The sequence below is a fragment of the Bradyrhizobium sp. 191 genome (genome assembly GCF_023100985.1).
Lineage (GTDB): Bacteria > Pseudomonadota > Alphaproteobacteria > Rhizobiales > Xanthobacteraceae > Bradyrhizobium > Bradyrhizobium diversitatis.
Genome location: NZ_CP064692.1, coordinates 4,210,475 through 4,266,351, shown reverse-complemented (window position 1 = coordinate 4,266,351; position 55,877 = coordinate 4,210,475). Strand labels below are relative to the sequence as shown.

The following is a 55,877-nucleotide window of genomic DNA, read 5'->3' as shown; positions in this document are numbered from 1 at the left end:
GCTCGCCGACGCGCAGCGGCCAGCCGTTCCAATGCGAGCCGTGCGAACGCATGTAGCGCCCGGTGTAGAACGACATCCGCGACGGCCCGCAGATCGGCGACTGCACATAGGCGTTGGTGAACAGCACGCCGCGCTTCGCCATGGCGTCGATGTTCGGTGTCTTCAGCGTGGGATGGCCGGTGCAGCCGAGATAATCATAGCGAAGCTGGTCGCACATGATCCAGAGAACGTTCTTCGCGCGCGCCATGCGTTCATCCCTGCATTTTCTTGATTATTTGATGCTGCTCTATCGAGAGCGCGATGACAAGCCGGGTGATGCGCGCATTCATAGCCGCATCCTCCGCTGTCGTCCCTGCGAACGCAGGGACCCATAACCCCAGGCAGTGGTTTGGCGAAGACTGGTCGTTCGGGGACTACGACCATCCGCAATCGATGGATCACGCGGTATGGGTCCCTGCGTTCGCAGGGACGACAGTGAGAGCTTAAGCCGACCACGGCTCCGCTTCCGCCGCGCTCTTCGCCTTGGCGGAGACCGGGCTCTCGCCGATCACGTCCGCGAGCGCACGCAAGGCTTCTTTCACGCCTTGGCCCGTGGCGCCGGACAGCAGCAGCGGCGTCTTCTTCGCGGCGCGCTTGAGGCGGTCCTTCTGCTTCTTGAGCTCGTCCGGCTCGACCGCGTCGATCTTGTTCAGCGCGACGATCTCGATCTTGTCGGTGAGCTGTCCGCCATAGGCGTCGAGCTCCTTGCGCACGGTCTTGTAGGCCTTGCCGGCGTGCTCGCAGGTCGCGTCGACGAGATGCAGCAGCACCCGGCAGCGTTCGACATGGCCGAGGAAGCGGTCGCCGAGGCCCGCGCCTTCATGCGCGCCCTCGATCAGACCGGGAATATCGGCCAGCACGAACTCGCGGCCGTCGGCGTTCACGACTCCGAGCTGCGGATGCAGCGTGGTGAAGGGATAGTCGGCGATCTTGGGCTTCGCCGCGCTGACCTTGGAGAGGAAGGTCGACTTGCCGGCATTGGGCAGGCCGACGAGTCCGGCATCGGCGATCAGCTTCAGCCGCAGCCAGATCCAGCGCTCCTCGCCGGGCTGGCCGGGATTGGCGTTGCGCGGCGCGCGGTTGGTCGACGACTTGAAATGCGCGTTGCCGAAGCCGCCATTGCCGCCCTCGGCCAGCACGAACTTCTCGCCCACCTTGGTGAAGTCGTGGATCAGCGTCTCGCGATCCTCGTCGAAGATCTGGGTACCGACCGGCACCTTGAGCACGATGTTCTTGCCGTTGGCGCCGTGGCGGTCCGAGCCCGAGCCGTTCTCGCCCTTCTGGGCCTTGAAGTGCTGCTGGTAGCGGTAGTCGATCAGCGTGTTGAGGCCATCGGCGACCTCGATGATGACGTTACCGCCGCGGCCGCCATTGCCGCCGGAGGGACCGCCGAATTCGATGAACTTCTCGCGGCGGAACGCCACGCAGCCGTTCCCGCCGTCGCCGGAGCGGATATAGACCTTTGCTTCGTCGAGGAATTTCATGGGCCATAGGTAGGCCAGCAGGTCCCCCGCGGCAACCCGCATTGCCCCGCGGTTTGGCCGAATTTCTCGCGAAATCGCGCCTTGCTTAACCTGCCGGGCGGCGCCGGATCAGGAATTTCTGCAGGCCGTCCAGCACCAGCTCCTTGCGCTGGTTGAACACGGTACTGCGAAGCGTCACCACGCCGGTCGAGCGACCCGGCACCAGCTCGGTGACTTCGAGCGCGGGGTAGATCGTGTCGTCGGCGAACACCGGCTTGAGGAACCGGCTCGATTGCTCGAGGAAGCCGACCAGGGAGTCCTCGACCATGAACGGAAACAGGCCGGCGCCGGGCGCGGTGTGGATCAAGGTCTGGAAGCCGTGGGCGAGCAGATGCGGCATGCCGCGGCTGCGGCAATATTCCACGTCGTAGTGCACCGGATGGGTGTCGCCGCTCGCGGTCTGGAATGCGGCGAACACCGCCGAGGTCTGGGTTCGGCTCGGCAGCACGAAACGCTCGCCGACGACGAAATCCTCAAACCAGCGTTGCGCGGGGATCATGCGATGCTGGGTGGGATCGAAGTCGGTCATGTCAGAGCTCTTTCGTCGCTGGGGCGTTCATCGCTACCGCGATGCGAAGAGTGCGACAATCCGTTCAATTCGGCTTGCGCGGGCTTGCCGCGGCGGCTCCCGTCATTAAAACGACCGCAAGCGACCCTATTCGCCGCTTTTCGACGCTCCCTCCGCCCGTCATTGCGAGCGGAGCGAAGCAATCCAGACTGCCTCCATCGAAGCAGTCTGGATTGCTTCGTCGCAGGAGCTCCTCGCAATGACGAGCCTCTGAATCCGCACCCTTGCCAATGTCCCTGTTCAAGACCCTCTCAGCCTATGACGACCGCTCGGCGCGGCTGGCCGGCATCGCGCTGATGGTGCTGTCGATCTTCATGTTCTCGTTCGGCGACGCCATGGGCAAGTTTCTGGTCGGCACCTATTCGGTTGGCCAGCTCTTGTTTCTGCGTGCCTGCGCGGCGCTGCTCCTGCTGTCGCCGATGATCTGGACGCAGCGTCACCAGTTCCTGCATCTGGAGCGGCCGGGCTTGCAGCTGATTCGCGTCGTGCTGTCGACGTTGGAAGTCGCGGCGTTCTTTCTCGCGACGGTCTATCTGCCGCTTGCCGACGTCATCACCTATTATCTGGCCGGTCCGATCTTCGTCACTGCGATGTCGGCGATCTTCTTAGGCGAGAAGGTCGGCTGGCGGCGCTGGACCGCCATCCTGATCGGCTTTTGCGGCGTCTTGATCGCGCTGCGCCCGTCCGCGCAGACCGTCAGCCTGCCGGCGCTGATCGCGCTCGGCGGCAGCCTGTCGTTTGCGACCCTGATGCTGATCACGCGCAGCCTGCGCAAGACGCCCGACATCGTGATGGCGTCTTCGCAATTCGTCGGCACGTTCTCGCTCGGCGCGGTGCTGTCGGCGTTTCACTGGGTGCCGCCGACGCCAGGCAGCCTCGTGATCTTCGCCGCCGCCGGTCTGATTTCGGTGACCGCGCTGTTCTGCGTCAACCGTTCGCTCAAGCTGGCGCCGGCCAGCGTCGTCGTGCCCTACCAATATTCGATGATCGTGTGGGCCGTGATCTTCGGCTTCGTCGTGTTCGGCGACGTGCCGTCGATCGCAACCCTCGTCGGCGCCGCCATCATCATCGGTGCCGGGTTCTACATCTATTTGCGCGAGCGGGATCTGGGGCACGCGACGCCCGAGGTGAATCCGCCGGCGTAGCCACGACGTCGTCCCGGGGCGCGCGAAGCGCGAGCCCGGGACCCATACCCACAGGGAGTGGTGTGACGAAGACTCGGAGTGGGAGTTCTGCCCCTCACTCCTCCCTGGGATTATGGGTCCCGGGCTCGCGACTTCGTCGCGCCCCGGGACGACAGCGGAGAATGTGGTGAGCTCTTGCGCTATTTCATGCGTCGCGCACTGCTCCAGCTCTTCAGCGACGCCCAGACGCCGCGCGAGAGGCGGAAGCAGTCGACGGGCGTCGAGGAACCCAGCGCCAGGAAGCGGTGCAGCTGCACGCCGCTCCACTGGAAGCCGCACTTCTCCAGCACGTTGCGCGAGGCCGGATTGGTGACGCGCGCGCCGGCATGGAGATGCTCGTCCTCGAACTCCTCGAAGAAGAAATCGATCGCGCCGCGTGCGGCTTCGGTCGCATAACCCAGGCCCCAGTGCTCGACGCCGAGCCAGTAGCCGAGTTCGGCGTTGCCGGGCGTGGAGCAGTCGATGCCGACCATGCCGACCGGCCCGGTGTCGTGCTCGATCAGGAACACGGTCTCGCTGCCGAGCGCGGCGGTGGCGCGGATGAATGCGACGGCGTCGTCCTGCGAATAGGGATGCGGCAGGCGCCGCGTGTTCTCGGCGACACGGCGGTCATTGGCGAGCCGGGCGATGGTCCTGACGTCGGCGAGGGTCGGCCGCCGCAAGGTCAGCCGCTCGGTGGCGACGACGCTGGGTCTCGCCTCCTGCAAGGTCACGCTCGAGAAATCCTGCAACATGTCCGGCTCCGTGAAAGTCACTAATTCGAAGTGAGCAAGTCAAAGAAAAGGGGAGGCCGGTTTCCCGCCTCCCCTGGAGCCTTCGATCTCTCGATCTCTAGGACTCCGCCGGTTCAGTCGGGACCGGCGGACTCCAAATTTGATCCACCGTCTATTCAGCCGCCTCGGCGATCGGGAGTACCGATACGAAGGTGCGGCCGTTGGCTTTAGCCTGGAACGCAACGCGGCCCTCGATCTTGGCGAACAGAGTGTGGTCTGTGCCCATGCCGACATTAAGGCCCGGGTGCCAGGTCGTGCCGCGCTGACGCGCAATGATGTTGCCGGGAGTGACGATCTCCCCGCCGAACGCCTTGATACCGAGGCGCTTGCCTTTGGAATCGCGTCCGTTACGCGATGAACCGCCTGCTTTTTTGTGAGCCATGGCTCGTCTCCGAAATCCTGCGTATGTCTAGGTCAATTCCTTGACGGAATCATTTCAAAAGGTCTCACGCCTCAATTCGTGAACTGGCGTGATCGAATCTCGTTACTCGGCGGCTTCGGCTGCCGGCTCCTTGGCCACCTTCTCCCGCTTCGGGCGCGGGCCCTTGGTGGGCTTGGCGCCGTCCGTCAGGATCTCGCTGACGCGCAGCACGGTGATCTCGTCGCGGTAGCCGCGCTTGCGGCGCGAGTTCTTGCGGCGGCGCTTCTTGAACGCGATGACCTTGGGGCCGCGCTTGTGGTCGAGCACCTCGACCGCCACGGAGGCACCTGCCACCGTCGGGACGCCCAGCACCGGCGTGTCGCCGCCGACCACCAGAACTTCATTCAACTGCACGATCGAGCCGACTTCGCCTTCGATCTTGCCTACTTCCAGGACATCATCCGGCACGACACGGTATTGCTTGCCGCCGGTTTTGATGACTGCGAACATCGTTTTTTTCCTTCGTGTTCAATCCCGGCCTCGCGACTGATATCGTCGGGGCCGGCTTTTTGTCAGTCGCTAAGGGTTCATGCGCGTTTGTGCGGGCGGGGCTTACCCCTTTGAAAACCCACGCAAAAACAAGCGGCGCGAGAAACGCCCCGCGCCGGCTGTGGGACTTATAGCCGCTGGACGCCGCGAGTCAAGGAAAACCGCGGGAAAAGGCCCGAGATCTGAAGGATTTGGAGCGTTTGCGAGAGCCGAGCGGAATCTCGGCCCGGGCTGCAACCATCGGGTTCCCTCGCCGTTGTCCTCGCAAATCTCTCGCGGGCAAGGGCTATCATGGCAACGGACGAACTGGTCAAGACAACGGGCATCGCCCAGCACGGCGCCGAGCGGCTGCCGTCGGTGGATGTCGACAGCTTCAACATCGAGATCAAGGACGAGGACGGTTTTCTCGGCGACCGCGCCAGCAAGGGCGCGTTCCGGGACGTCCTCGAGCGCTGGCGCAAGCCGCTGCGCAAGACGGGGGAGGACCCGTTCGGCAAGGTGCCGACGGAGGAGATCAACAAGAAGACGCTGGACGCCATTCTGGTCGGCGACGACACCGAGGCCTCGGCCGTGGTGCACAGCGCGATCGAGGATTTCTCCCAGGAACTGGCCTATGTCACGCGACGCTTCCTCAAGACCAAGGCCTGGGCCAAGACCGAGCGCATCGTCGTCGGCGGCGGTTTTCGCGATTCCCGGCTCGGCGAGCTCGTGATCGCCCGTGCCGAGATCATCCTGAAGTCGGAGGACTTCAAGATCGACCTGCAGCCGATTCGCCATCATCCCGACGAAGCCGGCCTGCTCGGCGCGCTGCATCTGGCGCCGTCCTGGATCTTCGAAGCCCATGACAGCATCCTCGCCGTCGATATCGGCGGCACCAACATCCGCTGCGGCCTGGTGGAAACCAGCTGGAAAAAGGCCAAGGATCTGTCGAAGGCCAAGGTGGTGCATTCCGAACTGTGGCGCCACGCCGATGACGAGCCGACGCGCGAAGGCGCGGTGAAGCGGCTCACCAAGATGCTGAAGGGGCTGATCACGGAAGCCGAGACCGAAGGCTACAAGCTCGCGCCTTTCATCGGCATCGCCTGCCCCGGGGTGATCAACGCGGACGGCTCGATCGAGAAGGGCGCGCAGAACCTGCCGGGCAATTGGGAGAGCAGCAAGTTCAACCTGCCGGCGAGCCTCGTCGAGGCGATCCCCGTCATCGGCGAGCACGACACCGCGATCCTGATGCACAATGACGGCGTCGTTCAGGGCCTGTCGGAAGTGCCGTTCATGCAGGATGTCGGGCGCTGGGGCGTGCTCACCATCGGCACCGGGCTCGGCAATGCGCGCTTCACCAACCGCCGCAAGGAGAACGGCAACGGCAAGGACCGGGATTCCACGGAGAACGGGAAGAAAAAGGGCAAGTCAGACAACAAGGCGGACAAGGAGTAACCTTGACCGGTTAGGTTAAGGGGCGGATTGCGTTGCGCCATGCGGACCGCACGCTACGGTCGAAATCGCCGCTTTCACTCGGCCGGCGAAGCCGCCCTTCCTGGCCAGTATTTCAATGAGCGGCACGGGACCGCCAGTGTTTACCGCGTCTGGCGGTCCCACCCCCTTCTGCTTTCCCTTCGAGCCGTGATTCGCGTCTGCGTCCGCGGCCCCCCCGCGCCGGGCGAAGCGCGAAAACTCCGGCCCGAAACGCTCAAACCCACGCCAAAATCCGCAATCGGCGCCGCCGGCACCGCGACCGTCGCAGGGTTCGGCGGAAAACCGTCCCGATTTTCGTCTCCCGCGCCTTGTCTGGCCAGCCATCCTCGCCTATTAACGCCCCCAACCACAGGGGCCGCAGCCCCTCAATGGCGCCTTCAGGAGAGGTGGCAGAGTGGTTGAATGCACCGCACTCGAAATGCGGCATAGGTGCAAGCCTATCGGGGGTTCGAATCCCTCCCTCTCCGCCACCCAGCAGCCCTCGACAAATGGTCCGTGCTTTCGACCTGCAAAGATCTGTCGCACACGCGACCCGGCTGAGCTCGGTCGGACACCGCTCCAACGAACGTCAGGCCGCCTCCGGCACAGGCGGTCCGCACCATGGCTGCGTTCCTATCGATGCGCCGTCTGGGCTTATCTGAACCTTCGCAAAATAAAGCCTTCAGCCAACACCCCGCGACCACCCGCCGGCCCGGCAGCACGCGGCGGCGCTTTCCGGTTGTCGCATGTTGTTGAGCTGCTTCTCGTCTCCGACCTGCTCGCTGCCGTCATTTCCCCTCACTCTTCAGACGAGGCAAGTCTGCGCCCCTCTGTTGAGCAGCCTTCCAGACGTAACGGGTAAACGCAGCCGTTTCTGCCCATTGCAGATGCACCGGATCTGTAAATGCCGAGTCCGGCACTTGCCATTCGGTCATGCCATCGACCAAGATTGCTTTAGTAGGGGCAAGCGCGGATGCGACCGCAGATCTGAATTGTTCTCGTATCGAGCGGGATCGGTCGTGACGTGCGGCCCACCCCGGCATGACGGGAAAAGTCACCGCAACGAACTGAATGCCCTTCGATTCGAGCCAGGTGGCGAGGCCGGTTAGTTCCGCATAACAACTGGACTCCGGCTTGACCGGGTATCCCGCGTCCGGCACGTCCCTGACCAGGGGGCCGGATCCAAACTCGTCAAACTGCAATTCGGAGCGGCGCTCTTCGGCGTAAAGCACGTGAAAGAAGACGTCTTTGAGACGAAAGTTACGAAAGCGAAGCCACGCCCTGTCTAGTCTGTTGCTTAGTTTTCGATCGATGAATTGATCGACCAGATCAGGATCGAAAAATGCAGTCGGATTCCTCGAACAGCCTTGGAAGTCTCGTGGTGCAAGGATCATCATCACAGTTTTTGCGTTCGATGCGCGCGAGAGAAGAAACTCGGTCATATAACGAGTCTGATTGACGGTTAGGGCGCAGGGCGCTGCGTTTATGATCCCCCCCTCGGGGCGAACCACATGGAAATCGAGATTACGCCAAGTCACCGACGACCCCACCCCGATGAGCGCCGCATTCTTCCAATCCGGGTTGTCTCTCAGCCAGACAAAACGGCCGTCGATGCACCACGTCCCGGATACCGGAGGCGGCGGCAGGCGATCAACGGCCCGCAAAACTCCGAGTGCTGCAAAGAATCCAACCACCGACAGGAGGACCGTAGTGGAAAATGCGGCAAGACAGACCCGCGCGCGACGTTCGGCGCTACCTTCATCGCCCGTCCGGATCATCTGCATTTTGGATTCCTCCGGCTAGAACTGGAAATAGAGGAAAGATTGCACGATGGACATCTGGGTCAGCGTGAAGACGAAAAGGCAGCCCAACGCCACGCCGTGCACTGGGTAGGCAGTCGCAAAGTGACTGGCCCAGGAGGAGTGCTCTTCAGACCGATGCTGCGGATCGTAACCCAGCCACTGCTGTGAGTTGGGGGCAAACAGCGCAATCGCCGACAAAGTGACGATAGACGCCAGCGTCAGCAGGGTGGTCAGTTGCCGGTCGGCATTGATCCCGAGATCGAATCCATTCAGTCCGATCATCGTCCCCATCATCTTGGTTGCGCTTCCCATGGAGTCCGCGCGGAACAGCACCCACCCAAACACGACGAATATCAAGGTAAGAGTGCGGCCAACCATGGCCCCGGATCGACTGGTGCCGCTGCGTTGGGCAGTACCGAAGAGACGTATCCAGAAATGGCATATGGCCAGCCCGAAGCCATGAAACGCTCCCCAGCAGACGAATGTCCATCCCGCGCCGTGCCACAGCCCGCCGAGCAGCATGGTGACGATCAGGTTTGCGAACCGCCGTATTTCCCCTCGGTGGCTGCCACCGAGAGCAAAGTAAAGATAATCGCGGAGAAATGCCGACAGGCTCATGTGCCAGCGTCGCCAGAAATCGATGAGGTTTTCTGCCTTGTACGGCGAGTTGAAATTCAGCGGAAGGCGAACCCCGAACAGGAGGCCCAATCCGATCGCCATGTCGGAATAGCCGGAGAAGTCGAAATAGAGCTGCAACGTATACGCCAGGGCTCCAACCCAGGCTTCGGCAAAGGTCGGCGAAGCTCCCCTGGCCACACCGTCGAAAATCAGATTGGCCTGAGGCGCCATGCCATCAGCGAACAGCACCTTCTTTGCAAGGCCGAGGACGAACAGGCCGCTTCCGAGCGCAAGAGTCGGGGCCCTCGCGCTCAATTGCTCGTTGCTCATGAATTGACGCATTAAAATCCGGTGATTGACGATCGGCCCGGCGATCAGGTGCGGGAAGAACACCACCATCAGTACGTAATCCTTGAAGCGGTACCCGTACGTTTCGCCCCGTGACGAATCGACGAGATAGGCGATCTCCTGAAATGTGAAAAACGAAATCGCCAGCGGCAACACCAGATCGAGGACAGGAATGTCGGTTCCAAAAATCGTATTGACGTTGGCGGCAAGAAAGCCTGCATACTTGAAATAGCCGATCATGCAGAGGTTAAATGCGATGCCCACGGCAAGCAGAAGCCGGGTTGGCCTTCCGCTTCGCGCGCGATCCGCGAGGCTCGTGCCGCAGATGAAATTGAGGGCGATGCTCGTGAAGAGCACCAGAAGATTCCATGGGTCCCAAGCCGCATAAAACGCCAGGGATGCGCCGATCAACCAAAGCAAGGTGACGGCCTTGGTCGCAAAGAAACGCAGGGCGAAATAGCCGAACAGTACGGCAGGCAGGAATACGAGTATGAACTGATAAGAATTAAACAGCACGTAGATTACTCCGCTCGCTGACGTTAATCGCGTCGTTTTGGACGTAGTCAGAGCCAGTAACTCAGCCACTTGCCGCTGATTTCACCATCGTAACTTTAGTCGCCGAATCCTCAGCGAAGCTGCTTTCGAACAGTTCGATTCGCGAATGTAGGGGAAGAGAGGATTCTCACGGTCGCCCGGGGCAGAAGATGACGTGCCGGGGCTTTGACGTTATCTGGCGGATGGGCGGCCAGAAGAGCCACCTGGCTTCTCACCAGGTCCATGTGATGAAGCCATCGTTGCAATTGGGCGGCAGCCGTTCTTGAGATTCGTCAAGTCATCCAGTGGCATTCCGTCGCGGGCACAATCGCGAGCATTGGCGACAACCGTTTCGCCTGCCTCATAGCGGCGAACCGGAATATTTCAAACCAGTGAGCGGCTGCGGCCAGTCCAATCGGACTATTGCCAATGACTGCATTCGATGTTCATTGAAATATTTCTGAGCGGAGTGCGAGACCGATTGTGCCCGCCTCAGGCATCGATCTGCCGCATCTCGACCGATCGAACTAGTTCGTCGGCGCTAAAAGTCTAGACCGCAGTTCAAGATGGCCGCTTTTTCCTGCAGAACGGTGACGGGTTGAACCTGTTATGGGTGGGATCCGACCCAGCAACGTCCCGCCCTCCGACGACACCCCGAGTATTCCCAAACGATGTTCGACAAATCCTACCGGCAGCGCCTCGAAGCCGATCTCGGGCGATGGGAGGCCGACGGCGTGATCGCGCCGGCTGCGGCCGCCTCGATCCGCAATGCGCTGCCGCCGCTTCCGGCGGGCATCAACATCGCAATGGTCGTCGCCATCGTCGGCGGCCTGCTGATCGCGGCGGCATTCCTCGCCTTCGTGGCGGCACACTGGACGGAGATTGCGCGACCGATGCGGTTCGCGATCCTGCTCGCCGGCATGGTCGTCACCGGCGGCCTCGGCGCCTGGTTCGCTGCGAGCGGCCGCAGCGTTCTCGCCGATCTCTGCGCCAGCGTCGGCGCGATCATCTTCGGTGCGGGCATCGCGCTGGTCGGCCAGATGTATCATCTCGGCGAGGATTTTGCCGGCGGCATGCTGCTGTGGTCGATCGGCGCGTTTGCCGCGGCGCTGCTGACCGGATCGCGCGGCGCGCTCGCGGTCGGCCTCGTCGCGGCCTCGATCTGGACCTGCCTGCGGACCACCGATACGCCCGACGCCCTGCATCTTCCGTTCCTGGCGGTCTGGCTCGTCGCCGCCACGACGGCCTTCGCCTGGAATTGCCGCGTCGCGGCCCATCTCGTCGCGCTCGCGCTGCTGCCGTGGTGGATCGCGACCGCGCTTCGCGTCGAGCTCGACGGCGCCCAGCCGTCCTTCCTGCTCGCCAACGGCGCGGCGCTGGTGTTCGGCGCGGGCCTTGCGATCGCGGCAATGCCGTCGCCGCGGGCGCTCCGCCTCGGCAGCGTGCTGTCGGTCTATGGCGCGTTGTCGCTGGCTGGCACTGCCTTCCTCGAGGTGACGACCGTCGACGACATCATCCACATCAGGACCGCGAAGGCATCGGTCCAGCCGCTATGGGCGATCCTGTGCGGCGCTGCCGGCGTGATCCTTGCGCTGGCGTCCGCCGCGTTCACCAGGCGCCCCGGCGAAGTTCTGGCGGCCGGCGCGATCGCCCTCGTGCTGCTCGCCGCGCCGCTGTGGCCGGCGCCTGCGGCCGGCGAGCCCTGGCTCGCCTATGCCGCGCTGCTCTCTGCCATGCTGTGCCTCGTCGTATCAGGCATGCTCGACGATGTGCGTCCGCGCGTCGTCGCCGGCTGGCTCGGCATCGCCGGATTGGTCTCAGGGATCACCTGGGCCGTGAAGGGCTCGCTGCTGCACCGCTCGGCCTTCCTGGCAGTGGCGGGCGTCGCGGCCGTCGCCTTTGCCACGGTGCTCAACCGCATGCTGCCGAGGGCCGCGCGATGAAAGGGCTGATCGCATCGCTGGCTGCGTTCTGCCGGCGCATCCCGAAAGCCGTGCTATTCGGCATCGCCGTCCTGCTGCAATCTGCGCTGCTGGTGCTGATGGTGGCCGACCGCATGCAGATCCTGCGCGACGGCGTCGAGGTCACCCTGCAGACGCAGCCGGTCGATCCCCGCGATCTCCTGCGCGGCGACTATGTCGTGCTCCGCTACGACATCTCGCAACTGCCGGCCGGCGCGCTCAAAGGCAAGGTAGCGGATGCGCGCCACCCTGACGTCTTCGTCAAGCTCGCGCCCGATGCCGGCGGGCTCTATCGAGCCGTCTCGGTGCATGCCGAGCCTGTCCCCGTCACCGCGCCCGAAGTGCTGATCCGCGGCCGCGTCGGAAATTATGGCGGATCCTGCGGCGACGACCGGCGAAGGTTCTGCGACAAGCTGCCGATCAAATACGGCCTAGAAAGCTATTTCGTGCCCGAGGGCGAAGGCAGGAAGCTCGAGGACGCCCGCAACCAGCAGAAGCTCCGCATCGTCGCCGCCGTGCTGCCCTCCGGCCGCGCCGCCATCAAGCGCCTGCTGCTCGACGGCGAGCCGGTGTACGAGGAGCCGCTGTATTAGGGGGGATGGCGGTGGGCACCGCACTCGCGGCGCGACATTGGTGCGAGCCTGCAGGGATTCGGACCCATCCCTCCCCTCTTGCGCCATTGCAAATCTAGTCAACGAGCGTTGTCACCATATTTTTTAACAGGACCGCCCGGCAATAAGGGACGCCTGAGTCAAATCGACTCACTTACGGCAATGGCAACGGAAGCCTTTGCGCTGGGGAACGTGCTGTATTCGCACGGGCCTGCGGGAGCAATGAAGGCAGGACGGCAGTGAACGATTTTCAGAATCGATGAGGGCGCACGGGGGAGAAACTCGCAGCCGACGCTACGAGGTGACCTCTTAAATTTTCGACCCTCGCGTAGATTTCGGCCGGAGTGCAGCAGGCGGCCGATCTATCGGCAATGGGGATGCCCGCAATGCATTACCGCAAAGTTTCCGGAAGGTTCGAATCATGCACCTTTGGCGAATTGCGTGAAGCCGCAACCATTAGTAGTCTGGGGCGGCCCACGGCTTCCTGACCAAAAAATATTTGAAGAAGGTCTATGTCTACATCCAGCAAACCCTCATCCGTCCCCTTTTTTGGAGCGCGAAAACTTGCCGGACGGCTATTGGTTGAGGTGGATGAGTTGCAAGCGCGATTGAGCGCTGAGGAAGCAAAGACGCAAAAGCTTGCCGAAATTGGACGCAACTTAGTTACGGACGCGAAGGTAATCCAGGCGGAACGTGATCAAGCGTTAGCGCAACTTAATGCATTAGGCGGGCTGCCAATCCTGGAGCTAGAGAAACGAAAGCAAGAGGCGCAAACTGAAATCGCGAAGTTAGATGCACTGATCGCGTCATCCAAAGAGCAGGTTGAAGCAGCCAGCCGCTTGGTCGACGCCAAGAACGCAGAAGCCCGCCAGATCGTAGTAGAGACAAGAGAAGCAGTCATACTGCAAGAAGTAGGAATCTATGACTACCGACATCCTCTCTCCGATGCGGTCGCGTATGAGCAAGCGCTTGACCGGTTGCAGGCATCGATCAAGTCCGCAACGAAGCGCGATGGCGGCGCGATTCTAGCTGCCACTGACTGGACGGTGAATGGCTCCGTTCAAGAAGGCCGAAAGATGGTGCAAGATTTCTCCAAGCTGATGCTGCGGGCATTCAATGCCGAGGCGGACACTTTAGTGCGAGGCCTCAAACCCTATAAACTCGATAGCGCACTGGAACGCCTTCGCAAAGTCGAGGAAATCATCAAGCGTCTTGGCGCGACAATGCAGATTCAAATATCGCCTGCATACTACCAGCTTCGCATCGATGAGCTGACATTGACTGCTGATTTCCTTCAGAAGCAAGCGGAGGAAAAGGAGGCTGAACGCCAGGAGCGAGAGCGCCTGCGAGAGGAACGGAAAGCGCAGCAGGAAATGGAGCGCGAGCGGGCTAAACTGGAAAAGGAAAAGCAACACTACTCAAATGCATTGGCGGCTTTGGAAGCGAACGGCGACCTGGATGGAGCCCAGAGACTACGTCAGCAGCTTGCAGATGTTGATCAGGCGATTGAGAGTGTTGACGCGCGAGCTGCCAACATACGCGCTGGATATGTATATGTCATTTCCAACATTGGCTCATTTGGTGAGAGCATGGTGAAGGTTGGAATGACCCGGCGTCTCGATCCGATGGACCGCATAAGGGAGCTTAGTGACGCCTCTGTGCCATTTAACTTCGATGTCCACGCATTATTCTTTTCGAATGATGCCGTGGGTATCGAATCTGCGATGCACGAAAGGCTGGCGGCGCTACGCGTCAACACCGTTAACCGGAGGCGCGAATTCTTCAGGGCTACGCCGCTGGAGGCAAAGGCTCACCTCAACGATCTGACGGGTGAATTGCTCGAATTCACGGAGATCGCGGAGGCTCTCGAATATCGCCAAACATTGCATGGCGCACATCCGATGAAGCCCGTAGCGGCCTGAAGCGCGAGCCGTGCAGAACCCTATGGAAAGCCCATCGCGCGAAGGACTACCGCTGTGGACTGACTGGCTCAACCGCAGCGAATCAGAAGGCGCCGATAAATTGATTCGAGCCCGTCTGCTTTGATGAGGTGGCGGCCAGCCAATCCCCTGTCTTTGCTTCGCTCAGTTTGGGCGCCCTTGGATAGCCAATAATGCTCGAGATTTGGACTCAAATTTATCCGTGGGTTGTATCCGCGATCGGCGGCTTCATCGGGGCGGCGGTCCTTCTTCCTACAAAATTGGGAGAGGCGCTGATTCAGTTTAAAGCCAACAAGCTTCTCGAAGGATTTAAGGCGCAGCAGAGCCAGGAGCTTGAACGGCTCAAATCATCTCAGGGTCGCGAGTTGGAGCTTCTTAAAGAGCAGCTCAATCACCTTGGGGATCGTGGACGGCGCTCAAATGAAATGGAATTTGCAGCTACCGAAGCAGTCTGGAAAGCGTTCGTCAAAGCGTGGTTATCCACGAATACCTGTACGGGCGGAATGATGAGCATCCCGAGATTTAGCTCCATGTCCCCTGACGAACTGACCAGCTTTATATCAGCTTCGGATTTGGATGGGCGTGAAAAGCAGAGTTTGCTGAACTCTGCCGACCGGGAAAAGGAATACGGCAATATTATCAGTTGGCGGACTGTTTCGTTGGCGCAAGCCGATATCTATCAGGCCCGATTAGTTCTTCGCGAGCAGCGCATCTTCATGGCGGCCGCCCTCACCACCGAGTTCGCTGGCGTAATTGAAAGGATGTCGGGGGCCCAGATACAAAGGAAACTGAGTCTTCAAAATCCCCACATCCCATCTTATGAGTTCGGCAAGGATATGAGGGACTGGATGCGGGACTGTGTCTCCGAATTTGATCGGCTGGCTACTCTGGCAAATCAACGGCTGTTTCGTGAGGAACGCGCCAGAGCGCAAGCTTAATTGCTGACGCTAGCACGATAGACTTGAAGGCAAGGAATATTGGCCGGTTTCGCGGGCAACGCTCAGCGCAAACCGCAGGGCAGAGACGATCGCCGCATTATAGTCTATTGCAGAAACGCCGAGCTACGTTTTGGGCCCGGTGTCCGTAGCTGGCGCGGTGGGCGAGCTTTCGTCCGTATCGAAAAATTCAAGCTGCCTCGGCGCTATCTGCGGAGACGCCTTCTGATCAAGCGGGACGAGGCCAAACATCTTAGCAATCGCACCGACATTGCAAGTCAAGTGATGATCTGTTGACGCCCAGCGCCAAGTTGCAGCATTGCCCTTCGCGGGCGCTCGTTTTTGGATGCTAACAATAAATTCATCACCGTCGCTGAAATCACCCCCCATAAAGAACGCCTGCGAGGCGAGAAGATCAGCGACAGGATAAATTGCTTCGTATCCATGAGGCTTTTTGACCGTTGTGCCCTTCGCAATGGCATAACCTGTTGGTGTGGAATAGCGGAGATGGGCGGAGGGCGTTCTGCGCTGAGGTTTCACGATGGGGGACGTATCGACGGCGTAGTCGCCAAACATCGGAGTTCGCAGCAATCCTTTTGGATTTGAAATAAGCTTTTGATAGACGGGCAGATCAGTCCGCGGGAATTGCTTGACTTCGCCCGGCTTCATTTTCTGTTCCATAGGGAACGAACTTAGCGCGACCGCGATTCCGGCCCAGTCATGCAGGAACGGGAAATCTGCAAGTCTATCAGCGAGCATTTCCACGAAGCTATCTTCCGCTTCAACGGAAGGCAATTCCAGATTCTTAAAATCAAGAACCACAAAGCACTTGGACGGCCGGCAGTTCAATTCCCGAATGAGCGTTTCAAGATCAAGGTGGAACGTCGGGCTGTCTAGATGTTTTGTTTCGAGGCGGATGCACACTGGAAAATCGGCGTGCCACTCAACAAACCGCCTTACAGCCTCGCGGTATTCGTCAGAATGAGTTGGTGACACAGCAGGGCAGGCCGAAGCGCCGGCCAGACGAGCCCTTTCAAGAAGCTCGGTTAGCGGATGGCGGGCAAACCCCTTCTTGTGAAGATCATCATCAATGTGGCTAGCGTCAATGAAGGCGACGCGGTTGCCCCATGCATCATAGAGCTTCTTGCCGAATAGCTTGATGTGTTCGGTCGGCGTCAGCGGTCGGCGCTTCTCGTGATCATAGTCGCCGGCTGGCGGCATCTCAAACAAGACGTGCAGGCGACTCGCACTCGCTCGGAAGGTTGATAGAGCGGCTCGCTCACCCTGCTTCCATTTGAGTATAGCAAGATAGTCCGTGTGCTTGAACGAGCTAACCCTCAGCATCTAAGTTCTCCAAGTATCCTGCTGAAGACATCATCTTCCTCAGCTCTCCTTGACCAACCAGCTCACTAAAGATCGTGTAGTCCTTGCGCTCTCGCCGAATTCGCCCCGCGACAACTGCGCTGGATATCCCATGATTCTTCGCGAATTCTATCACCTGATTCTTATCCCGGGTGAATCTAACAAACGATTTTGCCCATACTTCGTTTGTTATGAACGCGCTTTCGGCGAAGCTGTCGGCTTCCTTCTCCAGTTTGTCTACGGATGGTGCGCCCTCCTCGTCAAAGAAGCCCTCTCGGAGGCCTTGATCTCGATGGAGAAAGACATGCCCAAGCTCATGGAGCAACGTGAACCAGAAATTATCGAGACGGTCGTGCCTCAGCGTAAGCCCGATAATGGGCGTATCGCCATTCACCATCATCGCAGCCCCATCCAGATGAGTAGATGGGAGATGCCGCTCGATGATTAGGATGATTCCGTGCTGCCGAAGCAATTCAACGGTCTCAGCCGGGCCATTCTTTTTCGTGCTTAGACCTATCAACGATCTAACCAGCGACTGTGTTTCGAGTGACCGAATCGGATTCGATGTCTCTAAGGATTTCGCTCTTTGCAAGAGTCGCGCTCTCCAGGCGAGCAGAGAGTAGGGATCTTGCTTCGACCCCGAGCGCACATGCTGCCGATGCAGAGCGTGAGAGCCGACGGCTTGGGAAACAAAAGCAGCGGCGAGGTCCATGTCGCTAAGCGGCCCTGTCAAGTGTTCGGGTAGTCGCATTTGCGACAGCCACCCTCGCTTCTTCATTTCTTTTACAGGCAGCTTCGAAATGTCGAACCCGTCCCTTAGATTGGGGGCAATCCTTTCTAAAAGGGTGTCAGTCCTCGATTCGAAAAATGCGACCAGATCGAACTGGAGAGCTTCCGCGACCTCCGCGACACGCGTTAGGTTGGCCGTAAGATAGCGATCTTGTTCGTATCGCTGAATCTGTTGCTCCTTCATGCCAAGCCGGTCAGCCAACTCGCGCTGCGAAAGATTGCGTGCGATCCTTGCCTCAATCAGCGTTTGGCCGATCTCCCCTATGGACGTCGGAAATAGCCGTTTGACACGGCCGGAGCGCAACTTCTCATAATCGGCCACTTGAGCCTGAAGGTCTTTAAGCTGCTGCTCAAGGGAGTTTCGTTGGGCAATAACGATTACCGGATCGAGGCCCTGCTTTATCAGGTCGATCTCTTTGAAGCCTTGTAGCGCTGCCTTGAACCGCTCAGCTTCGTTCTTTGTAATTTTATACTGCCGCTCATTCGTAATCATTGCGGCGCTCCGTCGATTGCTTTTAGCTTGATGCCGACAATGCCTTTGGCCGCTCCCGTGAACTTGTCGCGTTGGAAGAAATCGAGAAACGTCTCAGTGCCAGAATTGACGAAGCCCGCGACAAACATCTCACCTCTGTATTTTAGTTTTTGGCTCGCGCGTCCGTTCGCGAATTCGAGCAGCACGGGATCTAGGAGGGCGGCTATGACACCAGTGGCGTCCCAGCATCCGTCGAAGTCGTTCGGCTCCGGTTTTTCAGTCACAAAGCTTCCGTCTAGATAGATGTGGGCGCAGTTCGCTTGTCGCAAAGCTTCCGCCACCGCCAGAACCCCTTCAAAGAGCCAAGCGCGGCGAGCTGTCTGACCGAAACGAGCCTTGATCTCCTCCAAGGTTGCCCAATGGATTCCGGGAGGCAGCACGGCGAAGGGTGCGCCGGGCAGTCGAAGGAACGGAGGAATCATAACACAACAATATCGTTGTGTTCAATCGTCTTCAAGCGGACTCGCCGGCTTGGCCCGTCGGAGGGCCGGCTCAGCAACAGAGCTGTGTAACAAGCGAATCGTATGGTTAAAATTCGTTATTAAAATCAGTATGTTCTGGGTGAGGGCCTATGCAATCCTTTCCTGGGCACCCGCAAAAGAGAGCTCAAGCGCCCGAGCTCCAGCTTCGCCGGTACGCCCAACCTGACATTGCTTCGATCATCAGAGTTATGGTGGCGGCCCATTAAGATCGGAGTGTTCAGCGGCAGAAACTCGAACCTGCGGCGATCACGCGACTGGGGTCTCCAAAGGCCCGGCCGGACCCAGCCACGTAGACCTTGCGATTATGCCACTATGCTCCTGTTTTGCCCGACGAAGCAAATGACAGGAGACGTCATTCGGAATGGGCGACACCGCCCGCCCAATCTCGTCGGCTCGCACGGACGCGCTGGCCAAGCGAGTCAAACCACGATTCCTCGGCCTTTTCGCTCCCGAAACAATGCTCGACCCGAACTCAACCCAGCCCCCCACCTAACCCATTGATCTTGCAACCCCCGTCTACTGTGCATGGGGTTGTTTTCGAACTTTTGTTATTCCATGCCATCACGCGAAGCGTTCAACCGCCCCGGCACCCGATCCGCCGCCCCTACCCAAGCGAGACCAACATGCACTCTTCCGCCAGCGGCTGGGGCAACGGGCTTCTCGGCGTCATCATCTTCAGCGGCTCGCTGCCGGCGACGCGGGTGGCGGTCGGCGGCTTCTCGGCGCTGTTCCTGACCTCGGCGCGCGCGGTCATCGCGGCGCTGATCGGGGCTTTGGTGCTCGCCGTGCTCCGGCAGGCGCGGCCGCAGCGCCGTGATCTCGCCTCGCTCACCATCGTCGCCGTCGGCGTCGTGGTCGGCTTTCCGCTGCTGACGGCGCTCGCGCTCCAGCACGTCACCTCGGCGCGGTCGATCGTCTTTATCGGCCTGCTGCCGCTATCGACCGCGATCTTCGGCGTGCTGCGCGGCGGCGAGCGGCCGCAACCGTTGTTCTGGCTGTTCGCCGTGCTCGGCAGCGCCACCGTGGCCGGCTTCGCGCTCTCGGGCGATGGCTCCGCTTCGCTCGAAGGCGATCTCCTGATGGCCGCGTCGATCGTGCTGTGCGGCCTCGGCTATGCCGAGGGCGCCGCGCTGTCGCGCCGGCTCGGCGGCTGGCAGGTGATCTCCTGGGCGCTGTTGCTCGCGCTGCCCCTGATGCTGGCGCTCGCGATCCTGACATGGCCGCCGACCTGGAGCGGCATCGGCGTGCCGGCGTGGATCGGGCTCGCCTACGTCTCCGTCTTCAGCATGTTCGTCGGCTTCATCTTCTGGTACCGCGGGCTCGCAATCGGCGGCATTGCCCGCGTCGGCCAGCTGCAGCAGCTGCAGCCGTTCTTCGGTCTGGCGCTCGCAGGTCTTCTGCTCGGTGAGCCCGTGGCCTGGAGCATGATCGTCGCGACCGCGCTCGTGGTCGTCTGCGTCTTCTTCGCGCGGCGGTTCGCGTGAGGCTGTGCCTCACGCCTCGCCCATCACCGTCCGCGTCAGCGCGCTCCTTGCAAATTTCTTCAGCGGCATCGGCTTGCCGAACAGAAAGCCCTGCACGAGATCGAAGCCGAGTTCGTTCGCCGCCACCAGGTCGGCGCGGCTCTCGACCCCCTGAGCCACGGTGCGCGCGCCAAAGCCCTGCGCCAGCTCGACGATGTGGCGGCACACCGTGCGCTTCAGCCGGTCCCCGCCGCTGCCGGTGACGAATTGCCGATCGGCCTTCAGCTTGACGAAGGGAATTCGGTCGAGCCCCATCAGCGACGGCCAGTTGGTGCCGAGATTGTCGATCGACAGCGCGATATTGTGCAGGCCCACCTCGCGCGCGACCTCGGTCAGGAGATCGAGCTCGCGGATCGCCTCCTCGCTGTCGATCTCGACCGTCAGTCCGCCGAAGGCCGGATGCGTCGGCACGCGACGGCACAGATCGCGCACCGCGTGCGGCTCCCTCAGATAGGAGGCGGGAAGATTGATCGACAGATCGACCGGGCTTTGCTGTTCCAGAAGATAGTGCCAGTCCTGCACGGCGCGATCGATCACGAACTCCGACAGACCGCGGAAATGCGGATCGTGCGGCTCCGGGATGAAATAGGCCGGCGGCACCACGCCCCAGGTCGGATGCCGCATCCGCACCAGCGCCTCGGCGCCGCTGCGCACGAGCGTGCGCGCGTCGATCTTGGGCTGGTACCAGAGCTCGAGCCAGCCGGCATGCAAGGCCTCGCCGACATGCACCGCCGGGCTCGGCGCCGGCTCCTCCGGCAGCAGCATCGCAACACGCTCGCGCAGCGTCTCCGCGGCAAAGGGCGTGGTCAGCGGCGGCAGCATCGCAAGGCCATATTCCTCACCGACCTGCTGCACGGCCTTGACGATGATCGACTCGCGGGCACCGACGGCGAGGACCCTGCCGGCAAATGCCTCGCGCACCAGGATTTCGAGGAATCGTCCCGGCTCGATGCCATCGGCGGCGACGCCGAGCAGGATCAGGTCCGGCAACTCGGTGGCGAGCACGGTTTGCAGCTCGTCGGCACTGGCGCATTCGCAGGTGACGAACCCGAGATCCTCGAGCACCTCGCTGAGAAAGGCGCGCAGGTGACGCTTGCTGTCGGCCACACAGGCGCGCGGCGTCACCTTTCGTCGTCCGAAGGTCACAGGCCTCCGGCCGACGAGTTCAATCATCCCATCGTTCATCCTACACCACTCCCGTTCCGTGACGGTTTTTTAAACGGCGAGCGTGGGTTCAAATAAGGAGAGCTTCACATCGTTCTTGAATAATTTGGGTAACGTTAAGCTCTGCAATTCGAGCTAATTTTTCGACAGAAGCTTCGAAAAGAATTTGCATACCCGAGCACCGCACGCGCAACGACGGTCAACGCACGTGAAATGGCTGTTGCGCGCAATGGGCGTGCAATTTGCCACTCGACTGCGTCGCGCAATGCGGCTGCGCTATCGGTCCGGCGCAGCGATGAGGCTTGCGAAGGATTAATTGCCGGCGACTTTCTCGTGTCACGCCAGCCCGCGTGCTCGTTCGAGGGACACGGCTGGTGCTGCTTGTCGTTGTGGTCGGCGTGCAATGGCCTTGCGGCGATGACGCCAGCGCCATTGTCGTCGATGCGAGCGTCAGCGCGCGCACCGGAGCGACGGCTGCGCCGGAACAGCTCGTGTTCCCGCCATGCGCGCATACTGGGCTTTCGCGCGCGGTGGTCCTGCGACAACGGAGCCGGCCCGGCGGCCGAGAATGTGAAGTGCATCACACGCGCACTGCCGCACCTGCGCTATTGGTGCGCGCAGCCGGTGGTGGGCTGTCGAGGATTACAGCAATGTCGATGCGGCGAATGATGTATTGGTGGTTCAGATTCGTGCTGTCGGGGCGGTATTTCGACCGTTTCCTGAGCCTGCCGCGCGCCCGGCGCGCCTAGTTTTGCCCGATCAATTTGCGGAACGCCGCCGCACCGTCCTGCATCGCGTCGCGTCCCTTCCAGGCCAGATAGGTCAGCTTGCCGCCGAGCGTGTCGTGGCTGCGCAGCCGCCGCGATCCGAGAATGTGGCCCACATTGGCGGGGAAGCGGCTCACCTCGGCGGAGACCAGCTTCGCGATCGCGTCCATCAATTGCTGGAGGCGGACGCCCCAGTCGCAATGCTCGATGCCGTCGATGCGGACCTTGAGCGCATACTCGGTGTCGTAGATTTCGGCGAGCAGGTCGCGGGCGACCAGCACCCTGTTGTTGCGAAGCGCGATACGAAGCGCGAGGCGCTTGTCGTCGAGCCGATCGAGGACCATGTGAACGACGCAGGCATAGGGCGTGGCGGCAATGTCCGCGGCGGCCTTGCTCGCAGCAGCCTTGGTGGCAAGCCGCACCAATTGCCAGGGCGTCTTCAGACGCCGCGCCACCAGCGCCAGCGCGAAGGGCAGCGCGTCGGGATGGGCCTTCTTGAAGGCGTCGAGCTGCGCGGTGGTCTGGGCGACCTGGCCGTCGTCGAATTTCGCGATCCTCTCGGGCAGCTTCTCGTTGAACTTCGGTAGCGCATCGCCGGCGCGCAAGACATGCAGCATCTTCACAACGTCGTCGAAGGCGGTGCGCGAAGCCGTGTATTGCGCGAGCTTGGCTCGCGCCAGCTCGGAGCTCTCGGACGAGGTGAGGGTGCTCTCGAGGACCTTGACGACCTTGGTCTGGAAGGTCGACGCGATCTTCTGCACCTCCTTGGGGTTGTTGGCCGCGACCTGGTCGTTGACTGCCTTGATGTAGTCGCGCGCCATGGTCGGCAGCAGGTCGCGGCAGATCCACTCCCAGATCGGGGTGAGGGTGTTGCGCGAGATCCGCCCCAGATTGGCATGCTCGGGCGCGCCGTCGATCAGCAGCAGCTGCAGCGGCGCGAAGAAATAGCGCGATGGGTTGGTGGCCCGTGCCTGGGTCGATCCGTCCTTGCGGAACTCGGCGCGCAAGCGGGACTGGAGGTCGGCCGAGCCCGGCATGTCGATGCCGCACAGCTCGAGCCGCTCGAGCTCGCTGAGCAGACAGCTGCGCGACAGCGGTGTCAGCCTCTGCAGGAATTCCGACAGTCGATCGATCTCGTTCATGGCACGCATCTTTCGCAGCGTGTCCCGCTGGCTTGCGGGCCCAATGCGTGGAGGCATTTGCGCGCTCGACCTCCCTAGAGAAGCAAGTCGCCGTTAATTAATCCGTAAAAGCCGGGGGGCCAGCGCCGGTTGGAGGCGGCGATCAAGGGGAGTTTTCCGGTCAGACGGCTCAAGGTGTCGGCCGGAACTCAACCGCTACACGATCGGGAGCGGCCACACGCAAGCACAAATTGTGCCGAAGTCGCCTTTTTAGCGTAAAAGGGCCCAAATCACCGTAGTCTTACGGAGCAGAAAGTTAAGCACAGACCGGCTCCGGTTCCGCTAAACGAGTGCCATGGGGTCACCGAATGATACGGCCACTGATTCGCGGCCGTCGGAATGGGACGAAGGCGGCGCTGCGCCGGCTGAAGAGCCCGATTTCGTCCGCCTGAGCGCCGCCCGTGCCAAGGCGGCCGACGAAATGGCCGCGGCCATCGCCCGCGAGCTGAACGGCCCCCTGACTGCGCTCCTGCTCTACATGGGCGAGATCAAGCACCACAGCGATCAGCTCGTACCTGCTACGGGCGATCGTGCCTATTTGCAGCGGGTGGTGGAGAACGCGCTGGTACAGACCGAGCGCGTTTGCGGTCTGGTCAAGCAGCTCGCCGGCAAAGGCGGCTTGCCGATCCCGTCCGGCGCCGAGGAGGCACAATCGAAGGTCGCTCGCGCGCTGCAGCCACAGCGCGTGCCGAGCGCCGAGCTCGTCGGTCCGTCGGGTCAGAAGCGGCTGACCAAGCGCGAGCGCGAGGTGCTGAGGCTGATCAGCGAAGGCTATTCGAACAAGCAGGGCGCGCTTCACATGCAGATCAGTCCGCGCACCTTCGAGAGCCATCGCGCCGAGGCGATGCGCAAGCTCGGTGCGCGTAACACCGCGGATCTCGTCCGTGCGGCGCTGCTGCATTCGATCGACTGAGGCGGGCGTGCTGCGTCCCGGCTGGCGTTGCACCCGCGACATCTCTCGAGACGTTCGGAAACCCGTCCTGCTCAGAAATAGTCTTCGGCGAAGGGACGCGCGGGGGAGGCGCGACGCAGCGGCTTGATCTCTTCCTTCGGCGCGTTCGGAATGATCGTGATGGTCCAGCGCGGAGGCACACTCGATTCCTGCTCAAGCACCGAACGCACGAAGCCGGTCACGGTGGACTCGCCAGCCTTCACTGTCGCCATCCGGCCGTTGAACTGTGCGATGCGGAAGCGACGAACCTCTTTCTGGTCTGCCGTCTCGTACTTGAACATTGGAAACCCTCCTGGTTTTCCCGGGGACTATCGCCTCCTATGATTAGCCATCTATGAACATCCCAAACCGTAGAAGTACGGCGGGCTTCGCGTGGTCTTCGCCGGGGCGGAGTGGATACCGGTTCGCGCAAGGAAAAAGCGTCAATCGCATCGCGCTTCAGACCTGCGGCTCTTGCGCGCGCGCGGCGGCGTAGGCGGCATCCATCCGGTCCAGGAGCGCGCGGAATTCGGCCTCGCCGAGGCCCTCAGCGGTCTTCTCCAGCCGCAATGCCAGCGCAGCGAGCCTGACATAGCCGAACGTCCCGGCCGCGCTTTTGAGCGAATGCGCCTCGCGCGCGATCCGGGCGTGGTGCTGCGCAAGCGAGAGCGTGCGGAACAGTTGCAGGCGCGCGCGGGTCTCGCTCCAGAATACATCCCGCACCTCACGGGCAGCATCCTCGCCGATCTCGCGCACCAGCGCTTCGTACGCGCGCGGCTCGCGCACGGAGGCGGCATCGAGCGCGTTCTGCGCAGGCGCGACGGGTGCGTCAAACATGGGCTTGCCTGTCTCGATCATCGTGCGTTGTCGCGCGGCACGTGGCGGCGCGAGGTACGTCCCCCGTCTACGGCATCGGAATTTCAGTTCCGGTAGCAGGATGGCCGGTGTTTGCAGACCGGTATTAGCCGGCGGTTTACCAATCGCCCGCGGCGTTCAGCGTATGCCGAGCAGCCGGTCGTACTGGGCCTTCACCGTGGCGTAGCATGCGCACGCCGTCTGGCGCAGGCCGTCGATGTCGATGATCTGGATGTGTCCGCGGCTGTAGTGGATGAAATTGGCCTGTTGCAAGGAGTGGGCGACCAGCGACACGCTGTTGCGCCGCGCCCCGATCATCTGTGCCATGGTCTCCTGGGTCAGTAGCAGCCGGGAGCCGCCCGACAGATCATGAGTGTGCAACAGGCACCGCGACAGCCGCGCCTCCACGGGATGGGCGACGTTGCAGCCGGCGGTCTGCTGCACCTGGACGTAGACCGCAAGCCCGTGGCGCATGAGCAACGTGCGCAGGGTGCTGCTCTGGTCGGCGGCGATCCGCAGCGGGTCCAGGTCCACCACCGACGCGACGCCGGGAACCAGCACAAGCGCGGTGTTCAATACAGACGCCTCGCCCATGATCGAGAATGTGCCGAGCAGGCTGTCGCGGCCGATCATGGCGACTTGCACATGCTCGTCCCTGGCCAGTTCCACCACCAGCGAGATGACGCCGCGGTGGGGAAAATAGGCGCGCTTCAGTGTCTCGCCGGTCTCGGCCAGCACTGCGTCATGGGGCAGATCAACCGTTCGCAGGTGCGGACGGATCAATTCATAATCGTCCGCCGACAGCGCGGACAGGAAACCGTTGGGTGGACGCGCCATCGTTTCCAAAGCTGCCTCCGCTGTTCCTGCACCGTCGAGTCGCGACGCGCGAAATCACGGTCCTGCGCGGTAGGTTCAATCATGTACAGGCCGGGATATATTGGCAATTGAGACAGGTTGTCCGGCCGCGGCAATCGCTTCCTGCGGCGCTTCGCACTTGCAAAGCGGCGCGCTTGCGGCAGCGACTGGAAGGAAAGCTCCGATTTCAAGCATGGAGGCAGTTCCGGGGAACAGAACGACGCGCCCATCGGATGCCGTCGGCAAGTGCCCGTTCGTCGCTCAGTTGTAAGTCTGGCAGATATTAGGCCAAAGGTTGTGGCGCGGTCCAACAATTTTCAGATGATGATGGCAAGGCTGGCGAAGCCGGGCTGCACGTTCGAACACGACCAGCTCGATCTGATGATCATCGACATCGTCATGCCGCATTGCCCGCCAGAGCATCGTGGCGGCGGCATTGCCTCGGCTGCGCGGCGAGGTTAGCGCGGCACGAGTCGCTATCGCCGCAGAGTAAGAGTTCGTTTACCTCATGCGCGGGCCGCGCACGTCGCAGCAATACCACAAGGCGTAGGTCACGAGAGCATCGCCGCTTGCGACCGGCTCGGTCCAACCCCCCAACAGGCCGTCTGCAATGCTCTTCGCGAGCAGGACTTTCCCGCGCGCCTCGCCTCGCTGTTATCAGCCCGTTTACCTCGCACGCCGACTCCTTTGCGGCGTGGAGACGGATTTGCCGAAAAGCGCTGGGGCATGCGGTCGAACCGCAAACTTCTCTTCAATATCCGTAGTAGGACGGAGCATGAAATTAACGGGACTGTGAAAGGGGATGTCTAACGATCGAGGAGAGGGCGTCCGTCCGTGCCAAGGGTGGCCCGGGCGCCCAGTTTAAATCCAGGTCAGTAAGGCGTAGCTCATGGATGATCTGTTGCGGGAGTTTTTGACGGAGACCAGCGAGAGCCTGGACACCGTGGACAATCAGCTGGTGAAGTTCGAGCAGGAGCCGAACAACGCCAAGATCCTGGATAACATCTTCCGCCTGGTCCACACCATCAAGGGCACGTGCGGCTTCCTCGGGCTGCCGCGGCTGGAAGCGCTGGCGCATGCCGGCGAGACCTTGATGGGCAAGTTCCGCGACGGCATGCCGGTGACCGGGCAGGCGGTGACGGTGATCCTGTCCTCGATCGACCGCATCAAGGAGATCCTGGCGGGCCTGGAGGCGACCGAGGCCGAGCCCGAAGGCAACGACCGCGACCTCATCGACAAGCTGGAAGCGATGGTCGAGCAGGGCATGGCGGCAATGGCGGCCGGTTCAGCGCCCGTCACTGACGCTCCGCCGCTGGCGCCGGAGGCGCCGGTTGCCGCTGCGCCCGCGCCGGCAAAGGATCTGACCACGGGCACGCTGATCGAGCAGACGCTGGAGCGCCCGTTGCGCCCCGGCGAAGTCTCGCTCGACGAGCTCGAGCGCGCCTTCCGCGAGACCGCGATCGAAGCGCCGGCGCCCGCGCCGGCTGCCAAGGCTGAAGTAAAGGCCGAAGCCAAGGTTGAAGCAAAGCCTGAGCCCGCCCCCGAAGCGCCTGTCGCGGAAGCAAAACCCGCCAGGGAGAAGGCCGCGCCGAAGAAGTCGACGGCCGACGAGGGCGCCTCCGAGGGCGAGCGCATCGCCAACCAGTCGATCCGCGTCAACGTGGATACGCTGGAGCACCTGATGACCATGGTCTCCGAGCTGGTCTTGACCCGCAACCAGCTGCTGGAGATCTCGAGGCGCAACGAGGACACCGAGTTCAAGGTGCCGCTGCAGCGCCTGTCCAACGTCACCGCCGAGCTGCAGGAAGGCGTCATGAAGACGCGCATGCAGCCGATCGGCAATGCCTGGCAGAAGCTGCCCCGCATCGTCCGCGATCTCTCATCCGAACTCGGCAAGCAGATCGAGCTGGAGATGCACGGCGCCGACACCGAGCTCGACCGCCAGGTGCTCGACCTGATCAAGGACCCGCTCACCCACATGGTGCGCAACTCCGCCGATCATGGCCTCGAGACCCCCGCCGAGCGCCTCGCCAGCGGCAAGGGCGAGCAGGGCACCATTCGCCTGTCCGCCTATCACGAGGGCGGCCACATCATCATCTGCATCGCCGACAACGGCCGCGGCCTCAACACCGAGAAGATCAAGGCCAAGGCGATCTCCTCAGGTCTCGTCACCGAGGCCGAGCTTGAGAAGATGAGCGAAGCCCAGATCCACAAGTTCATCTTCGCGCCGGGCTTCTCGACCGCGGCCGCCATCACCTCGGTCTCGGGCCGCGGCGTCGGCATGGACGTGGTGCGCACCAATATCGACCAGATCGGCGGCACCATCGACATCAAGAGCGTGGCCGGCGAAGGCTCGAGCGTCACCATCAAGATCCCGCTGACGCTCGCCATCGTCTCGGCGCTGATCGTGGAAGCCGCCGGCGACCGCTTTGCGATCCCGCAGCTCTCGGTGGTCGAGCTGGTGCGCGCCCGCGCCAACTCCGAGCACCGCATCGAGCGCATCAAGGACACCGCGGTTCTTCGGCTGCGCAACAAGCTGCTGCCGCTGATCCACCTGAAGAAGCTGCTCAAGATCGACGACGGCGCGGCCTCGGATCCCGAGAACGGCTTCATCGTGGTGACCCAGGTCGGCAGCCAGACTTTTGGCATCGTGGTCGATGGTGTCTTCCATACGGAAGAGATCGTCGTGAAGCCGATGTCGACGAAACTGCGCCACATCGACATGTTCTCCGGCAACACCATCCTGGGCGATGGCGCGGTCATCATGATCATCGATCCCAACGGCATTGCGAAGGCGCTCGGCGCCGCCGGCTCCTCCGCCCATGACATGGGCGACGACGCGGCCGGCCATCACATCGGATCGGGCGAGCAGACCACCTCGCTGCTGGTGTTCCGCGCCGGCTCCTCCCAGCCCAAGGCGGTCCCGCTCGGGCTCGTCACCCGCCTGGAAGAGCTCCCCGCCGACAAGATCGAGTTCTCGAACGGCCGCTACATGGTGCAGTACCGCGAGCAGCTGATGCCGCTGGTGGCCATGGAAGGCGTCACCATCGCCAGCCAGGGCGTCCAGCCGATCCTGGTGTTCGCCGACGACGGCCGCTCCATGGGCCTCGTCGTCGACGAGATCATCGACATCGTCGAGGAGCGGCTCAACATCGAGGTCGGCGGTTCAAGTTCGGGCATCCTGGGCTCGGCCGTGATCAAGGGCCAGGCCACCGAGGTGATCGACGTCGGCCACTTCCTGCCCATGGCGTTCTCCGACTGGTTCACCCGCAAGGAGATGAAGCCGTCGATGCATTCGCAGGCGGTGCTGCTGGTCGACGACTCGGCCTTCTTCCGCAACATGCTGGCTCCGGTGCTCAAGGCCGCCGGCTACCGCGTCCGCACCGCGCCGACCGCGCAGGAGGGCTTGGCTGCGCTCCGCGCCCAGAGCTTCGACGTGGTGCTGACCGACATCGAGATGCCCGACATGAACGGGTTCGAGTTCGCCGAAGTGATCCGGTCCGACAACAACCTCGCCGCGACGCCGATCATCGGCCTGTCGGCGCTGGTGTCGCCGGCGGCGATCGAGCGCGGCCGCCAGGCCGGCTTCCACGACTATGTCGCCAAGTTCGACCGTCCCGGCCTGATCGCGGCGCTGAAGGAGCAGACCGCGGGCGCCGCCGGCGCTTCCGAGCTGAGCCGGGCCGCGGCGTAACCCAGGGGATCAGGAGATAGGCTTATGGCCAGCAACAAGACCCAGTCCAGCGAAGGCGCCATGGTCGAATACGTCACCGCGATGATCGGCGGCCAGCTGTTCGGCCTGCCGATCTCCCGCGTCCAGGACGTGTTCATGCCCGAGCGCGTCACCCGCGTTCCCCTGTCCTCGCGCGAGATCGCGGGCGTGTTGAACCTGCGCGGCCGCATCGTCACCGTGGTCGACATGCGCGCCCGTCTCGGCCTGCCCAAGGCCGAGGACGGCAAGACCCCGATGGCGGTCGGCGTCGACCTGCGCGGCGAATCCTATGGCCTGCTGATCGACCAGATCGGCGAGGTGCTGCGCCTGCCCGAGGACGGCAAGGAGGAGAACCCCGTCAACCTCGACCCCCGCATGGCCAAGCTCGCCGGCGGCGTCCACCGCCTCGACGGCCAGCTCATGGTCGTCCTCGACGTCGATCGCGTCCTCGAGCTCGCACCCGAAATGATGGCGGCCTGAACCAACGAAACCATCGAAGCCGGAGAACCAAAATGAAGACGTGTTTGGTGGTCGATGATTCCAGCGTGGTGCGCAAGATCGCGCGCCGGATTCTGGAAGGTCTGGAATTCGAAGTCACCGAGGCTGAGGACGGCGCGAAGGCGCTCGAGATCTGCCAGCGGCAGCTGCCCGACGCGGTGCTGCTCGACTGGAACATGCCCGTGATGGACGGCTTCGAGTTCATGGGCCACATGCGCCGTCTGCCCGGCGGCGACCAGCCCAAGGTGGTGTTCTGCACCACCGAGAACAACGTGGCTCATATCGCGCAGGCGCTCAGCGGTGGCGCCAACGAGTACATCATGAAGCCTTTCGACAAAGACATTATCGCCGACAAGTTCGCTGAAGTTGGTTTGATCCCGGTCGGACAAGCCATGGTCTGAGTGTGTCTGGCCCGAGTGCTTGGGCCAGAGTGTTCCAGTACAGCTTCCGAGAGGCCATCCGTGACCCCGACCGAGTATGAGTATCTGCGCAAGTTCCTAAAGGACAATTCCGGTCTCGACCTGTCCGCAGACAAGCAATATCTGATCGAGAGCCGCCTGCTGCCGCTCGCCCGCAAGACCGGGCTCTCCGGCATCGCCGAACTGGTGCAGAAGCTGCAAGCCGGCTCGCGTACGCTGATCACCGATGTGGTCGAGGCGATGACCACCAACGAGACCTTCTTCTTCCGCGACAAGGTCCCGTTCGATCATTTCCGCGACCACATCATGCCCGAGATCATCAAGGCGCGGGCCAACCGCCGCAGCGTGCGGATCTGGTGCGCCGCCGGCTCGACCGGGCAGGAGCCTTATTCGCTGGCGATGTGCCTGAAGGAGATGGGCGCGGCCCTCACCGGCTGGCGCATCGAGATCATCGCGACCGACCTGTCGCAGGAGGTGTTGGAAAAGGCGAGGGCCGGCATCTACAGCCAGTTCGAGGTGCAGCGCGGCCTGCCGATCCAGATGCTGGTCAAATATTTCAAGCAGACCGGCGAGACCTGGCAGATCAATCCCGAATTGCGGGCGATGATCCAGCACCGCCAGCTCAACCTGCTGCACGACTTTGCCCAGCTCGGCACCTTCGACGTCATCTTCTGCCGCAACGTGCTGATCTATTTCGACCAGGACACCAAGATCAACATCTTCAACCGGCTGGCGCGCCAGATCGAGCCGGACGGCTTCCTGGTGCTGGGCGCCGCCGAGACCGTGGTCGGACTGACCGATACGTTCCGGCCGATTCCGGAGCGGCGCGGCCTCTACAAGCCGAACGATCCGCGTGCGGCAGCAGCCAAGCCGGTTCTCGCCGCAGCGGCGCCGCGCATGGCGGCGGCGATGGCGGGGCAATGACATGGCCGACGATGGCAAGGGCGCGGAGCGCGTGACGTTCAGCCGCGGCTATGATGTCTGCATCATGGCCATCGACGGCACCTGGCGGCGGGACTGCAAGCTCAACGCAATCTCCGACACCGACGCCATCCTCACGGTGGAGGGCTCGATCCAGGGATTGAATCTGAAAGAGTTCTTCCTGCTGTTGTCGTCAACGGGCCTCGCCTACCGCCGCTGCGAGCTGGTCCGCGTCAACGGCGCCGAAATGGACATCCAGTTCCTGCGCGGCAAGAACAGGAAGAAGCGCGGTGCGGCCGGCGGCCATGACGCCGCGGCGTGACCTGGCCGCAGCGTGACCTGGCCGCAGCGTGACCTGGCCGCAGCGTGACCTGGCCGCAGCGCCGCCATTCCTTCAGGCACTTTGCTTCACATCTGCTGAACACATTCGAATCAATTGGCCGCAGCGGCTTTACATCGCCTAAGCGCGAGCCGTGTATCCATTGAGGGTCTCAATCTCAGGATACGGAAATGCCCAGAAGTTCTCTTTCCCCCGTCTCGTCAAACCTGCCGGATGTCGCCGAGCGGCGTGCGCTTCAGCTCCTGGTGGTCGACGACGACGCCACGCAGCGCCACCTGATCGCGGTCGCCGCCAAGCAGGCCGGCCACGAAGTCACCGTGGCGCCATCGGTGACGGACGCGATCGAGAAGCTCCGCGCCGCGCGCTTTGACTGCGTGACGCTCGACCTCGTGCTGGAGGACGGCGACGGCATCGACGTGCTGCGCGAGATGGCGAGCGCGAAGTTTGCGGGCTCCGTGATCGTCATCAGCGGCATGGACGGCAAACGCCGCAGCGCCGCCCGCAGCTTTGCCCGCTCCGTCGGGATCGAGCTGCAGAGCCTGCCGAAGCCGCTGGATCTCGCGGCCCTGCGCATCAGCCTCGCCAACCTCGGCAAGATCGCGATGGGCTTGCCCGCGATCCACACCTGGGGTGGTGTCGCCAACGACGCGATCGTGGAACGGCACCGCGCCTGACGCGCGGAGCTGCCATGCAAGCGGCTGCGGCGGTTCCGCCGCGCTGATTGCGGCTCAGGCCGGCCTGCCGGATTCCGACAATTGCTGCAGGGCGTGGTCGAGCCCCGCCCGGCAGGCAATGAGCGTGGCGCCCGCGGCGGCGTAACGGGGCGTGACGTCGTCGAGCACGAAAATCTCATTGGAACCCGCGATAGCGCTCGCGTGCCCCGCTGCGTCTTCCTCCGCCATGACTGCGTCGATCAGGCGCAGACTGATGTCGATGCGCGCGATCAGAGAGCGAAGATCGGCTGCGATCAACTGACGGCTGTCAGTTGTAGGCGTAGCGACAAGCGGGGCCGTGCCGGCGAAATTTAGCATGGATAATCTCCGTGTCCCGCAATTAGGCACCCTGCCGCTACTTGTGCGTTAAGTCCATGTCCCGTACAAATACGGGTGGGCCGAATCCGCGCCGAGCGCCATAAGGGTTGGCGCGGACGCGAGTCCTTCATGCCAACCGGATGTGGCACATGGCCGAACAAAGTTCTCGCGGTGAAATCTTCGTGGTGGACGACGACCCTGCCGTTCGCGACACCTTGTCGATGGTGTTGAAGGCGGCGGGCTATGACGTGATCTGTTTTGCGGACGGAGCAGCACTGCTTTCGGTCGCGCGAAGCCGCACACCGGCTGCGATTCTGCTCGACGTGCATATTCCCGGAAAGTCGGGTCTCGACATCCTGAAGGAGTTGCACGGCGAGGACTATCCGGCGCCGATCTTCATGATCTCCGGTCAGGGCGACATCGCGATGGCGGTCGGCGCGATCAAGAGCGGCGCCCTCGACTTCATCGAGAAGCCGTTCCGCGGCAGCGAAATCGTCGGCCGGCTCGACGAGGCGATCGGCGCCTATGCACGCAGGCAGGCGCAGAATGCAGCGCCGAAGTTCGGCTCGCTGCATTTCCCCGGACGCGAGCCGTTGACGCGCAGGGAGCGCGAGGTGCTGGAGCAGTTCGCCTCCGGTGCATCCAACAAGGAAGCCGGCCGCACGCTCGGCATCAGCCCGCGCACGATCGAGGACCATCGCGCCAACATCATGAAGAAGCTCGGCGCACGCAATGCCGCCGATCTGATCCGCATCGTGATGACCGCGGCCCAGCGCGCGTCATAGCAAGCTCTTGTAGCCCGGGTGAGCGAAGCGATACCCGGGACCGCTGCTGCAAAGTCCCGGATATCGCTTTGCTCATCCGGGCTACGCAGCCTCAAGTGCTCAGCGCCTTGCGGATGATCCGCGCCAGATCCGATTTGCGATAGGGCTTGGCCAGCAACATCACACCCGAATCCAGCCGGCCGTGATGGATGATCGCGTTCTCGGTATAGCCTGACGTGTAGACCACCTTGAGATCCGGGCGCGTCTTCATCAGTTCGTCGGCGAGCTGCCGTCCGTTCATCTTGCCGGGCATGATGACGTCGGTGAACAGAAGGTCGAACGGCTTTCCGCTGGCGACGATCGCGAGCGCCTCCGCGGCGTTCGCAGCTTGCAAGGTGACGTAACCCAGCGAATGCAGTTGCGCCAGTACGTAGTCCCGCACCAGCCGGTCGTCCTCGACCACCAGGATCGTCTCGTGTCCGCCCTCGATCGTCGCCGGCGTCACGCCCTCGCCGACCGCTGCCGCCGTCGTCCCGGGCGGCAGGTACATCTTGATCGTGGTGCCGTGGCCCTCCTCGCTGTAGATCTTGATGTGACCTGCGGACTGCTTGATGAAGCCGTAGACCATCGAAAGCCCGAGTCCGGTGCCCTTGCCCGGTCCTTTCGAGGTGAAGAAGGGGTCGAACACTCTGGGCAACATGCTCGCAGGGATGCCGGTGCCGGTGTCGCTCACGGCGATCAGCACGTAATGCCCCGGCGGCACATCGTTCGCACTGGCATAGACCTCGTCGAGATAGGCGGCGCCGGTCTCCAGGATCAGCTTGCCGCCGCTGGGCATGGCGTCACGAGCATTGAGCGCGAGGTTGAGGATCGCGGTGGTGAGCTGGTTGGGATCGACGATCGCGACGCAATTCTCGCCCTCGAACACCGATTCGATCTGGATCTGCTCGCCCAGCGTCGGACGCAACAGTTTTGCGGTGTCGACGATCAGCGAGTTGATGTCGATCTCGCGCGGCTGGAGCGGCTGCTTGCGCGCGAAGGCGAGCAGGTGCTGGGTCAGATCGGCGCCGCGCGCGGCGGCCTCGTCGATCATCTTGGTGATGGCCGCGAGCTGCGGTTCCTTCGCGACCGCCTCCGCGAGAATCTCGATCGTCCCGGTGATGACGGTGAGAATGTTGTTGAAGTCATGCGCCACGCCGCCGGTAAGCTGGCCGACAGCCTCCATTTTCTCGGCATGACGGATGCGTTCCTCGGCGGCGACCTTGTCGGTGAGGTCGCGGCAGAACACGTTGAACAGCAGGCCCTCGCGCCGCTTCAGGGCGGTGACGCTCAGCTCGGCCCTGAATTCCTTGCCGTCGCGGCGGCGGCACATGAGCTCGCGGCGGCGGTTCAGCGTCCTGCCGTCCTCATCATCGAGGAAGCGCCTCAGTCCCGCCCTGACCCTCTCGCGCTCGCTCTCGGCGACGATCAGATCGCTCGCGCTCTTGCCGAGCACCTCGTCACGGCGCCAGCCGAAGAGCTGTTCGGCCTGCGAATTCCAGCTCAGGACGCTGCCGGTCTCGTCGGTCTGGACGAAGGCGTCGAGCGAGGTCTCGACGATGTTGCGGGCGAGCCGTTCACTCTCGCGCAGCGATTCCTGCGCGAGCCGTGCTTCTGTCATGTCGCGACCGACGAAGAAAAATCGATGCGCCGGCTCGGACCAGTTGCCGAGCCAGGACAGCCAGACTTCGTGGCCGTTCTTGTGGAAGCAGCGGGTGTCGGCGAGCTTTGGACGCTCGCCGTGCCGCAAGGCGCGCATCTCGGCGCGCGACTGCTCCAGATGATCGGGATGAATGAAATCGGCGCCGCTGCGGCCGCTCATCTCGTCCGGCCGGTAGCCGAGAATGGCTTCGCTGCTCGGGCTGATCTGCGCGATATGACCCCGCGCATCCATGATCATGATCAGATCCTGCGATGTCTCGAAGATCTGTCGCCGCTCCTCGAGCTGGTGCTGCAGCGCCCGCTCGGCGCGCCGCGCCTCGGTCAGGCTGCTCGCGCTCCCGGAGACGCCGACGATCTCGCCGGATGGCCCCCTGATCGGCGAGAGGCTGAGCGAGATTTCGACCGGCGTGCCGTCCTTGCGCAGGCGCACGGTCTCGAACCGCTCGATCGGCTCGCCCCGCGCGATCCGCTGCAAATAGTCCTTGCCATGCGCGCGACGGTCGGGCGGGACAATGATCGACGTGGGCTTGCCGATCGCCTCATCCGCCGAATAGCCATAGAGACGTTCGGCGGCCGGGTTCCAGCCCGTGATGACCGCATCGAGCGTCTGCATCACGATCGCATCGTCGGACGATTCCACCGCGGCGCTGAACAGCCTCTCGCGCGCCGCGTGATGGCTTCGCGCAGCCTCGGTGCGGCGATGCTCCTCGATCTCGCGCTCGAGAGCGGCCGTTTTCGCACGGGTCTCCTCGATCATCCGGGCAAAGGCCCGCGCCAGTACGCCGGTCTCGCCGCCGGCGTCGACGGGAATCTCCGCTGGACGTCCGCTGCCGATCGCCTGCACCGCCGCGGTGAGGCGCCCGATCGGGCGTGTCAATGAGCGCGCCAGCAGCACCGCGAGCGCGGCTGCGGCGAGAACGGCCAGCACGCCGACGAGCAGGGACGTTCTCTGGATGGCAGCCGGCACGCGGCCGAAGACGGACGAGGGAACGGTCACGATGATGGCGACCCATTCCTTGTTCGCAAGCAGTGCCGGCGCGATGGCCGCGCCGCTCGGCCGGCCCAACTCATCGGTTGTGACCCGCGTGGCTACGTCCGACGTGCCGGCCAGGGCCGAGAAGAATGGAAAGTCATTGCGCCAATTGGTGGGATGGCCGCGCGATGAGCCGAATTCCTGTGTGCGGTCGGGATGGACGAGATAGTCGCCGCGCGAATTCACGACGTAGAGCTCTCCTCCCGAACTCCTGGTCGAGCGGATGCGGTCGAGCGCCGGGCGCATGTCGATATTGGCGACGATGATGCCGAACGGCCTGTTGTCCGGCGTGAACAGGGGCGTCGCGACGCGAAGAGTCGGAACGTGCGGCTCCGTGGTCCCGCCCCGCCGCGTGGCGAGCTCGACGGGCGAAACATAGATCTCGCCCGGCGCCAGCCGTATCGTTTCCTGGAAATAGGTTCGCTCGCCCTTGCCCTCCAGTTCGCCGTCGGGGGCGATCCGGGCCGTTTCGCCCGGGCCGGTGCGATCGACGCGGACCAGTTCGCGCTGGTCGTTGTCGACACTGATGATCCGGAACTGCCCATAGATGGGCTTGGCGTCGATCTCGGCCGCGAGCCGCGTCGCGATACGCTCGCGCCAGGTTTGCTCCGAGACGCCATCGACGGGGTCGGTTCCGCCACCGGTGTGAGCGCGGATGAGGCCGTTGATTGCTGCTGCGGCGCGGTAGCCGATCAGATCGCCGCGCACGCCGGCAACGTAGGATTCGAGATTGGCTGCCAGCAGGCGCGACTGGGCTTCGACCCGCTCCAGGACCCGCGGAATGACGGCCTGTGTGGTGTTGCGATAGCCCAGCCATCCGACCGCGGCCACGGTCACCGCCACCAGCAGGATCATCGCGATGGCCAGCCGCGTTGCCAGCGTCGTTGCCAGTCTCATGGGGATTTTCGCCGGGCTTGCCGTACCGCGTCCGTTCTGGCCCGGAGCACAGGAGGTGTTCTGGTCATCTGCAGCCATCGCCGGCGACTGTCACGTGATGACCAGCCCGTTCCAGCAGCCGGATGGTGATCTCCAAGGCCGGATCGTCATCCACGATCAGGATGTTGGCCACGTCTGAAATCCTCCGGGTCAATGGGGAAGTCCCCGGCGACCATCAAAGCCATCAAAAACATGAAATTGTTGCGCGGATTCTCGTCTGTCGGCAAGCACTTCGGAGCCTCTCCGGCCTGAGGTGCCGATTTTTTGCCCCAACCGTCCCTATGCCCGCCCAAGTGCATGGCAGAGGTTCGCTCTCAGCCCGCCCAGCGCCTTGCCGGGCATGGAGGGCCTGTGAGAAGAGCAGGGCCAATCCTTCGGACGGACAAGGAATAAAATGACCAACAAGAAGAAGTCGCCCGACCAGCTCCGCAGCGCGCGCTGGTTCGCGCCCGACGATCTGCGCTCGTTCGGCCACCGCTCCCGCGCCATGCAGATGGGCTATGCCCCCGAGGAGTGGAAGGACCGCCCGATCATCGCGATCCTCAACACCTGGTCGGACGCGCAGCCCTGTCACATGCACTTCAAGTCGCGCGTCGACGACGTCAAGCGCGGTATCCTGATGGCCGGCGGCCTGCCGCTGGAGCTGCCGGCGCTGTCGCTGTCGGAATCGCTGCTCAAGCCCACCACGATGCTCTATCGCAATCTGCTGGCGATGGACGCCGAGGAACTGCTGCGCAGCCATCCCGTCGACGGCGTGGTGCTGATGGGCGGTTGCGACAAGACCACGCCGGCGCTGCTGCTGGGGGCGACCTCGATGAATATCCCGGCGATCTATTTGCCGGCCGGTCCCATGCTGCGCGGCAACTGGAAGGGCAAGACGCTCGGCTCCGGCTCGGACGGCTGGAAATATTGGGACGAGCGCCGCGCCGGCAAGATCTCCGACAAGGACTGGCTCGACATCGAAGCCGGCATCGCCCGCAGCTACGGCACCTGCATGACCATGGGCACGGCCTCGACCATGACCGCGATTGCCGAGGCGATCGGCATGACGCTGCCCGGCGCCTCCTCGATTCCGGCGGCCGATGCCAACCACATCCGCATGGCCTCCGAATGCGGCCGCCGCATCGTCGAGATGGTGTGGGAGGACCTGACGCCGAAGGTGATCCAGACCCGCAAGGCGTTCGAGAACGCGATCGCGGTTGCCATGGCGATGGGCTGCTCCACCAATGCGATCATCCATCTGATCGCGCAGGCCCGCCGCGCCGGCCTGGACATTGGCCTCGACGATTTCGAGACCGCGAGCCGCAAGGTGCCCGTCATCGCCAATGTCCGTCCAAGCGGCGATACCTATCTGATGGAGGACTTCTTCTATGCCGGCGGCCTGCCGGCGCTGATGAGCCAGATCAGGCCGCATCTGCATCTCGACTGCATCACGGTCACCGGCAAGACGCTTGGTGAGAACATCGAGGGCGCCGAGGTCCACGATGCCGACGTGATTCGCTCCATCGACAATCCCATCTACAAGGAGGGCGCGCTCGCCGTGCTCAAGGGCAATCTCGCCCCCGACGGCTGCGTCATCAAGCCGAGCGCCTGCGCGCCGCGCTTCCTCAAGCATACGGGGCCGGCGCTGGTGTTCGACGACTATGCCTCGATGAAGAAGGCGGTCGAGGATCCCAACCTCGACGTCACCGAGGACCACATCCTGATCCTGCGCAATGCGGGACCGCAAGGCGGGCCGGGCATGCCGGAATGGGGCATGCTGCCGATCCCGACCAAGCTCGTGAAGCAGGGCGTGCGCGACATGGTGCGCATCTCGGATGCGCGCATGAGCGGCACCAGCTACGGCGCCTGCATCCTTCACGTTTCGCCGGAATCCTACATCGGCGGTCCGCTGGCGCTGGTGCAGAACGGCGACCGCATCACGCTCGACGTCGCCGCGCGCACGATCAATCTGGACGTTCCCGAAGCAGAGCTCGCCAAGCGCCGCGCCGCCTGGAAGCAGCCCGAGCGCCGCTTCGAGCGCGGCTATGGCTGGATGTTCACAAAGCACATCAAGCAGGCCAATGACGGCTGCGATTTCGATTTCCTCGAGACCGATTTCGGCGCGCCGATCGGCGAGCCGTCGATTTATTAATGACCCTGTCATTCCGGGGCATCGCGAAGCGATGAGCCCGGAATCCATAACCACAATCGTGAGTATGGATTCCGGGCCTGCGCCTTCGGCGCATCCCGGAATGACGAAGGAGAGAGTGAGAGAATGACCAAACTCAGCGAAGCCACCCGCAACAAGCTCAAATCCGTCTCCACCGCCACGGTCGCCACCGCCCTGTTCAAGCGCGGCCTGCGCATCCAGATGATCCAGGATGTGCACCCCGTCGGCCCCGATCAGCCGACCATGGTCGGCGAAGCCTTCACGCTGCGCTACATGCCGGCGCGCGAGGATCTCAACACGATCGACGTGTTCAAGGACCGCTCGCATCCGCAGCGCAAGGCCGTGGAAGATTGCCCTCCGGGCGCCGTGCTGGTGATGGACAGCCGCAAGGACGCCCGCGCGGCATCGGCAGGCGCGATCCTGGTCACGCGATTGATGAAACGCGGCGTCGCCGGCGTCGTCACCGACGGCGGCTTTCGCGATTCCGCTGAAATTGCAAAACTCGGTTTTCCCGCCTTCCACCACCGCCCCTCGGCGCCGACCAACCTCACGCTGCACCAGGCGATCGAGATCAACGTCCCGATCGGGTGCGGCGACGCACCGGTGTTCCCCGGCGATATCATCCTTGGCGATGCCGACGGTGTCATCGTGATCCCGGCGCATCTCGTGGATGAGATCGCCAACGAGACCTTCGAAATGACAGCGTTCGAGGACTTCGTCACCGAGGAAGTCGGCAAGGGCCGCGGCATCTTTGGTCTTTACCCCGCCACGGATCCGCAGACGCTGACCGACTTCGCGGAATGGCGGAAGAAGAACGGGAGGTAATGCGGCCCGAAGAATGCACGACATTCTCCGATGTCGTCCCGGACAAGCGAAGCACCCCCAGGGCGAAGTTTGGCGAAGACCAGCAGTAACAGTTCTTCGCCGGTACTGCTATCGGCACTCCCTCGATAAATCACGCGGTATGGGTCCCGGATCTGCGCTCCGCTTCGCTGCGCTTGTCCGGGACGACAGCGGTGGGTGTACTTACACCCCGGCCTCCGCCATTCCGGCCGCCCACAGCGCGAACGCATAGACGATTGCGACTTCATCCAGCCGGTCGAATCGTCCCGAGGCGCCGCCGTGGCCGGCGCCCATGTTGGTGCGCAGCAGCACCGGGCCGCCGCCCGTCATGGTGGCGCGCAGGCGCGCGATCCATTTCGCGGGCTCCCAGTAAGTGACGCGCGGATCGGTCAGGCCGCCCATGGCCAGGATCGCCGGATAGTCCTTCGCCGCGACGTTGTCATAAGGCGAGTAGGACAGGATGGTGCGAAAATCCTTCTCGCTTTCGATCGGGTTGCCCCATTCCGGCCATTCCGGCGGCGTCAGCGGCAGCGTGTCGTCGAGCATGGTGTTGAGCACGTCGACGAACGGCACTTCGGCGACGATGCCGGCGAACAATTCGCCGGCGCGGTTGGCGACCGCGCCCATCAGCATGCCCCCGGCCGAGCCGCCATGGCCAATGATGCGCCTGGCGCTGGTGTATTTCGCATCGACCAGTGCACGGGCGCTGGCGGCGAAATCATCGAACGAGTTGGTCTTCTTCTCGCGCTTGCCGTCGAGATACCAGCCCCAGCCCTTGTCGGCGCCGCCGCGGATATGGGCGATGGCGTAGACGAAACCGCGATCGACCAGCGACAGGCGGTTGGCGTTGAACGAGGCCGGCATCGCCATGCCGTAGGAGCCGTAGCCGTAGAGCAGGAGCGGCGCCGAGCCGTCCAGCTTCAGCCCGCGGCGATGCAGGATCGAGACCGGTACCTCGGCGCCGTCATGCGCCTTCGCCATGATGCGCGTGGTGACGTAGTCGGCGGGATCGTGGCCGGACGGAATCTCCTGGCGCTTGCGCAGGGTGCGCGTGCGCCGGGCCATGTCGTAGTCGTAGACTTCCGACGGCGTCGTCATCGACGAATAGGCAAAGCGCAGATTCGTCGTCTCGAATTCGTAGGAGCCCATCGTGTCGAGCGAATAGGCGGCCTCGTCAAACGCGATCGCGTGCTCTTCCTTCGTCGAGAGATCGCGGATCATGATCGACGGCAGCGCATTGGCGCGCTCGAGCCGGACCAGATGGCCGGCATAGAGATCGAGGTCGATGATGTAGATGCCGGGACGATAGGGAATCAGGTCGCGCCAGTTCTTGCGCTCGGGCTGGCTAAGCGGCGCCGTGACGATCTTGAAGTCGATGGCGTCGTCGGCATTGGTGAGAATGAAGAGCTCGTCGCCGCGGTCGGCGAGGGAATATTGCACGCCCTCCTCGCGCGCCGCGACCAGGCGCGGCGGTGCCTCGGGATTGGCGAGGTCGATCAGCCGCTGCTCGCTGGTCTCGTGGTCGCCACCCGCGATCACGCAGAAGCGGCCGCTGGTGCTCTCGTGCAGATGGGTGAACCAGCCGGCATCCTGCTCCTCATAGACCAGCGTGTCGTCGGCCTGCCCAGTGCCGAGCCTGTGCCGCCAGACCTGCATCGGCCGGTGATTGTCGTCGAGCTTGACGTAGAAGAAGCTCTTGCAGTCCGCGGCCCACACCACGCCGCCGTCGGTCTCCTCGACGACATCGTCGAGGTCCTTGCCGCTCGCCCAGTCACGCACGCGGATCGCGAAATATTCCGAGCCCTTGGTGTCCGCGCTCCAGGCCTGCAGCCTGTGATCGTGCGAGTGCCGGCTGCCGCCGAACTTGAAATATTTGTGGTCCTTGGCGAGCGCGTCGCCGTCGAGCACGATATGGCCCTCGCCGCCATCGCGCGGCATGCGGCCGAACAGCTCGTGCTGCCCGCCTTCGCGAAACCGGCGGAAATAGGCGAAGGGGCCGTCGGGCGAGGGCACGCTCGAATCGTCCTCCTTGATCCGCCCGCGCATCTCGCGCACCAGCGCCTTCTGCAGGCTAGCTGTGTGGCCGAGCAGGCTCTCGGTGTAGGCGTTCTCTTCGTCCAGATATTTGCGGATATCAGGGTCGAGCACCGCAGGGTTACGCAGCACCTCCTGCCATTTCGCGTCCTTCAGCCAGGCATAGTCGTCGGTCACGGTGATGCCGTGCCGCATGAAGGAATGCGGCCGGCGCGGGGCGACGGGGGGCTTCGAAGGCGTCTTGGCTTGGGTCACTCGGTCCTCGTTCGTGTCCGTACGTCGCTGCTCTTCGCCTCTCCCCGCTTGCGGGGAGAGGCCGGGATTTGCGGCAGCAAATTCCGGGTGAGGGGGACTCTCCGCGAATCCAACTCTCACCAGTCTTGCGGAGACTCACCCTCACCCCAAGCCTCTCCCCGCAAGCGGGGAGAGGGGGAAGAGGGCAACTCGCTGCGTTCCCTTATATCGTCCCGATTCCGCGAATTGCCAGCGCCGCTGCGCCGAGCCTGCCGGGTTGTTGACCGGCCCCTTGTATGCTTTGAGGGACGATATCCCCGCCGCCGCCGGTCCAGCCAGATGCTGTTCAATTCCTATGCCTTCATCCTGCTGTTCCTGCCGGTTGTGCTGGCCGGCTATTTCCGGCTCGGCCGGCGCAGCAATCTCGCCCCGGTGATCTGGCTGGCGCTGGCTTCGATCACCTTCTACGCCATCGGCAGCTGGCAGTTCGTGGCCCTGTTGCTGGTATCGATCGCGTTCAACTATGGTGTCGGCCATCTCCTCATCGTGGCGGAGCTCACCCCGTCACGGCGCCGGGCCGCGCTCGCTGTTGGCGTCGTCGGCGATCTCCTCGTGCTCGGCATCTTCAAATATGCCGGCTTTGCCGCTGAGAACATCAACGCGCTGCTCGGCACGCATGTTGCGGTCCACACCCTGCTGCCGGTCGGCATCTCCTTCTATACGTTCACCCAGATCGCGTTCCTGGTCGACGCCTATCGCGGCCAGGTCGCGGCCTATGCGCTGCCGCATTACACGCTGTTCGTGACCTATTTCCCGCACCTGATCGCGGGACCGATCCTCCATCACAAGGACATGATCCCGCAATTCGAGCAGGAGGAATCAAAGCATCCGGACGGGCATCTGATCCTGTGCGGAATCATCATCTTCGCCATCGGCCTGTTCAAGAAGACTTGGCTGGCCGACGGCATCCAGCCGCTGGTCGCGCTCGCTTTCGAGGCGCGCTCGCCGAGCTTCGACCAGGCCTGGCTCGGCGCGCTCGCCTACACCTTCCAGCTCTATTTCGACTTCTCTGGCTATTCCGACATGGCGATCGGGATCTCGCTGATGTTCGGCATCTTCCTGCCCGTGAACTTCAACTCGCCCTACAAGGCGACCAGCATCGTCGAGTTCTGGCGCCGCTGGCACATGACGCTGTCGCAGTTCCTGCGCGACTATCTCTACATCCCGCTCGGCGGCAATCGCAGGGGTCGCGTGCCGCGCTATGCGAACCTGATGACCACGATGCTGCTCGGCGGGCTCTGGCACGGCGCGGCCTGGACGTTCGTGGCGTGGGGCACGCTGCACGGCGTCTATCTCTGTCTCAATCATGCCTTCAACGCGCTGGTGCCGGATCTCCCGTCGTCGCTGGCGCGCCCGGCCCGCATCGCCGGAGCGGTTCTGACCTTTCTTGCCGTCGTCGTCGCCTGGGTGTTCTTCCGCGCCGAGAGCGTCGCATGGGCGCTACGCATCCTCGGCGCCATGGCCGACCCCGCCGACATCGTCTTCGGCCGCGAGGAGATTGCGGCGCTGGTGCTGGTGTCGGTCTACGCGGCGCTGGTGTGGCTGACGCCGAACACGCAGGCGATCATGGGCTACGATCACGGCAACCGCAGCGTCGGCGCGGCCTTGCTGGCGGGGCGCATGCGGCCGCTGTTTCTCTATGGCGCGTCGCTGGTGCTCGCGTTCGGCATTTTGGGCATCCAGAGCCACAGCGAGTTCATTTATTTCCGGTTCTGATGCGCGCACCGTTCACCAATGTGAGACGTCTTCTCCTCGCGAGCATCGTGTGTGCGCTGGCGGCGGCTGCGCTGACCTTCGTCGTAGACCCCCTGCAACTGTTTCGTCCCTCGCGCCTCATGGCGGCCTTCTACTCCGACGACACGCGCGTGCAGAATGCCGGGCTGATCCGCAGCCAGTCGTTCGACACCGCCTTCATGGGCACCTCGCTCGCGATCCATTTTCGCCAGAGCGAGATCGATCGCGTGCTTGGCGTCCATTCGCTCAAGCTGGCGATGACCGGCTCCAATTCGCGCCAGCAGGCCTTCGTGCTGGCGCAGGCGATCGACCGCGGCGCAAGGCGGGTGATCTGGGAGATGGACGACTTCATCTTCGTCGATGCCGCCGACATCGAGGCAGATCCCTATCTCTCCGTCGACCTCTATCGCGGAACGGCCAAGGGCATCGCGTCCTATCTGTTCAGCGCGGCGATGGCGAAGGAATCGCTGTTCGTGCTGGCACGGTCGATGCCGCCGCTGCGGGAGCCGCTGACCCGGGCGGCGCCGTTTCTCCCGGTCAAGTTCGCGCTGTCCGACGTCGATGACATCTACGCGCTGCCGCGGGATTTCGACGTCGCGCGCGGCTACAACGCGACGAGGACGCTCGCGGCCTTCGCCCACATCACCGATCCCGTTCGCCGCCGCTTCCTCGGCGAAGGCTACGGCTACGACGCGATGGTCCGGCATTTCGAGCAGGATGCCGTCGGCCTGATCACGCGCCACCCCGGCGTGACCTTCGACATCTACTTCCCGCCTTATTCGATCCTGCAATTCGTCGCCATGCGCGATGCCTCGCCCGAGACGCTGAAGATCGTCACCGATCTCACGACGGTCGCTGCACGGCGCCTGACGCAGCTTCCCAACGTGCGCCTGCATGATTTCCGCGCGATCAAAGCGGTGACGCACGATCTCGATAATTACAGCGACGTCATCCACCATTCGCCGGTGGTGGACGCGATGGTGCTGAGGTGGCTGGCGAGTGGGCAGTACCGGGTGGACTCGAAGACGCCGACCGCGTCGCTGGATCAGTTGAAGGCGCAGGTCGAAGCGTATCGCCTCGAGCGCTGATCTTCCCCTCTCCCCTTGTGGGAGAGGGTGGCTCGCCGCGTAGCGGCGAGACGGGTGAGGGTATCTATCCGCGCGCAAAACTCTCGCGATGAGATTCGCGGAGAGATACCCCTCATCCGGCGCTTCGCGCCACCTTCTCCCACAAGGGGAGAAGGGAGAAGAGCGAGGCGTTCGCAGGGACGACAGCGGAGTTTGGCTCCAGTTACACCGCCACCTCTTCACCCAGATAGGCGACCGCCGCCTCCAGTCCGCCCTTGCCATGCGGGATCTTCAGCGCGTTCAGGCCGATCTCGATCACCCCGAGCGTGCCGAGCAGCATCGGCGCATTCACATGGCCCATATGGGCGATGCGGAAGGCTTGTCCCGAGAGGTCGCCGATGCCGGTGCCGAGCACGACGCCGCACTTGTCCTTGCAATAGCGTTGCAGCACGGCCGGGTCGTGGCCGTTGCTCATGGTCACCGTGGTCACGGTGTTGGAGCGCTCGTTCGCTTCGGCCACGTTGAAGCCAAGCACCTGGCCTTCCGACCATACGGCGACCGCGCGGCGCGCGGCTTCGGCGAGCAGGCTATGGCGGCGGAAGGCGTTCTCCAGACCTTCCTCGTGCAACAGGTCGATCGCCCGGCGCAGCGCGAACAACAGATGCACCGGCGCGGTGCCGGCATATTTACGATAGTTCTCGGTGCCCTCGCGCTCGCTCCAGCTCCAATAGGGCGTCGACATGTTGGCCTTCTTCTGCACCTCGAGCGCGCGCGCATTGGCGGCGACGAAGCCAAGGCCGGGCGGCGTCATCAGGCCCTTCTGCGAACCGGACATCGCGACGTCGATGCCCCATTTGTCCATCTCGAACGGCATGCAGCCGAGCGAGGCGACGGTGTCGACCATGTACAGCGCGGGATGGCCGCTGGCCTTGATCGCCTTGCCGATCGCCTCGATGTCGTTCTGCACGCCCGAGGCGGTGTCGACCTGGACCACGACGACCGCCTTGATCGTGTGCTCCTTGTCGCGGCGCAGGCGCTCCTCGACCTCGTGCGGCCGCACCGCGCGGCGCCAGTCGCCCTTGAGCACCTCGACCTCGGCGCCCATCAGCGCCGCCGCATTGCCCCAGCCGATCGCAAAGCGCCCACTTTCCAGCACCAGCACCTTGTCGCCGCGCGACAGCACGTTGCTCAGCGCCGCTTCCCAGGCGCCGTGACCGTTGGCGATGTAGATGTAGGACTTGCCCTTGGTCGCAAACAGCTTCGAGATGTCGCTGAGCAGGCTCTCGGTCAGGTCGAGCATCTCCTTGGAGTAGATGTCGATCGCCGGACGATGCATCGCCCGCAGCACCTCGTCGGGCATCGTGGTGGGCCCGGGGATGGCCAGAAATTCCCGGCCCGCGCGAACGGTCATTGCTGTTGGTCCTTGTTGCTTGAGAACAGGCTGATTGGTCGCTGATTCATGCTTTTACGCGCCGCCGGGTCTTGAGAAAAGCACGTAAAATGCAGGGCTGGGTTATCGCTTCGTCTCCCGGCACCCGGCCGCTTCGGCTTCCTCCACCGAGCAGAACCAGCGAGTGCCCTTGCTGATCTTCATCTTGATCTGGGTGTACCAGCGGCTGGTCGGCTGGTGAAAGATGCACTCGCCGGCGCTGTTCACATTGCCCTTGATGGTGCAGTCCGGCGAGGGCGCGACCGGCCCCGAGGCCGAGGCGAGCAGCACCGCATGCGCGCCGTCGGGCGGCTTGGTGGCGCCCAGGATGGTCGTCTTCTTGTTGCGCACGCGCCAGTCCCAGGGCGCGATGAAGGCGCCCTGCCACATCCCGGCCTTGGCCTCGCGCGCGGCCTTCTCATCCGCCTCATAGTCGTGGGACATGCGGGTGTAGGCCAGTGCCCAGCCGTTGCGCACCAGCCATTTCTGGATGTCCTCGCCGCCGACCTCGCAGCGCGCCACGGTCCGGCCGCGCCGGTCGATAGACCTCGTGTGGCAGGCCCAGCTCTTGCCCTCGGCGTATTTGGCAAGCTCGTCGCGAGCGGCGACGCCGCAGGTCCAGCGCTCGGTCCTGGTGTTGAGGCAGAGCTGGTCGACCGCAGGCGCGTCGATCCCGCCGAGCCGGATCCGCGTGTTCCCGATCACCACGGCATCGCCCGCGCGCACTTTTGCGATGCCGGTGATGTCGGCGGCGTGCGCGAGCGAGGGAGCGAGGAAAGCCAGCGCAATCAGGAATCTTCGCAACATGCCGGTCCGGGTGTGATGAACATCTCGATAGAGCGCGCGATTGTGGTCGGCTTTTGGCCGCCCGGCCAGCTTATGCCTCACGGATGGGCTTTCAACTTCCCGTCATTGGATCTCGCTCTCGTGTCCCGGACGCGGCGCGGCGTGTAGCGCCGCTCCGCAGAGCCGGGACCCAACAGAAAGTTGCGAGCGCCGGTCTTGGCGCACCGCTGAGAAGCGCTGCCATAGCGCGTCAAAGACGCGCGTAAACGCGCTTATGGCGTCCGGGGCACGAGGCCTACCCCCGCGCCATCGCCCGCTTCGCTACGGCCAGCCCCATCAACACGAACGCCGAGGTCACCTCGGGACCGCCGACCAGAATCCGCGTCGGCGTCTTCATCTTGTTCCATTCATAGGCGCGGAACGGGCCGCGGCGGCCGCCTTCGCCCAGGCTTGCGATGATGACGTTCAAAGCCGGCGCAAAGGCGCGCGGGTCGGCGCCGAGATGGCCGAGCGCGATCAGCGCGAGCGCGGCGTCGAACACGTTCATCTCGGCCGCCATCAGCTCGCCCTTGACGTAGGACAGCACGCGGTGGCGGATGAAATCGAAATCGCCTTCGGGATCGATCGCGGCCTGCGCCGCCAGCGGCAGTGCCAGGAAAGCGGCATAGCAGCGGCCGAAATAGGCGCTGTAGAGCTCCGGCAGGTAATAGATGTGTGAGCGCGGATTGGCGAAGGCGCCGCTGGCCGCCAGGCGCTTCTGGAAGCCGATGATCCGATGCACGGTGGCGAGCCGCGCCGGCGTCTCCAGAATCTTCCAGCGCGCAAGATTGCGGAAGCTGACCTCGAGAATGTCGAGATTGAGCGTCGGATCGAGATCGTTGCCGTAAGGGCGCTCGCCGTCGAGATTGTCGATCCAGGTCGCAACCCCGCCCTCATAGTCGATATTGTCGTTGAGGGGCACGGTCACGCGCGGCGCGTTGACGCCGGCGCGCACCTGATAGCCCGAGTAGAAATCCAGCAATGGCTGGTCGATGATGGGATCGGTGCAGCCGGCCTGCGTTGCCGCGGAGATCGAGCACGCCGTGGTGTCGCAATCCGGCACGTAGATTCCAAAGCCGAGATCCTGCTTGATCTGCGCGAAGTAGCGGGAAAAGCGTGGATGCGGCGCCGGCGCGAGCGCGGTGACGACGTTGAAGCGCGCGCCGTCGATGCCCTCGACCTCCTCGCGGCTGATGTTGACGCAGAAATCGACCATGTCGGCGATCGCGCGCTCCGCCGCGACCTTGTCGGCGACCGAGGCGAGCCCGGTCTCGACATAGCTCAGCAGCGCCTCGATGAAGAACGCATCGTAATAGGCCGAGCGGTGGCGGATCTGCACCGGCTCCCACATCGGTTCGGCAATGCCTTTCCAGGGCGGATTGACGACGTCGCGCGCCGGCGAGCGCGCAATGAAGACGCGGGCGAGATTGAACAGCAGCGAGGAGTTCTTGTAGCCGCGCGCATTGAGGCCCGTCAGTGCCATGATCAGCTCGCGTCCGCGGAAATCGGGATCGCCGATCAGGTTGAAGGCGGCATAGGTCGGCAGGAAACCGTTTCGGCGATACGAGCCGAGCAGATGCTGTGCGCAGTCGCGGATCGCGCCGTCGATCTGCGCGCCCTGCGGCATGGCGGCGGTGAAGGGCACCGGCGGCGGCCTGGGGTGGTCGAGTGCGATGCCGTCGACGAGATCGGCGATCGGCCGCCCGACCGCCGCCCAGTCGGGCTCGGCCTCGTCGCGGGCGTGGACGAGTGCCTCCCGCAGTCGGGTCAGCCTGGCTTCGTCGCGCAGCTCGGGCAGGCCGGCGCGGCGGAGCAGGATGCGGAGCGCAGGATTGCCGAGTGCGGTCTTGTAGAATTTGGCCAGATGCAGATCGCCGCTGGTCGTGTCAGACAATACGGGATCGCAGACGTCGTAAAGCGAGGGGCCGTCCTTCCGCGCCGTCAGCGCCCGGCAAGCGGCGCCGGCAAAATAATGAAAGCTCATGAAATACCTGGTCGCGGGGGCTCGTCCGGGGCCGGCGAGCGCGCAGCTGTCCGCACACCACCCCCTGCAAGTCTTTGAAAAAGCTACCCGGATTCGCAGGAAAAACAAATGTGATAGACGTCACAAAAAAGCCGGCACGAGGCCTGCATGACGGCCTCCGGAATGTTACGGGGGCGTCAAGAATGAAGCCATTCAGCTCGGAGAATTAACTAACCTATTCAGTGACTTATCTCAAATTTGGAGCAATCTATTGCCCGAAGGCCTATATGCGGTTAAGGGTTTGTTTGGTGCGGCGCCGCAAATTGCGCGCAATTCGGGGGCACTCCCCCGGCCAATCCCTCAAACCTAAAGACGCTATCGCGCTACTCAAACAGTGTGCGCGCGCGTGGCTGGTCTTTGGCACAGGAAACGAACCGAGATGAATGTAAAGCAGCTCGACCTTTCCAGACGCACGATCGCCTTCGCCGCAGCCCTCATCGGCACGGTGTCGCTGGTGATCGGCGCCCATGCTGCTCTCAACATGCGTGCGATCGACGCCGCCAAGGCCGTCTCGACCGACCAGATCACCGGTTCGATCGGCCAGACCTCGCGCCTGGCTCTGGTCATCGGCAACGGACACTATCCCGACGCCAGCGCGCCGCTGACGCAGTCGATCAACGACGCCCGTGCGCTGTCCTCGTCGCTGCGCAAGAACGGCTTTGACGTCGACATGGTGGAAGACGCGACCAAGGACGACATGGTCCGCGCCGTGGGCCGCCTGAAGTCCCGGATCAAGCACGACAGCGTCGTCATGCTGTTCTTCGGCGGCTTCGGCGTGCAGGCCGGCCGCGAGAGCTACATGCTGCCGGTCGATGCCGTGATCTGGAAGGAAAGCGACGTCCGCCGCCATGGTGTCTCCATCGAGGGCGTGCTCGAGATGATGAAGGAGCAGGGCGCCAAGGCCAAGCTCGTCGTGGTCGATGCCTCCCGCCGCAATCCTTACGAGCGCCGCTTCCGCTCCTACAGCCACGGCCTCGCGCCGATCAGTGCGTCGGACAATGCGCTGATCCTCACTTCCACCTCGCCCGGCAAGGTCGTCGACGACGGCAAGGGCGAGCACAGCGTGCTGGTCAGCGAGTTCCTCAACAACCTCAGCAAGCAGGGCAGCGCCGAGAGCGTCTTCAACAAGACCCGCCTTGCCATCTCCCGCGCCAGCGAAGGCGACCAGGTTCCGACCGTTTCCTCCTCGCTGCTCGAAGACGTCCAGTTCGGCGAAGCCGGCGGCTAGGCTTTTCCAGGCTTTGCGATGTGCGTGTTGTTGCGCACATCTGTATCCACATCGTCATTGCGAGCGCAGCGAAGCAATCCAGATTCTTTCCGCGGAGGGACTCTGGATTGCTTCGCTGCGCTCGCAATGACTGTTGTGACGACTACTTCGCAGCTTCCGCGCTCGCCATCACCGGGCGCACCGGATCGCCTTCGCGCAGCAAGGCGCCGGCGCGGGCGACGACGACATCGCCTTCATTGAGGCCGTCGCGGACCTCGATGTTGCCGCCCGACATCAAGCCCACCTCGACACGCTTGGTCTCGACGCGGTTGCGGCGGATCACCTGCACCACGGTGCCCGCGGATGAATACTGCACGGCGGTCAGCGGCACCGCAACGTTGCAACTCTGTCCGGTCTTGATCAGCGCGCGCCCGCTCGCGTTCAGGAGCAGACGCTTCTGCGATGAGATGCCGATATAGACCATCCCCTGCTGGATGTTCGGCTCGACGGTCGCGCCGATGCGGCGCACCTTGCCGCCGATGTCGTCGGCGCCTGCGATCCACACGCTCGCCTGCTGATTGACCGCGAGCTTGCGTACATCGGTCGTGGCCACGAGGCCGACGAGATCGTATTCGCTGCGCGCAACGATCGTGAACAGCGCCTCGCCCTTGGGCGAGGCGAAGTTGCCGATCTGCGCAGTCGAGGTTGCGATCACGCCCGCCACCGGTGCGGTGACCTGAAGCGAGCCGCCTTCGGGCAGCGCCAGCCGGGCCAGCACCTGTCCGGCGGTGGTGGTGTCGCCCGCTTCCGCCAGCACCTCCGTGACCTTCAGGCCGGGACGCTCGGGCCGCACCGAGGTTTGCTCGCGCGCGACGATCGTGCCGGTCGCCTCGACGATATCGGAGAAGCAGGATTTCGCGACCTTCAGCACCGTGACCGCCGGCCCCTTGGGCGCGTCGTCATCGGCGGCTGCGGCCGGACGGGGGCTGAGGACGAGCAGGCCGGCGACGGCTGCGGGACACAGGCTTCGACCAACGGCACGGGGCAGATGACGCATCGGAAATTCCACAGGGGCTATGTCTCCAATCGATAGCAGATGGCCGCCGCCCGCACTATGGCGGCGTCGTCGCAAAGCAGGATGCCGCGCCGCAGGCGGTCGCGGCAAGTCTTTGATTAGTCGCGGGATTGGAGAACAGGTTCGCGCTTCTGGGCGTGCTTTGCCGTGGCCGTCCGGGCTCCCGGGTGCGGCCGATCACGGTATTCTCATCTGCCAGAGCCAGCTGTATGGAATTAGGATCAGGAACGATGCGGCGTTGCTGCCGTACAACTCGTGGTCGAAACGGGATGCAGCAGTTCGTATGCGAGCAGAATATCGTCCATTTCGAGCGGCTGCTCAATGAGACGAGCGACCCGACGGTCCAGAGTACCGTGCGCGCGCTGCTGGCGTCGGCGAAGCGCCAGTTGGCGTTGCTGAACTCGGCCGCGTCCGGCGCCGATTCGACGCCGCTCGACCAGCGCCGGCGGCAGCATATCGACGGCGCAACGATCCGGCGGCAATTCCAGCCGGAGTTCGATAGCTCGCCGCACCCCTACATGTTACTGGATCCCGGCCCGGGGCTGTCCATTGTCGACATCAACGACGCCTATGCGGCGGCGACCTTCATCAGCCGGGTCGACGTGGTCGGCCGGTCCCTGTTCGAGATATTTCCTGACAATCCCGACGATCCGCTCGCCGATGGCGTCAGCAATCTCTACGGCAGCTTGCGGATCGTCGGCGAGACGGGGCAGGCCCATGCCATGGCGATCCAGCGCTACGACATCCGGGATCCCGCCGGCACCTTCGTGGAGCGTCATTGGCAGCCGATCAACTCGCCGATCCATGACACGGCCGGCCATCTGGTCTTCCTCCTGCACCACGTCGAAGACGTCACGACGGAGGTTACAGCGCGGCGTTAACCGTCAGCCGCGTCGATCACCCAGCAGCTTGCCGGTGGCCCGATCGATCAGGTGCAGCCGCGTGCAGGCCGGGCATGACACGGACACGTGTGTGCGATCAGAGGGCTCATCGGTAAGCCGATGCTGCACGTTCAAGCCAGTCTGGGGGCATTTGAAGACAATCTGTCGATCCATGGCCGGAGATATGCCGCCAAGCCGGACCTTGCGAAATTACGGATGTTTACGTAGGTCGGCCGCGGTCTCTCACGACAGGTCCAATGCTGTAGTGAACCAATGCCGTGCGAACGCATTGAACCGGCATGCCCCGTGAAAACGATCTCGAAGGCAAGCCCGACATGGGCGGCAAGCATGGCGGTCAAGCCGGCCAGCCCAAGCTTCCGCCACGTCCGCGCGAGGGCGAGCGCGACGAGGACGTCGTGGCAAAGCGCCACACCGGCCAAACCGATCGCGCGTCGTCACCGACCAAACCAAAATAGCACCTCGTCCGCCCGCATGCTGTTGGACGGTCGTTGCGCCGTGGAACGGCGGCATCGCCACGCCGTTAGCCTCGCGCGACGGACGCGAGAGATGGAAATGGAGGCTGGCTCGTGTTTTGGATCTATTGGAACACCGCCTGGTCGCTGATCATCAGCGGCATCATGGTCGCCACCATCGTCAGCCATCCCGACGCCGAATTCGCCGAAGTGCGGGCGGCCCGGCGAACGTTGTGAGCTTCCCGAGCGCGCGGGTTTGCGCCTGTTCTGGCGAGGTCCTGCAGCAGCCCGTCAGGCCTTGCCGCCACCGTGATCCCTGTTGTCGTCAGCCGGCAGCCCGCCGCGGCCTGACCGATGTGCCGAAGGCCGCGGGCCGCGCTCCCGTGACGTAGTCGGGAAGCTGAAATTTGCGCCGGTAATCCTTCGGTGACACGCCGGCCTGCTTTCGAAACAAGCGGCGGAACGACGCCACGTCCTCGTAGCCGACCTCGCGGCAGATGTCCTCGATGCCTGTTTCCGTCGTCTCGAGCAGTTGCTTGGCTTCCTCGATGCGCAGCGTCTGCACATAGGCGAGCGGCGAATAGCCGGTCGCTGCCCGGAAGCGGCGGTCGAAAGAGCGCTTCGGCAATCCGGAGTGGTGCACCAGCGCCGCAATGAGGTCCTGCCGCTGGTAGTTCTGCGCGATGTAGTCCTGGCACTTGCTGATCACGCCGTCGCCGTGATCCACGTTCTGCACCATCGAGGCGAACGGCAATTGTCCTTCGCGATGCCACTGGTAGAGAAAGAGTTTCGAGATGCGAATCGCCTCTTCCGTACCGCCGTATTTCGCGACGATCAGCAGCGCGAGATCCTGCCAGGATGATGCACCGCCCCCGCAGACGAGATTGTGACCGGGCCCGTTCTGCACCAGCACGCGCTCCATGCGAAGCTTGACCTTGGGGAAATGCTTTCGAAACACCGGCTCGTAAACCCAGTGCGTGGTTGCCTCGTATCCGTCGAGCAGGCCGGCCTCGGCGAGCACGAGAGACCCGCCGCACGATCCGTACATCTGCGCGCCCGCTTCGTGCATCCGCCTGATCCATGCGATGAGCCGGCGATCGAGCACGGCGGTGCCCGTCTCCGTGGTGACGATGACATTCGGCACGAACACGATGTCGGTTGACTCAACCTGATCGACCAAGTCCTGCGGCAGGATGCTGACCCCGGTGATCAGCGTGATCGGGCCAGGTTCGGCACCCACCAGCCGCGGCTCGAACAGGCCCTCCGGCGTGCCGCCCTTGACGCCGTCCCAGATCCGTCCCGCGCCCCACAGCGTGTCGAACACGCCGTAGATGATCGACGGATCGCATTCGGCGAACACCGGAATACTCACGCGTACACGTCCACGTGACATTCTGCAGCCTTTGGCTCGATTGGCTCGAAGCTGACTATTCTGCCTCTGCATCGCCAAGTCCAGACACCGTATGTCGCACCTCACCGGGCGCATTGTCCGCGCCTTCGAAGGAGCAAGTCATGAACCTGGATGAGAAGAAGCTCGAGCAGCTGCTTGGCCTCGTCGTCAACGAACTCGGCGCCGCCTCCAATGCGGCGTTGGTCGTCCTCGGCGACCGGCTGGGACTATTCCGCGCGCTGGCCGACAGCCCGATGTCGTCAGCCGAGCTGGCCAGGCGAACGGGGACTCACGAACGCTACGTTCGCGAATGGCTGTCCGCACAGGCGGCTTCCGGCTTCGTGAGCTTTGATGCGACGAAAGACACGTTCAGCATGACACCGGAGCAGAAGGCCGTATTCGCCGATGAGAACAGCCCGGTCGCGATGGTGGGCGGCTTCAGCCTGCTGCCGGCGGTCTATCACGACGAGCCGCGACTGGCCGAGGCGTTCAAGACCGGCAAGGGCCTGCGCTGGAGCGATCACTGCAATTGCATGTCGTGCGGCGTCGACCGCTTCTTCCGGCCCGGCTATCGCGCGCATCTGATCGCCGAATGGCTGCCTGCGCTGGGCGGCGTCGTCGAGAAGCTGGAGCGGGGCGCCAAGGTCGCAGACGTCGGTTGCGGCCATGGCTATTCGACCCGGCTCATGGCTGAAGCATTCCCGAACTCGGACTTCATCGGCATCGACTACGACGAGGCCTCGATCGACTGCGCACGGGCCGAGATCTCCGGCGTACGCAATCTGCGATTCGAGGTCGCCAAGGCGCAGGATTTCGCCGGATCCGGCTTCGATCTCGTGACGATGTTCGATGCGCTGCACGACATGGGCGACCCCGTCGGCGCCGCCCGCCACATTCGTTCAGCGATGAAGAACGACGGCACGCTGATGCTGGTCGAGCCGGCGGCGGGCGACAGCCTTGCCGACAATCTCAATCCGGTCGGGCGGGTTTACTACGCCGGCTCCACCCACATCTGCCTTCCGACGTCGCTGAGCCAGGACGTCGGTCTGGGCCTGGGAGCGCAGGCCGGCGAGAAGCGCATCGCGCAGGTGTTGCGGCAAGGCGGCTTCTCGCAGATCGGCAAGGCTGCCGCCTCGCCCTTCAACATGATCCTGGAGGCGCGGCCATGAGGGGCGCGCACATCCTTGCGCGCATCGGCGCGATTGCGGTCGAACCGCACGCGAGGCAGCCGTGATTGACGTCGTCGTCCACCTCCTCCTCGCCCGCGCTTCGCTGGCGGCCGGCCTGTCTCGCCTGTCTTGGAGGCGGCTGGCTGCGCTCGGCCGCCGCGGATGGCGCGCGTTCTGGACGGTCACGGCGGGGGCGTGAATGACGCCGATGCTAGGCCGCAACCGCCTCCGCCGGGAGACAAGCCCGGGCATGGCGGCCTCGCGTCAACGATGAAGCCTCACCGCCT

50 protein-coding genes, 1 tRNA gene, 1 pseudogene and 1 other annotated feature (2 of these 53 running past the window's edge) are annotated in these 55,877 nt (G+C 63.4%); of the genes and pseudogenes, 26 read left to right on the top strand and 26 right to left on the bottom strand.

All coding sequences use genetic code 11. The features are described 5' to 3' along the window. The 3 genes from IVB23_RS19810 to IVB23_RS19800 form a co-directional block, all read right to left on the bottom strand. Positions 1–247, bottom strand: partial view of an alkaline phosphatase family protein gene (locus tag IVB23_RS19810; RefSeq protein ID WP_197969140.1) — the start only. It extends 1,388 nt beyond the left edge of the window; the window shows 247 of its 1,635 coding nt (coding positions 1–247); it begins with the start codon at positions 245–247; its stop codon lies beyond the left edge, outside the window. Positions 248–482: 235 nt separating this feature from the next. After that, positions 483–1,523, bottom strand: coding sequence for a GTPase ObgE (gene obgE / locus IVB23_RS19805; RefSeq protein WP_197969141.1), 1,041 nt, complete (start codon positions 1,521–1,523; stop codon positions 483–485). Between the two features lie 85 nt (positions 1,524–1,608). Beyond that, complete coding sequence (locus IVB23_RS19800; protein WP_061880222.1) at positions 1,609–2,091, bottom strand: MaoC family dehydratase; 483 nt, start codon at positions 2,089–2,091, stop codon at positions 1,609–1,611. Positions 2,092–2,360: 269 nt separating this feature from the next. Here IVB23_RS19800 and IVB23_RS19795 point away from each other — a divergent pair, with 269 nt between their 5' ends. Continuing rightward, positions 2,361–3,275 (top strand): DMT family transporter, encoded by a 915-nt coding sequence (locus tag IVB23_RS19795; protein WP_197969142.1) that lies wholly within the window; start codon positions 2,361–2,363, stop codon positions 3,273–3,275. A gap of 179 nt (positions 3,276–3,454) precedes the next feature. On the opposite strand, the gene IVB23_RS19790 is transcribed toward IVB23_RS19795, so the two are convergent. The 3 genes from IVB23_RS19790 to rplU form a co-directional block, all read right to left on the bottom strand. Beyond that, a complete protein-coding gene (locus IVB23_RS19790) occupies positions 3,455–4,048 on the bottom strand; it encodes a GNAT family N-acetyltransferase (RefSeq protein ID WP_197969143.1) in 594 nt (197 codons plus the stop codon). Between the two features lie 151 nt (positions 4,049–4,199). Next, a complete protein-coding gene (gene rpmA, locus IVB23_RS19785; RefSeq protein WP_008538809.1) occupies positions 4,200–4,469 on the bottom strand; it encodes a 50S ribosomal protein L27 in 270 nt (89 codons plus the stop codon). 102 nt (positions 4,470–4,571) lie between these two features. Next, positions 4,572–4,958, bottom strand: a complete 387-nt coding sequence (gene rplU, locus IVB23_RS19780; protein WP_124163569.1) for a 50S ribosomal protein L21 — start codon at positions 4,956–4,958, stop codon at positions 4,572–4,574. A gap of 330 nt (positions 4,959–5,288) precedes the next feature. Between rplU and IVB23_RS19775 the strand changes: the two genes are divergently transcribed. Both IVB23_RS19775 and IVB23_RS19770 read left to right on the top strand, forming a co-directional pair. Further along, positions 5,289–6,431: an ROK family protein gene (locus IVB23_RS19775; protein ID WP_197969144.1), complete on the top strand. Its 1,143-nt coding sequence runs from the start codon at positions 5,289–5,291 to the stop codon at positions 6,429–6,431. A gap of 419 nt (positions 6,432–6,850) precedes the next feature. Continuing rightward, positions 6,851–6,940: transfer RNA gene (locus tag IVB23_RS19770), tRNA-Ser, on the top strand. Between the two features lie 297 nt (positions 6,941–7,237). On the opposite strand, the gene IVB23_RS19765 is transcribed toward IVB23_RS19770, so the two are convergent. Both IVB23_RS19765 and IVB23_RS19760 read right to left on the bottom strand, forming a co-directional pair. Continuing rightward, entirely contained in the window at positions 7,238–8,233 is a 996-nt protein-coding gene (locus IVB23_RS19765; protein WP_247799753.1) for a hypothetical protein, read from the bottom strand. 15 nt (positions 8,234–8,248) lie between these two features. Next, on the bottom strand, positions 8,249–9,733 hold the full coding sequence (locus IVB23_RS19760) for an MBOAT family O-acyltransferase (RefSeq protein ID WP_247799752.1): 1,485 nt from the start codon (positions 9,731–9,733) through the stop codon (positions 8,249–8,251). Positions 9,734–9,941: 208 nt separating this feature from the next. Further along, positions 9,942–9,997, bottom strand: a sequence feature (sul1 is cis-regulatory element that is thought to sense ions involved in sulfur or methionine metabolism; They are found in Alphaproteobacteria). Positions 9,998–10,422: 425 nt separating this feature from the next. Here IVB23_RS19760 and IVB23_RS19755 point away from each other — a divergent pair. From IVB23_RS19755 to IVB23_RS19740, 4 genes are all read left to right on the top strand, one after another. Continuing rightward, positions 10,423–11,694, top strand: coding sequence for a DUF2157 domain-containing protein (locus IVB23_RS19755; RefSeq protein WP_247799751.1), 1,272 nt, complete (start codon positions 10,423–10,425; stop codon positions 11,692–11,694). After that, positions 11,691–12,305 carry a GDYXXLXY domain-containing protein gene (locus IVB23_RS19750; protein ID WP_247799750.1) on the top strand — a complete coding sequence of 205 codons (615 nt, stop codon included), beginning with the start codon at positions 11,691–11,693 and terminating at the stop codon, positions 12,303–12,305. Before IVB23_RS19755 ends, IVB23_RS19750 begins: the two co-directional genes overlap by 4 nt. A 530-nt stretch (positions 12,306–12,835) precedes the next feature. Next, on the top strand, positions 12,836–14,245 hold the full coding sequence (locus tag IVB23_RS19745; RefSeq protein WP_247799749.1) for a DUF4041 domain-containing protein: 1,410 nt from the start codon (positions 12,836–12,838) through the stop codon (positions 14,243–14,245). A gap of 191 nt (positions 14,246–14,436) precedes the next feature. Continuing rightward, positions 14,437–15,201 carry a hypothetical protein gene (locus IVB23_RS19740; RefSeq protein WP_247799748.1) on the top strand — a complete coding sequence of 255 codons (765 nt, stop codon included), beginning with the start codon at positions 14,437–14,439 and terminating at the stop codon, positions 15,199–15,201. A 123-nt stretch (positions 15,202–15,324) separates the two neighbouring features. Here IVB23_RS19740 and IVB23_RS19735 read toward each other — a convergent pair whose 3' ends face one another. Genes IVB23_RS19735 through IVB23_RS19725 form a run of 3 tightly spaced genes read right to left on the bottom strand, consistent with a single transcriptional unit; the run spans position 15,325 to position 18,303 of the window. Continuing rightward, on the bottom strand, positions 15,325–16,542 hold the full coding sequence (locus IVB23_RS19735) for a beta family protein (protein WP_247799747.1): 1,218 nt from the start codon (positions 16,540–16,542) through the stop codon (positions 15,325–15,327). Beyond that, the gene (locus IVB23_RS19730; protein ID WP_247799746.1) at positions 16,529–17,842 is read right to left on the bottom strand and encodes an XRE family transcriptional regulator; all 1,314 of its coding nucleotides are present in this window, start codon (positions 17,840–17,842) and stop codon (positions 16,529–16,531) included. Before IVB23_RS19730 ends, IVB23_RS19735 begins: the two co-directional genes overlap by 14 nt. After that, positions 17,839–18,303, bottom strand: coding sequence for a hypothetical protein (locus IVB23_RS19725; protein WP_247799745.1), 465 nt, complete (start codon positions 18,301–18,303; stop codon positions 17,839–17,841). The genes IVB23_RS19730 and IVB23_RS19725 overlap by 4 nt, the downstream gene beginning before the upstream one ends. A gap of 683 nt (positions 18,304–18,986) precedes the next feature. On the opposite strand from IVB23_RS19725, the gene IVB23_RS19720 reads away from it, so the two are divergent. Beyond that, entirely contained in the window at positions 18,987–19,847 is an 861-nt protein-coding gene (locus tag IVB23_RS19720) for a DMT family transporter (RefSeq protein ID WP_247799744.1), read from the top strand. 9 nt (positions 19,848–19,856) lie between these two features. On the opposite strand, the gene IVB23_RS19715 is transcribed toward IVB23_RS19720, so the two are convergent. Both IVB23_RS19715 and IVB23_RS19710 read right to left on the bottom strand, forming a co-directional pair. Then, positions 19,857–21,071 carry an EAL domain-containing response regulator gene (locus IVB23_RS19715; RefSeq protein ID WP_247799743.1) on the bottom strand — a complete coding sequence of 405 codons (1,215 nt, stop codon included), beginning with the start codon at positions 21,069–21,071 and terminating at the stop codon, positions 19,857–19,859. A 724-nt stretch (positions 21,072–21,795) separates the two neighbouring features. Further along, the gene (locus tag IVB23_RS19710; RefSeq protein ID WP_247799742.1) at positions 21,796–22,959 is read right to left on the bottom strand and encodes a hypothetical protein; all 1,164 of its coding nucleotides are present in this window, start codon (positions 22,957–22,959) and stop codon (positions 21,796–21,798) included. A gap of 334 nt (positions 22,960–23,293) precedes the next feature. Here IVB23_RS19710 and IVB23_RS19705 point away from each other — a divergent pair, with 334 nt between their 5' ends. Continuing rightward, positions 23,294–23,911 carry a helix-turn-helix transcriptional regulator gene (locus tag IVB23_RS19705; RefSeq protein WP_247799741.1) on the top strand — a complete coding sequence of 206 codons (618 nt, stop codon included), beginning with the start codon at positions 23,294–23,296 and terminating at the stop codon, positions 23,909–23,911. 71 nt (positions 23,912–23,982) lie between these two features. On the opposite strand, the gene IVB23_RS19700 is transcribed toward IVB23_RS19705, so the two are convergent. The 3 genes from IVB23_RS19700 to IVB23_RS19690 form a co-directional block, all read right to left on the bottom strand. After that, positions 23,983–24,231 carry a hypothetical protein gene (locus tag IVB23_RS19700; protein WP_061880238.1) on the bottom strand — a complete coding sequence of 83 codons (249 nt, stop codon included), beginning with the start codon at positions 24,229–24,231 and terminating at the stop codon, positions 23,983–23,985. Between the two features lie 157 nt (positions 24,232–24,388). Then, positions 24,389–24,766: an Hpt domain-containing protein gene (locus tag IVB23_RS19695; protein ID WP_247799740.1), complete on the bottom strand. Its 378-nt coding sequence runs from the start codon at positions 24,764–24,766 to the stop codon at positions 24,389–24,391. A 156-nt stretch (positions 24,767–24,922) separates the two neighbouring features. Further along, positions 24,923–25,621, bottom strand: a complete 699-nt coding sequence (locus tag IVB23_RS19690) for a Crp/Fnr family transcriptional regulator (RefSeq protein WP_247804937.1) — start codon at positions 25,619–25,621, stop codon at positions 24,923–24,925. 117 nt (positions 25,622–25,738) lie between these two features. Here IVB23_RS19690 and IVB23_RS19685 point away from each other — a divergent pair, with 117 nt between their 5' ends. From IVB23_RS19685 to IVB23_RS19655, 7 genes are all read left to right on the top strand, one after another. Next, entirely contained in the window at positions 25,739–26,101 is a 363-nt protein-coding gene (locus IVB23_RS19685; protein ID WP_197488724.1) for a hypothetical protein, read from the top strand. A gap of 427 nt (positions 26,102–26,528) precedes the next feature. Further along, positions 26,529–29,333 carry a hybrid sensor histidine kinase/response regulator gene (locus IVB23_RS19680; RefSeq protein WP_247799739.1) on the top strand — a complete coding sequence of 935 codons (2,805 nt, stop codon included), beginning with the start codon at positions 26,529–26,531 and terminating at the stop codon, positions 29,331–29,333. Positions 29,334–29,357: 24 nt separating this feature from the next. After that, a complete protein-coding gene (locus tag IVB23_RS19675; protein ID WP_061877059.1) occupies positions 29,358–29,831 on the top strand; it encodes a chemotaxis protein CheW in 474 nt (157 codons plus the stop codon). A gap of 32 nt (positions 29,832–29,863) precedes the next feature. Continuing rightward, entirely contained in the window at positions 29,864–30,250 is a 387-nt protein-coding gene (locus IVB23_RS19670) for a response regulator (RefSeq protein WP_028181013.1), read from the top strand. A 60-nt stretch (positions 30,251–30,310) separates the two neighbouring features. Beyond that, on the top strand, positions 30,311–31,192 hold the full coding sequence (locus IVB23_RS19665; protein WP_061880292.1) for a protein-glutamate O-methyltransferase CheR: 882 nt from the start codon (positions 30,311–30,313) through the stop codon (positions 31,190–31,192). Position 31,193: 1 nt separating this feature from the next. Then, positions 31,194–31,511 (top strand): hypothetical protein, encoded by a 318-nt coding sequence (locus IVB23_RS19660; RefSeq protein ID WP_028181011.1) that lies wholly within the window; start codon positions 31,194–31,196, stop codon positions 31,509–31,511. 188 nt (positions 31,512–31,699) lie between these two features. Then, a complete protein-coding gene (locus IVB23_RS19655) occupies positions 31,700–32,203 on the top strand; it encodes a response regulator (RefSeq protein ID WP_028181010.1) in 504 nt (167 codons plus the stop codon). Positions 32,204–32,257: 54 nt separating this feature from the next. Here the strand turns inward: IVB23_RS19655 and IVB23_RS19650 are convergent, their stop codons facing one another. Further along, on the bottom strand, positions 32,258–32,560 hold the full coding sequence (locus tag IVB23_RS19650; protein ID WP_197969327.1) for a hypothetical protein: 303 nt from the start codon (positions 32,558–32,560) through the stop codon (positions 32,258–32,260). A 149-nt stretch (positions 32,561–32,709) separates the two neighbouring features. Between IVB23_RS19650 and IVB23_RS19645 the strand changes: the two genes are divergently transcribed. Then, positions 32,710–33,345 (top strand): response regulator, encoded by a 636-nt coding sequence (locus tag IVB23_RS19645; protein ID WP_061880295.1) that lies wholly within the window; start codon positions 32,710–32,712, stop codon positions 33,343–33,345. A 91-nt stretch (positions 33,346–33,436) separates the two neighbouring features. Here IVB23_RS19645 and IVB23_RS19640 read toward each other — a convergent pair whose 3' ends face one another. After that, positions 33,437–36,955, bottom strand: a complete 3,519-nt coding sequence (locus IVB23_RS19640; protein ID WP_247799738.1) for a PAS domain S-box protein — start codon at positions 36,953–36,955, stop codon at positions 33,437–33,439. A gap of 73 nt (positions 36,956–37,028) precedes the next feature. Beyond that, positions 37,029–37,127, bottom strand: a pseudogene (locus IVB23_RS19635) (response regulator); the annotation flags it as partial. Positions 37,128–37,388: 261 nt separating this feature from the next. Between IVB23_RS19635 and araD the strand changes: the two are divergent. Together araD and IVB23_RS19625 are read left to right on the top strand one after the other, a co-directional pair. Continuing rightward, positions 37,389–39,128: an L-arabinonate dehydratase gene (gene araD, locus IVB23_RS19630; RefSeq protein ID WP_247799737.1), complete on the top strand. Its 1,740-nt coding sequence runs from the start codon at positions 37,389–37,391 to the stop codon at positions 39,126–39,128. Positions 39,129–39,251: 123 nt separating this feature from the next. Beyond that, entirely contained in the window at positions 39,252–39,971 is a 720-nt protein-coding gene (locus IVB23_RS19625; RefSeq protein ID WP_197969324.1) for a ribonuclease activity regulator RraA, read from the top strand. A 201-nt stretch (positions 39,972–40,172) separates the two neighbouring features. On the opposite strand, the gene IVB23_RS19620 is transcribed toward IVB23_RS19625, so the two are convergent. Then, positions 40,173–42,278, bottom strand: coding sequence for a S9 family peptidase (locus tag IVB23_RS19620; protein ID WP_247799736.1), 2,106 nt, complete (start codon positions 42,276–42,278; stop codon positions 40,173–40,175). A gap of 318 nt (positions 42,279–42,596) precedes the next feature. On the opposite strand from IVB23_RS19620, the gene IVB23_RS19615 reads away from it, so the two are divergent. Further along, positions 42,597–44,033 carry an MBOAT family protein gene (locus IVB23_RS19615; RefSeq protein ID WP_247799735.1) on the top strand — a complete coding sequence of 479 codons (1,437 nt, stop codon included), beginning with the start codon at positions 42,597–42,599 and terminating at the stop codon, positions 44,031–44,033. Continuing rightward, the gene (locus IVB23_RS19610) at positions 44,033–45,139 is read left to right on the top strand and encodes a hypothetical protein (protein ID WP_247799734.1); all 1,107 of its coding nucleotides are present in this window, start codon (positions 44,033–44,035) and stop codon (positions 45,137–45,139) included. The genes IVB23_RS19615 and IVB23_RS19610 overlap by 1 nt, the downstream gene beginning before the upstream one ends. A 202-nt stretch (positions 45,140–45,341) precedes the next feature. On the opposite strand, the gene IVB23_RS19605 is transcribed toward IVB23_RS19610, so the two are convergent. The 3 genes from IVB23_RS19605 to IVB23_RS19595 form a co-directional block, all read right to left on the bottom strand. Continuing rightward, positions 45,342–46,529, bottom strand: coding sequence for an aminotransferase class V-fold PLP-dependent enzyme (locus tag IVB23_RS19605; protein WP_061880302.1), 1,188 nt, complete (start codon positions 46,527–46,529; stop codon positions 45,342–45,344). Positions 46,530–46,631: 102 nt separating this feature from the next. After that, on the bottom strand, positions 46,632–47,354 hold the full coding sequence (locus IVB23_RS19600; RefSeq protein ID WP_061880303.1) for a thermonuclease family protein: 723 nt from the start codon (positions 47,352–47,354) through the stop codon (positions 46,632–46,634). Between the two features lie 274 nt (positions 47,355–47,628). Further along, positions 47,629–49,356, bottom strand: coding sequence for a hypothetical protein (locus IVB23_RS19595; protein WP_247799733.1), 1,728 nt, complete (start codon positions 49,354–49,356; stop codon positions 47,629–47,631). Positions 49,357–49,774: 418 nt separating this feature from the next. Between IVB23_RS19595 and IVB23_RS19590 the strand changes: the two genes are divergently transcribed. Continuing rightward, on the top strand, positions 49,775–50,623 hold the full coding sequence (locus IVB23_RS19590; RefSeq protein WP_061880305.1) for a caspase family protein: 849 nt from the start codon (positions 49,775–49,777) through the stop codon (positions 50,621–50,623). A gap of 142 nt (positions 50,624–50,765) precedes the next feature. On the opposite strand, the gene IVB23_RS19585 is transcribed toward IVB23_RS19590, so the two are convergent. Next, positions 50,766–51,659: an HlyD family efflux transporter periplasmic adaptor subunit gene (locus tag IVB23_RS19585; RefSeq protein ID WP_061880344.1), complete on the bottom strand. Its 894-nt coding sequence runs from the start codon at positions 51,657–51,659 to the stop codon at positions 50,766–50,768. 287 nt (positions 51,660–51,946) lie between these two features. On the opposite strand from IVB23_RS19585, the gene IVB23_RS19580 reads away from it, so the two are divergent. The 3 genes from IVB23_RS19580 to IVB23_RS39355 all read left to right on the top strand — a co-directional run bounded on the left by IVB23_RS19580 (position 51,947) and on the right by IVB23_RS39355 (position 53,268). Continuing rightward, the gene (locus IVB23_RS19580) at positions 51,947–52,558 is read left to right on the top strand and encodes a PAS domain-containing protein (RefSeq protein WP_247799732.1); all 612 of its coding nucleotides are present in this window, start codon (positions 51,947–51,949) and stop codon (positions 52,556–52,558) included. A 299-nt stretch (positions 52,559–52,857) separates the two neighbouring features. Beyond that, the gene (locus tag IVB23_RS19575; RefSeq protein ID WP_156505135.1) at positions 52,858–53,034 is read left to right on the top strand and encodes a hypothetical protein; all 177 of its coding nucleotides are present in this window, start codon (positions 52,858–52,860) and stop codon (positions 53,032–53,034) included. 111 nt (positions 53,035–53,145) lie between these two features. Then, positions 53,146–53,268: a hypothetical protein gene (locus IVB23_RS39355; RefSeq protein ID WP_256469001.1), complete on the top strand. Its 123-nt coding sequence runs from the start codon at positions 53,146–53,148 to the stop codon at positions 53,266–53,268. A gap of 88 nt (positions 53,269–53,356) precedes the next feature. Here the strand turns inward: IVB23_RS39355 and IVB23_RS19570 are convergent, their stop codons facing one another. Further along, the gene (locus IVB23_RS19570) at positions 53,357–54,403 is read right to left on the bottom strand and encodes a helix-turn-helix domain-containing protein (protein WP_247799731.1); all 1,047 of its coding nucleotides are present in this window, start codon (positions 54,401–54,403) and stop codon (positions 53,357–53,359) included. Between the two features lie 140 nt (positions 54,404–54,543). Here IVB23_RS19570 and IVB23_RS19565 point away from each other — a divergent pair, with 140 nt between their 5' ends. Then, the gene (locus IVB23_RS19565; protein ID WP_247799730.1) at positions 54,544–55,590 is read left to right on the top strand and encodes a methyltransferase domain-containing protein; all 1,047 of its coding nucleotides are present in this window, start codon (positions 54,544–54,546) and stop codon (positions 55,588–55,590) included. 264 nt (positions 55,591–55,854) lie between these two features. Here IVB23_RS19565 and IVB23_RS19560 read toward each other — a convergent pair whose 3' ends face one another. Then, positions 55,855–55,877: the 3' portion of a hypothetical protein gene (locus IVB23_RS19560; RefSeq protein WP_247799729.1), read on the bottom strand. Its footprint extends 127 nt past the window's final position; 23 of the gene's 150 nt are visible here — the last part of the coding sequence; its start codon lies beyond the right edge, outside the window — the gene reads right to left on this strand; it ends in the stop codon at positions 55,855–55,857.

What these genes read in the sequence shown, in the direction of transcription:
- IVB23_RS19765 (WP_247799753.1), bottom strand. Translation starts at nt 8,233, where the DNA reads ATGCAGATGATCCGGACGGGCGATGAAGGTAGCGCCGAACGTCGCGCG.
- IVB23_RS19705 (WP_247799741.1), top strand. Translation starts at nt 23,294, where the DNA reads ATGGGGTCACCGAATGATACGGCCACTGATTCGCGGCCGTCGGAATGG.
- IVB23_RS19695 (WP_247799740.1), bottom strand. Translation starts at nt 24,766, where the DNA reads ATGTTTGACGCACCCGTCGCGCCTGCGCAGAACGCGCTCGATGCCGCC.
- IVB23_RS19650 (WP_197969327.1), bottom strand. Translation starts at nt 32,560, where the DNA reads ATGCTAAATTTCGCCGGCACGGCCCCGCTTGTCGCTACGCCTACAACT.
- IVB23_RS19655 (WP_028181010.1), top strand. Translation starts at nt 31,700, where the DNA reads ATGCCCAGAAGTTCTCTTTCCCCCGTCTCGTCAAACCTGCCGGATGTC.
- IVB23_RS19595 (WP_247799733.1), bottom strand. Translation starts at nt 49,356, where the DNA reads ATGAGCTTTCATTATTTTGCCGGCGCCGCTTGCCGGGCGCTGACGGCG.
- IVB23_RS19610 (WP_247799734.1), top strand. Translation starts at nt 44,033, where the DNA reads ATGCGCGCACCGTTCACCAATGTGAGACGTCTTCTCCTCGCGAGCATC.
- IVB23_RS19575 (WP_156505135.1), top strand. Translation starts at nt 52,858, where the DNA reads ATGCCCCGTGAAAACGATCTCGAAGGCAAGCCCGACATGGGCGGCAAG.
- IVB23_RS19775 (WP_197969144.1), top strand. Translation starts at nt 5,289, where the DNA reads ATGGCAACGGACGAACTGGTCAAGACAACGGGCATCGCCCAGCACGGC.
- IVB23_RS19640 (WP_247799738.1), bottom strand. Translation starts at nt 36,955, where the DNA reads ATGAGACTGGCAACGACGCTGGCAACGCGGCTGGCCATCGCGATGATC.
- IVB23_RS19645 (WP_061880295.1), top strand. Translation starts at nt 32,710, where the DNA reads ATGGCCGAACAAAGTTCTCGCGGTGAAATCTTCGTGGTGGACGACGAC.
- IVB23_RS19585 (WP_061880344.1), bottom strand. Translation starts at nt 51,659, where the DNA reads ATGCGTCATCTGCCCCGTGCCGTTGGTCGAAGCCTGTGTCCCGCAGCC.
- obgE (WP_197969141.1), bottom strand. Translation starts at nt 1,523, where the DNA reads ATGAAATTCCTCGACGAAGCAAAGGTCTATATCCGCTCCGGCGACGGC.
- IVB23_RS19675 (WP_061877059.1), top strand. Translation starts at nt 29,358, where the DNA reads ATGGCCAGCAACAAGACCCAGTCCAGCGAAGGCGCCATGGTCGAATAC.
- IVB23_RS19755 (WP_247799751.1), top strand. Translation starts at nt 10,423, where the DNA reads ATGTTCGACAAATCCTACCGGCAGCGCCTCGAAGCCGATCTCGGGCGA.
- IVB23_RS19795 (WP_197969142.1), top strand. Translation starts at nt 2,361, where the DNA reads ATGTCCCTGTTCAAGACCCTCTCAGCCTATGACGACCGCTCGGCGCGG.
- IVB23_RS19725 (WP_247799745.1), bottom strand. Translation starts at nt 18,303, where the DNA reads ATGATTCCTCCGTTCCTTCGACTGCCCGGCGCACCCTTCGCCGTGCTG.
- IVB23_RS19790 (WP_197969143.1), bottom strand. Translation starts at nt 4,048, where the DNA reads ATGTTGCAGGATTTCTCGAGCGTGACCTTGCAGGAGGCGAGACCCAGC.
- IVB23_RS19720 (WP_247799744.1), top strand. Translation starts at nt 18,987, where the DNA reads ATGCACTCTTCCGCCAGCGGCTGGGGCAACGGGCTTCTCGGCGTCATC.
- IVB23_RS19580 (WP_247799732.1), top strand. Translation starts at nt 51,947, where the DNA reads ATGCAGCAGTTCGTATGCGAGCAGAATATCGTCCATTTCGAGCGGCTG.
- IVB23_RS19680 (WP_247799739.1), top strand. Translation starts at nt 26,529, where the DNA reads ATGGATGATCTGTTGCGGGAGTTTTTGACGGAGACCAGCGAGAGCCTG.
- IVB23_RS19670 (WP_028181013.1), top strand. Translation starts at nt 29,864, where the DNA reads ATGAAGACGTGTTTGGTGGTCGATGATTCCAGCGTGGTGCGCAAGATC.
- IVB23_RS19690 (WP_247804937.1), bottom strand. Translation starts at nt 25,621, where the DNA reads ATGGCGCGTCCACCCAACGGTTTCCTGTCCGCGCTGTCGGCGGACGAT.
- IVB23_RS19605 (WP_061880302.1), bottom strand. Translation starts at nt 46,529, where the DNA reads ATGACCGTTCGCGCGGGCCGGGAATTTCTGGCCATCCCCGGGCCCACC.
- rplU (WP_124163569.1), bottom strand. Translation starts at nt 4,958, where the DNA reads ATGTTCGCAGTCATCAAAACCGGCGGCAAGCAATACCGTGTCGTGCCG.
- IVB23_RS19735 (WP_247799747.1), bottom strand. Translation starts at nt 16,542, where the DNA reads ATGCTGAGGGTTAGCTCGTTCAAGCACACGGACTATCTTGCTATACTC.
- IVB23_RS19750 (WP_247799750.1), top strand. Translation starts at nt 11,691, where the DNA reads ATGAAAGGGCTGATCGCATCGCTGGCTGCGTTCTGCCGGCGCATCCCG.
- IVB23_RS19745 (WP_247799749.1), top strand. Translation starts at nt 12,836, where the DNA reads ATGTCTACATCCAGCAAACCCTCATCCGTCCCCTTTTTTGGAGCGCGA.
- IVB23_RS19800 (WP_061880222.1), bottom strand. Translation starts at nt 2,091, where the DNA reads ATGACCGACTTCGATCCCACCCAGCATCGCATGATCCCCGCGCAACGC.
- IVB23_RS19615 (WP_247799735.1), top strand. Translation starts at nt 42,597, where the DNA reads ATGCTGTTCAATTCCTATGCCTTCATCCTGCTGTTCCTGCCGGTTGTG.
- IVB23_RS19740 (WP_247799748.1), top strand. Translation starts at nt 14,437, where the DNA reads ATGCTCGAGATTTGGACTCAAATTTATCCGTGGGTTGTATCCGCGATC.
- rpmA (WP_008538809.1), bottom strand. Translation starts at nt 4,469, where the DNA reads ATGGCTCACAAAAAAGCAGGCGGTTCATCGCGTAACGGACGCGATTCC.
- IVB23_RS19590 (WP_061880305.1), top strand. Translation starts at nt 49,775, where the DNA reads ATGAATGTAAAGCAGCTCGACCTTTCCAGACGCACGATCGCCTTCGCC.
- IVB23_RS19715 (WP_247799743.1), bottom strand. Translation starts at nt 21,071, where the DNA reads ATGAACGATGGGATGATTGAACTCGTCGGCCGGAGGCCTGTGACCTTC.
- IVB23_RS19565 (WP_247799730.1), top strand. Translation starts at nt 54,544, where the DNA reads ATGAACCTGGATGAGAAGAAGCTCGAGCAGCTGCTTGGCCTCGTCGTC.
- IVB23_RS19660 (WP_028181011.1), top strand. Translation starts at nt 31,194, where the DNA reads ATGGCCGACGATGGCAAGGGCGCGGAGCGCGTGACGTTCAGCCGCGGC.
- IVB23_RS19730 (WP_247799746.1), bottom strand. Translation starts at nt 17,842, where the DNA reads ATGATTACGAATGAGCGGCAGTATAAAATTACAAAGAACGAAGCTGAG.
- araD (WP_247799737.1), top strand. Translation starts at nt 37,389, where the DNA reads ATGACCAACAAGAAGAAGTCGCCCGACCAGCTCCGCAGCGCGCGCTGG.
- IVB23_RS19600 (WP_061880303.1), bottom strand. Translation starts at nt 47,354, where the DNA reads ATGTTGCGAAGATTCCTGATTGCGCTGGCTTTCCTCGCTCCCTCGCTC.
- IVB23_RS19625 (WP_197969324.1), top strand. Translation starts at nt 39,252, where the DNA reads ATGACCAAACTCAGCGAAGCCACCCGCAACAAGCTCAAATCCGTCTCC.
- IVB23_RS19710 (WP_247799742.1), bottom strand. Translation starts at nt 22,959, where the DNA reads ATGAACGAGATCGATCGACTGTCGGAATTCCTGCAGAGGCTGACACCG.
- IVB23_RS19700 (WP_061880238.1), bottom strand. Translation starts at nt 24,231, where the DNA reads ATGTTCAAGTACGAGACGGCAGACCAGAAAGAGGTTCGTCGCTTCCGC.